General features: G+C 52.6%; 50 protein-coding genes, 2 pseudogenes, 1 CRISPR repeat array and 2 riboswitches (2 of these 55 cut by a window edge). Of the genes and pseudogenes, 17 read left to right on the forward strand and 35 right to left on the reverse strand.

Annotation, left to right across the window (positions count from 1 at the left end):
- From CGZ75_RS22800 to liaF, 8 genes are all read right to left on the reverse strand, one after another.
- Positions 1–368: the beginning of a sensor histidine kinase gene (locus tag CGZ75_RS22800; protein ID WP_089526631.1), read on the reverse strand. Its footprint begins 1,108 nt before the window's first position; 368 of the gene's 1,476 nt are visible here — the first part of the coding sequence; it begins with the start codon at positions 366–368; the stop codon falls past the left edge of the window.
- A gap of 1 nt (position 369) precedes the next feature.
- A complete protein-coding gene (locus CGZ75_RS22805; protein WP_089526633.1) occupies positions 370–1,065 on the reverse strand; it encodes a response regulator transcription factor in 696 nt (231 codons plus the stop codon).
- 136 nt (positions 1,066–1,201) lie between these two features.
- Positions 1,202–2,857, reverse strand: a complete 1,656-nt coding sequence (locus CGZ75_RS22810; RefSeq protein WP_089526635.1) for a S1C family serine protease — start codon at positions 2,855–2,857, stop codon at positions 1,202–1,204.
- A 201-nt stretch (positions 2,858–3,058) separates the two neighbouring features.
- On the reverse strand, positions 3,059–3,622 hold the full coding sequence (locus tag CGZ75_RS22815) for a hypothetical protein (RefSeq protein ID WP_089526637.1): 564 nt from the start codon (positions 3,620–3,622) through the stop codon (positions 3,059–3,061).
- Between the two features lie 198 nt (positions 3,623–3,820).
- Positions 3,821–4,240, reverse strand: a complete 420-nt coding sequence (locus CGZ75_RS22820) for a YugN family protein (protein ID WP_089526640.1) — start codon at positions 4,238–4,240, stop codon at positions 3,821–3,823.
- 162 nt (positions 4,241–4,402) lie between these two features.
- Positions 4,403–5,065 (reverse strand): response regulator, encoded by a 663-nt coding sequence (locus CGZ75_RS22825; RefSeq protein WP_089526642.1) that lies wholly within the window; start codon positions 5,063–5,065, stop codon positions 4,403–4,405.
- A complete protein-coding gene (locus CGZ75_RS22830; RefSeq protein ID WP_089526643.1) occupies positions 5,062–6,099 on the reverse strand; it encodes a sensor histidine kinase in 1,038 nt (345 codons plus the stop codon). The genes CGZ75_RS22825 and CGZ75_RS22830 overlap by 4 nt, the downstream gene beginning before the upstream one ends.
- Before the next feature lie 10 nt (positions 6,100–6,109).
- A complete protein-coding gene (gene liaF / locus CGZ75_RS22835; RefSeq protein WP_089526644.1) occupies positions 6,110–7,189 on the reverse strand; it encodes a cell wall-active antibiotics response protein LiaF in 1,080 nt (359 codons plus the stop codon).
- A 522-nt stretch (positions 7,190–7,711) separates the two neighbouring features.
- A CRISPR array of direct repeats spans positions 7,712–9,408; the repeat unit is 32 nt; unit sequence GTTTCAATCCACGCTCCCGCACGGGGAGCGAC.
- A gap of 718 nt (positions 9,409–10,126) precedes the next feature.
- On the opposite strand from liaF, the gene CGZ75_RS22840 reads away from it, so the two are divergent.
- Together CGZ75_RS22840 and CGZ75_RS22845 are read left to right on the forward strand one after the other, a co-directional pair.
- The gene (locus CGZ75_RS22840; protein WP_089526646.1) at positions 10,127–10,585 is read left to right on the forward strand and encodes an Lrp/AsnC family transcriptional regulator; all 459 of its coding nucleotides are present in this window, start codon (positions 10,127–10,129) and stop codon (positions 10,583–10,585) included.
- Positions 10,586–10,680: 95 nt separating this feature from the next.
- Positions 10,681–11,022, forward strand: coding sequence for a zinc ribbon domain-containing protein YjdM (locus CGZ75_RS22845; RefSeq protein ID WP_089526648.1), 342 nt, complete (start codon positions 10,681–10,683; stop codon positions 11,020–11,022).
- Between the two features lie 76 nt (positions 11,023–11,098).
- Here the strand turns inward: CGZ75_RS22845 and CGZ75_RS26575 are convergent.
- The 3 genes and pseudogenes from CGZ75_RS26575 to ytxC all read right to left on the reverse strand — a co-directional run.
- A pseudogene (locus tag CGZ75_RS26575) lies at positions 11,099–11,491 on the reverse strand (3D domain-containing protein); the annotation flags it as partial.
- A gap of 739 nt (positions 11,492–12,230) precedes the next feature.
- Complete coding sequence (gene thrS, locus CGZ75_RS22855; RefSeq protein WP_089526650.1) at positions 12,231–14,168, reverse strand: threonine--tRNA ligase; 1,938 nt, start codon at positions 14,166–14,168, stop codon at positions 12,231–12,233.
- 351 nt (positions 14,169–14,519) lie between these two features.
- Positions 14,520–15,467: a putative sporulation protein YtxC gene (gene ytxC, locus CGZ75_RS22860; RefSeq protein WP_089526652.1), complete on the reverse strand. Its 948-nt coding sequence runs from the start codon at positions 15,465–15,467 to the stop codon at positions 14,520–14,522.
- Between the two features lie 359 nt (positions 15,468–15,826).
- Here ytxC and CGZ75_RS22865 point away from each other — a divergent pair, with 359 nt between their 5' ends.
- Positions 15,827–16,795: a GGDEF domain-containing protein gene (locus tag CGZ75_RS22865; protein WP_176444989.1), complete on the forward strand. Its 969-nt coding sequence runs from the start codon at positions 15,827–15,829 to the stop codon at positions 16,793–16,795.
- A 495-nt stretch (positions 16,796–17,290) separates the two neighbouring features.
- Here the strand turns inward: CGZ75_RS22865 and mqnC are convergent, their stop codons facing one another.
- From mqnC to metA, 4 genes are all read right to left on the reverse strand, one after another.
- The gene (gene mqnC / locus CGZ75_RS22870) at positions 17,291–18,424 is read right to left on the reverse strand and encodes a cyclic dehypoxanthinyl futalosine synthase (protein WP_089526656.1); all 1,134 of its coding nucleotides are present in this window, start codon (positions 18,422–18,424) and stop codon (positions 17,291–17,293) included.
- Positions 18,425–18,741: 317 nt separating this feature from the next.
- Positions 18,742–19,914 carry a trans-sulfuration enzyme family protein gene (locus CGZ75_RS22875; protein ID WP_089526658.1) on the reverse strand — a complete coding sequence of 391 codons (1,173 nt, stop codon included), beginning with the start codon at positions 19,912–19,914 and terminating at the stop codon, positions 18,742–18,744.
- Positions 19,911–21,080 carry an aminotransferase class I/II-fold pyridoxal phosphate-dependent enzyme gene (locus CGZ75_RS22880; RefSeq protein WP_089526660.1) on the reverse strand — a complete coding sequence of 390 codons (1,170 nt, stop codon included), beginning with the start codon at positions 21,078–21,080 and terminating at the stop codon, positions 19,911–19,913. Before CGZ75_RS22880 ends, CGZ75_RS22875 begins: the two co-directional genes overlap by 4 nt.
- 23 nt (positions 21,081–21,103) lie before the next feature.
- Positions 21,104–22,021: a homoserine O-acetyltransferase MetA gene (gene metA / locus CGZ75_RS22885; protein ID WP_089526662.1), complete on the reverse strand. Its 918-nt coding sequence runs from the start codon at positions 22,019–22,021 to the stop codon at positions 21,104–21,106.
- Positions 22,022–22,145: 124 nt separating this feature from the next.
- Positions 22,146–22,259, reverse strand: a riboswitch (SAM riboswitch).
- 233 nt (positions 22,260–22,492) lie between these two features.
- Between metA and uraA the strand changes: the two genes are divergently transcribed.
- Both uraA and corA read left to right on the forward strand, forming a co-directional pair.
- Complete coding sequence (gene uraA, locus CGZ75_RS22890) at positions 22,493–23,791, forward strand: uracil permease (protein ID WP_089526663.1); 1,299 nt, start codon at positions 22,493–22,495, stop codon at positions 23,789–23,791.
- Positions 23,792–24,218: 427 nt separating this feature from the next.
- Positions 24,219–25,154 (forward strand): magnesium/cobalt transporter CorA, encoded by a 936-nt coding sequence (gene corA / locus CGZ75_RS22895; protein WP_089526665.1) that lies wholly within the window; start codon positions 24,219–24,221, stop codon positions 25,152–25,154.
- Between the two features lie 114 nt (positions 25,155–25,268).
- Here the strand turns inward: corA and CGZ75_RS22900 are convergent, their stop codons facing one another.
- Positions 25,269–26,600 (reverse strand): MFS transporter, encoded by a 1,332-nt coding sequence (locus tag CGZ75_RS22900; protein ID WP_089526667.1) that lies wholly within the window; start codon positions 26,598–26,600, stop codon positions 25,269–25,271.
- A 223-nt stretch (positions 26,601–26,823) separates the two neighbouring features.
- On the opposite strand from CGZ75_RS22900, the gene CGZ75_RS22905 reads away from it, so the two are divergent.
- The 3 genes from CGZ75_RS22905 (at position 26,824) to CGZ75_RS22915 (ending at position 29,710) form a co-directional block, all read left to right on the forward strand.
- Positions 26,824–27,726 (forward strand): LysR family transcriptional regulator, encoded by a 903-nt coding sequence (locus CGZ75_RS22905; protein WP_089526669.1) that lies wholly within the window; start codon positions 26,824–26,826, stop codon positions 27,724–27,726.
- Between the two features lie 39 nt (positions 27,727–27,765).
- Complete coding sequence (locus CGZ75_RS22910) at positions 27,766–28,575, forward strand: histidinol-phosphatase (protein WP_089526671.1); 810 nt, start codon at positions 27,766–27,768, stop codon at positions 28,573–28,575.
- Between the two features lie 250 nt (positions 28,576–28,825).
- Positions 28,826–29,710, forward strand: a complete 885-nt coding sequence (locus tag CGZ75_RS22915) for an EamA family transporter (RefSeq protein WP_089526672.1) — start codon at positions 28,826–28,828, stop codon at positions 29,708–29,710.
- A gap of 32 nt (positions 29,711–29,742) precedes the next feature.
- Here the strand turns inward: CGZ75_RS22915 and CGZ75_RS22920 are convergent, their stop codons facing one another.
- Together CGZ75_RS22920 and CGZ75_RS22925 are read right to left on the reverse strand one after the other, a co-directional pair.
- On the reverse strand, positions 29,743–30,564 hold the full coding sequence (locus tag CGZ75_RS22920) for a DUF695 domain-containing protein (protein WP_089526673.1): 822 nt from the start codon (positions 30,562–30,564) through the stop codon (positions 29,743–29,745).
- Positions 30,565–30,764: 200 nt separating this feature from the next.
- Complete coding sequence (locus CGZ75_RS22925) at positions 30,765–31,160, reverse strand: DoxX family protein (RefSeq protein WP_089526675.1); 396 nt, start codon at positions 31,158–31,160, stop codon at positions 30,765–30,767.
- Positions 31,161–31,337: 177 nt separating this feature from the next.
- Between CGZ75_RS22925 and CGZ75_RS22930 the strand changes: the two genes are divergently transcribed.
- A complete protein-coding gene (locus CGZ75_RS22930; protein WP_089526676.1) occupies positions 31,338–31,646 on the forward strand; it encodes a winged helix-turn-helix transcriptional regulator in 309 nt (102 codons plus the stop codon).
- A 292-nt stretch (positions 31,647–31,938) separates the two neighbouring features.
- Positions 31,939–32,871 carry a hypothetical protein gene (locus CGZ75_RS22935; protein ID WP_089526678.1) on the forward strand — a complete coding sequence of 311 codons (933 nt, stop codon included), beginning with the start codon at positions 31,939–31,941 and terminating at the stop codon, positions 32,869–32,871.
- Between the two features lie 91 nt (positions 32,872–32,962).
- Here CGZ75_RS22935 and sdhB read toward each other — a convergent pair whose 3' ends face one another.
- From sdhB to CGZ75_RS22950, 3 genes are read right to left on the reverse strand one after another with little or no spacing between them, the layout of a single operon-like run.
- Complete coding sequence (gene sdhB, locus CGZ75_RS22940) at positions 32,963–33,733, reverse strand: succinate dehydrogenase iron-sulfur subunit (RefSeq protein WP_089526680.1); 771 nt, start codon at positions 33,731–33,733, stop codon at positions 32,963–32,965.
- An 18-nt stretch (positions 33,734–33,751) separates the two neighbouring features.
- Positions 33,752–35,500 carry a succinate dehydrogenase flavoprotein subunit gene (gene sdhA / locus CGZ75_RS22945; protein WP_089526682.1) on the reverse strand — a complete coding sequence of 583 codons (1,749 nt, stop codon included), beginning with the start codon at positions 35,498–35,500 and terminating at the stop codon, positions 33,752–33,754.
- A gap of 29 nt (positions 35,501–35,529) precedes the next feature.
- Positions 35,530–36,195 carry a succinate dehydrogenase cytochrome b558 subunit gene (locus tag CGZ75_RS22950; protein WP_089526684.1) on the reverse strand — a complete coding sequence of 222 codons (666 nt, stop codon included), beginning with the start codon at positions 36,193–36,195 and terminating at the stop codon, positions 35,530–35,532.
- Between the two features lie 241 nt (positions 36,196–36,436).
- On the opposite strand from CGZ75_RS22950, the gene CGZ75_RS22955 reads away from it, so the two are divergent.
- On the forward strand, positions 36,437–37,363 hold the full coding sequence (locus tag CGZ75_RS22955; protein WP_089526686.1) for a LysR family transcriptional regulator: 927 nt from the start codon (positions 36,437–36,439) through the stop codon (positions 37,361–37,363).
- 65 nt (positions 37,364–37,428) lie between these two features.
- Here CGZ75_RS22955 and CGZ75_RS22960 read toward each other — a convergent pair whose 3' ends face one another.
- The gene (locus CGZ75_RS22960; RefSeq protein WP_089526687.1) at positions 37,429–38,112 is read right to left on the reverse strand and encodes a potassium channel family protein; all 684 of its coding nucleotides are present in this window, start codon (positions 38,110–38,112) and stop codon (positions 37,429–37,431) included.
- A gap of 21 nt (positions 38,113–38,133) precedes the next feature.
- Positions 38,134–39,486, reverse strand: coding sequence for a TrkH family potassium uptake protein (locus tag CGZ75_RS22965; RefSeq protein WP_089526690.1), 1,353 nt, complete (start codon positions 39,484–39,486; stop codon positions 38,134–38,136).
- A 64-nt stretch (positions 39,487–39,550) separates the two neighbouring features.
- Positions 39,551–39,729, reverse strand: a riboswitch (cyclic di-AMP (ydaO/yuaA leader).
- 239 nt (positions 39,730–39,968) lie between these two features.
- Here CGZ75_RS22965 and CGZ75_RS22970 point away from each other — a divergent pair.
- Entirely contained in the window at positions 39,969–41,594 is a 1,626-nt protein-coding gene (locus CGZ75_RS22970) for a CPBP family intramembrane glutamic endopeptidase (protein ID WP_089526692.1), read from the forward strand.
- Positions 41,595–41,798: 204 nt separating this feature from the next.
- Here the strand turns inward: CGZ75_RS22970 and uvrC are convergent, their stop codons facing one another.
- Entirely contained in the window at positions 41,799–43,859 is a 2,061-nt protein-coding gene (gene uvrC / locus CGZ75_RS22975; protein ID WP_089526693.1) for an excinuclease ABC subunit UvrC, read from the reverse strand.
- A gap of 225 nt (positions 43,860–44,084) precedes the next feature.
- Here uvrC and CGZ75_RS22980 point away from each other — a divergent pair, with 225 nt between their 5' ends.
- A complete protein-coding gene (locus CGZ75_RS22980; protein ID WP_089526695.1) occupies positions 44,085–44,240 on the forward strand; it encodes a YqzM family protein in 156 nt (51 codons plus the stop codon).
- Between the two features lie 120 nt (positions 44,241–44,360).
- On the opposite strand, the gene CGZ75_RS22985 is transcribed toward CGZ75_RS22980, so the two are convergent.
- The 7 genes from CGZ75_RS22985 to CGZ75_RS23015 form a co-directional block, all read right to left on the reverse strand.
- Positions 44,361–44,555, reverse strand: coding sequence for a YezD family protein (locus CGZ75_RS22985; protein WP_089526697.1), 195 nt, complete (start codon positions 44,553–44,555; stop codon positions 44,361–44,363).
- A gap of 3 nt (positions 44,556–44,558) precedes the next feature.
- Complete coding sequence (gene cysW / locus CGZ75_RS22990) at positions 44,559–45,449, reverse strand: sulfate ABC transporter permease subunit CysW (RefSeq protein ID WP_089526699.1); 891 nt, start codon at positions 45,447–45,449, stop codon at positions 44,559–44,561.
- Between the two features lie 13 nt (positions 45,450–45,462).
- Positions 45,463–46,296, reverse strand: coding sequence for a sulfate ABC transporter permease subunit CysT (gene cysT, locus CGZ75_RS22995; RefSeq protein WP_089526701.1), 834 nt, complete (start codon positions 46,294–46,296; stop codon positions 45,463–45,465).
- Between the two features lie 48 nt (positions 46,297–46,344).
- Positions 46,345–47,487 (reverse strand): sulfate ABC transporter substrate-binding protein, encoded by a 1,143-nt coding sequence (locus CGZ75_RS23000; protein WP_089526703.1) that lies wholly within the window; start codon positions 47,485–47,487, stop codon positions 46,345–46,347.
- Positions 47,488–47,792: 305 nt separating this feature from the next.
- Positions 47,793–48,770 (reverse strand): primosomal protein DnaI, encoded by a 978-nt coding sequence (gene dnaI / locus CGZ75_RS23005; protein WP_089526705.1) that lies wholly within the window; start codon positions 48,768–48,770, stop codon positions 47,793–47,795.
- Between the two features lie 37 nt (positions 48,771–48,807).
- Positions 48,808–50,331, reverse strand: a complete 1,524-nt coding sequence (locus CGZ75_RS23010; protein ID WP_089526706.1) for a replication initiation and membrane attachment family protein — start codon at positions 50,329–50,331, stop codon at positions 48,808–48,810.
- A gap of 221 nt (positions 50,332–50,552) precedes the next feature.
- Positions 50,553–50,840, reverse strand: a complete 288-nt coding sequence (locus tag CGZ75_RS23015; RefSeq protein ID WP_176444990.1) for a YuiB family protein — start codon at positions 50,838–50,840, stop codon at positions 50,553–50,555.
- A gap of 197 nt (positions 50,841–51,037) precedes the next feature.
- On the opposite strand from CGZ75_RS23015, the gene hemQ reads away from it, so the two are divergent.
- Positions 51,038–51,784 carry a hydrogen peroxide-dependent heme synthase gene (gene hemQ / locus CGZ75_RS23020; protein WP_089526708.1) on the forward strand — a complete coding sequence of 249 codons (747 nt, stop codon included), beginning with the start codon at positions 51,038–51,040 and terminating at the stop codon, positions 51,782–51,784.
- 188 nt (positions 51,785–51,972) lie between these two features.
- A pseudogene (locus CGZ75_RS24895) lies at positions 51,973–52,097 on the forward strand (IS3-like element IS655 family transposase); the annotation flags it as partial.
- A 167-nt stretch (positions 52,098–52,264) separates the two neighbouring features.
- Here CGZ75_RS24895 and CGZ75_RS23025 read toward each other — a convergent pair.
- On the reverse strand, positions 52,265–52,552 hold the full coding sequence (locus CGZ75_RS23025; protein ID WP_089526710.1) for a hypothetical protein: 288 nt from the start codon (positions 52,550–52,552) through the stop codon (positions 52,265–52,267).
- A complete protein-coding gene (locus tag CGZ75_RS23030) occupies positions 52,552–53,745 on the reverse strand; it encodes an NAD(P)/FAD-dependent oxidoreductase (protein WP_089526712.1) in 1,194 nt (397 codons plus the stop codon). Before CGZ75_RS23030 ends, CGZ75_RS23025 begins: the two co-directional genes overlap by 1 nt.
- Before the next feature lie 274 nt (positions 53,746–54,019).
- Between CGZ75_RS23030 and CGZ75_RS23035 the strand changes: the two genes are divergently transcribed.
- Positions 54,020–55,021 carry an NAD(P)/FAD-dependent oxidoreductase gene (locus CGZ75_RS23035; RefSeq protein ID WP_089526713.1) on the forward strand — a complete coding sequence of 334 codons (1,002 nt, stop codon included), beginning with the start codon at positions 54,020–54,022 and terminating at the stop codon, positions 55,019–55,021.
- 388 nt (positions 55,022–55,409) lie between these two features.
- On the opposite strand, the gene sda is transcribed toward CGZ75_RS23035, so the two are convergent.
- Both sda and CGZ75_RS23045 read right to left on the reverse strand, forming a co-directional pair.
- On the reverse strand, positions 55,410–55,553 hold the full coding sequence (gene sda / locus CGZ75_RS23040) for a sporulation histidine kinase inhibitor Sda (RefSeq protein ID WP_089526715.1): 144 nt from the start codon (positions 55,551–55,553) through the stop codon (positions 55,410–55,412).
- 289 nt (positions 55,554–55,842) lie between these two features.
- Positions 55,843–56,817 carry a YheC/YheD family protein gene (locus tag CGZ75_RS23045; RefSeq protein WP_342745715.1) on the reverse strand — a complete coding sequence of 325 codons (975 nt, stop codon included), beginning with the start codon at positions 56,815–56,817 and terminating at the stop codon, positions 55,843–55,845.
- A gap of 300 nt (positions 56,818–57,117) precedes the next feature.
- On the opposite strand from CGZ75_RS23045, the gene CGZ75_RS23050 reads away from it, so the two are divergent.
- Positions 57,118–57,320 carry the start of a hypothetical protein gene (locus CGZ75_RS23050; RefSeq protein WP_089526717.1) on the forward strand. The gene runs 310 nt beyond the window's last position, so only the first 203 of its 513 coding nucleotides appear in the window; the start codon lies at positions 57,118–57,120; its stop codon lies off the right edge, out of view.

Below are 57,320 nucleotides of genomic sequence, written 5' to 3' on the forward strand. Positions count from 1 at the left end.
TTTCCTTTAACGGTTACTTTTTGGAAACTTGCTTTTTTGATATTAGAAGGGTCCTCATTGTATGGAAAAGAAAGACCGTAATCGCTTAGATTGGTTGATTTTTGTACATCACCATTGCGGTAATTGAAAATCTGAATAAAGTATGCGTCCTGAAATAACGAGGATCTATCCACTGACAACTCACCGGGATTAAAAATACTCCGATTACTAATTTGTTCGCCCAGGTTGCGCCCCTGGACTTGCAGCTTGTTCTCCAAGTCATTGTACGTATATTGGTTAAAAAATAAATAGACCGCGCCGCTGAGCATAACAAGCACAAATGCCAAAATGCCGCTATACCACAGTGTAAGCTTTAAGCGAATGGACACTTTAGCTCACTCCTCCGCGGAGCACATACCCCGTACCGCGAACCGTTTGGATGAGCCGGCTGTTCGTGCCACTGTCCTCCGTCTTCTGCCGCAGCATCGCGATATAAACCTCCAGTACATTGGACTCTCCGCTGTAGTCATAACCCCAGATCTTGTCCATGATGGAATCTCTCGTCAGCACCCGCTTCGGGTTGTACATAAAAAATTGCAGCAGGTCGAATTCCTTGGCGGTCAACTCGATGCGCCGCCCTCCGCGAATCGCTTCCCGTGAATCCAGATCGAGAATGAGATCCTCGAATACGAGCCGATTCGAATCCTCTTCCAGCTTGTCCGGCTTGCGCCGCAGCAAAGCCCGCACACGCGCCAGCAGTTCCTCAAGCGCAAAAGGTTTAACCAAATAATCGTCCGCGCCAAGATCCAATCCCTTGACCCGATCGTTGATGTCATCCTTGGCCGTAAGCATCAGAATCGGCACGGAGCTGCCGCTCTCGCGCACACGCCGGCACACTTCCCAGCCGTCCACCTGAGGCATCATCACGTCCAGAATTAGCAGCTGCGGTTCCAGACTAAGCAGCACCTTGAGCCCTTCTAACCCATTGTTAGCCGTTGTAACTTCATATCCCTCAAAAGCCAAGCTGCGGCGCAGCATGGAAATAATTTTCTCATCATCATCTACAACTACGATATGCGATCTCATCGCAACCCCTCCTGCCCCTAGATCATTATTCTGTCTCTTCTATCGTAACTCATCCCATCCGCGCGCAAAAGCGCAGGCTCGGTATTCCGCCTGCGCTTGCGAAGCCGCGGGAAGCGGGGCTTCCATAGCTTCCGATTTATTGAATGTCAAATTTGCTGCCATCGCCGACTTCTACCGTCACCTTGATTTTCTCTCCTTTGCGGATGACATCCAGCACAACTTTGTCGCCGATTTTTTTACTCCGAATTTCTGCGATCAGCTCTTCCTTCGTGGCATACTCCTTGCCATCTAGGCCAGTGATAACATCATACTGTGTCAAGCCGGCTTTGTAAGCTGGGGAGTTGAAAGTCGTGTCGCGCACGATCGCTCCCTTTGTGTTTGGCAAACCAAGGTTTTGCTGCATCTCTTCCGTAATATCCGACAATGTCGCCCCGATGAACGGAGTTGGCACCGTTACATCCTGGTTGCTCTTCAACTGCTCGAGAACTTCCTTAATTGTAGAAGTTGCAATGGCAAAGCCGATTCCTTCAGAGTCGGCACTGATCGCCGTATTAATACCGATGACCTCGCCTTTTGTGTTCAGCAAAGGACCGCCAGAGTTGCCGGGGTTAATAGATGCATCTGTTTGCAACAGATTTTTGTACGTGCGCGGAGCTCCGGTTTCATCACCGACTTGGATCTGCCGATCGCGGGCACTCAGTACACCAGCCGTGACGGTGTGATCGAAGCCGTTCGGATTGCCGATTGCGACGAGCCATTCACCGATCTCTACCGAATCGGAATCTCCAAGCGGCAACGTAGGGAACTCTTTGCCGTCCACCTGTTCTACCTTCAGCACGGCCAGATCAAGATCCTTGCTGGAACCGAGTACTTTAGCCGTCAGATCCTCGCTGTACCCCTGCACCTTGATCTTAATTTCTTTTGCTCCGTTGATAACATGCTGGTTCGTCAGAATATAACCATCTTTTTCGAAGAAGAAGCCAGAACCAATGCCCGTTTCCTGCAATTGTCCGCCTCCGTCGCCTTGACCGCCTTGACCGCCTTGGCCGCCTTGACCGCCTTGGTCACCGAACTGATCACCGAAGAACTGACGGAAAAATGGATCTTCATTCAAGCCGCCGCCACCGGAGTTGGCGCTTGTGTAGGTCGTGATGAGCACAACCGCCGGAGAAGCCTGCTTGGAGATTTCCGGAATATTCATTGGGCGAGTCGAGTCGTTGCCGGATGGAGCTTTACTCGCCGCCGGTACGTTATTGCCTGATCCCGATAGCACCTGTACGGGAGTATCACCGGTAAACCAATTGTCTGTATCGGCTTTCCACATCAAGCCGCCTACAGCGATGACGCCGGCTAGGAATGAAACAGCCGCCGTGCGCAGCCCGCTTCCACGTTTCTTTTTGCCACCGGTGCCGCCGCCGTTACCCTGCCACTCCCCTTTGCCAGCAGAAGCTGCGGGGACAAACGGACGAAGCTGACGAGGCGGCGTGACCATAACATCTCTCTGCTGTACAGAGTCTGTCGGGTGCTCATAACCACGCTCTTCGGCGGGACGTCCCTCGCGTGGATCGCGTCCGCCTTCTCCCGGCTGACCTTGCTTGAATGGCCCATAAGAGTAATAGTAAGAAGAGTTTTCCTGGCCTTGCTGCCCTCTAACGTCCTGCTCTTGATGAGCTGTTTCCTCGTCGCTTAGATAGGATTTTTCATCATGCCGACTTTCTTCCTGCCGATTCTGATCGTTTCCTTCTTCCTTACCGCTCCAAAATTCGTTGTAGCGTCCTTTGCGATCGTCCATGTATATTTCCTCCTCGAGAGTGAAGTCTATGAATTAAAGTTGATAGCGCCTAACTGGTATGTACCTATCTTGCACAATCTACCTTAAAAGAAACTGAAATTGGGTTTAAAGCAAAATAAAAACCTTTGACCCATTTAACTTTAGGATCAAAGGCTTATATCTTTTTCTGCAAAACTAGCTTCAGCAGTCTCTGACAGAACCCTAATTATGTGCAGAATAGGAAGGACCTGGCTTCCCGGCGAAATGGCCTTTGCCCGCTCCCTGGAAGTGGCCGCCGTGACTGGCGAATGCCGTCAGCGGATGATGGCCGGTTAACCAGTTGTCCGTGCGCATTGTCCAGAATAGGCCGCTAATTGCCAGCACTCCGGCCAGAAACGATACTGCTGCCGTGCGGAACATGCTGCCGCCTCCCTTGCCCCGCTGTTCCTCTTTGCCGGCGAATGATCCCGGAACAAAAGGATGAAGCTGGCGCGGCGGCGCAGCAAGATCATCGCTTGGTTGATGAGCTCCTGCATCTAGGCCATAACCGTGGTCTGTTAAGCGTCTGGCCCGATACTCGCTCTCGCTGTCTGTTGACTGGTCCTGTTTGAACGATTCGTATGGGGCTGAAAAATCCTCTTGCGGATTGGATCGCTCCGCATTTTCCCGCTCCATGTTGTCCCGGGCGTAATCCCCGCTCTCTTGGCGCACCTCTCTTTCCTCCTGCTCCCGGCCGCCATTTTCGCTGCTGTCCCAGAATTCGTCTTGCTTTTTGCGATCATCCATGTCTATTCCTCCTAAGATGTCATCTACAGAATTAATTAAGTATAAATATACTTAGTATAAAGATACTTGATGTTAAGATACTTAATATTGTACAATCAACCTTAAAACAATCTGAATATAAGTTTAAAGCAAAATAAAAACCTTTGATCCCGTTAACTTAGGATCAAAGGCCTCTCTTCATCTCATGCATATCTAGCTTTAACGAGCTGTAATTAATTGCTCCTCCGCGCGCCGAAGTTGCTCCTCCGCGAGACCGATCCACTTGTCATCGACTGCCGCGTCTGGGTCGACCGGAGCTTGGAACTGGTCGAACAAAGCTCCAATCGTCCGCATCTTCGCCTCCGGGTCGTTGCCCTCGCGATAAAGATGGCGCAGAACATAAGGAGTTGTCAGCTTAATCGAGGCGTCGTTGTCCTCCGTCTGATCGTCGACATTGCCTCGCAGCACTTCGAAGCCCATGCGCAGCCATACCTTATTTTTCTCATCCATGTTCAGGTCGAAGGACCCGCTGCCATAATCCCAATTGCCGCCCAGTACGAAACCTTGCTTTTCTAGAACGCGCTTAATCTGCACAAAATCATGCTCGCTTCCCTCAAGAGGGGACTGAATCGCAATCATGGACACCTCTCCTTGTCTGCATTAATAGGCTCAGCATTCCCTGACGGAACCCGGCTTATGTGCAAATAAGAGGAGGACTGGAATCGTGCTCGCGCCGAAATGCCATCTGCAGTCTCCCAGTTCCCGCGGAGAATTTTGGCGCCGATGACAATTACATTGTCTTCAGCTCTTCACCCAACCTTTACGATGCGCAAGCACAGCCAGTTGGGTCCGATCCTCCATCTCGCATTTCATAAGCAGGTTGCTTACATGGGTTTTAACCGTTTTGATGCTAATATGAAGCTCTTCCGCGATTTCTTTATTTGCTCGGCCTTCTGCGATGAGCAGCAATACTTCCTTCTCACGCTCCGTAAGTCCTTCATCGACTCCTTGAGCAGAGCGTTGACGCAGTCCGCGAGTCAGCGCTTGGGAAACGTCAGTTGTCATGACCGGCATGCCGCGAAGTGCGCCCGTAAGTGAATATACCAGTTCCTCGGAACTGACCGTCTTAAGTACATAACTTATAGCGCCAGCCTCCATGGCGGCGACTACCTTTTCATCCTCCAAAAAGCTTGTCAGAAGCACAATTCGGATCGAAGGGAACAGCTCCATTACCCGACGAGTTGTCTCAACGCCGTCGATGCCGGTCATGATCAAATCCATAAGCATCAGATCGGGCAGACCACCGTCCAGCCCCTTCTCCAGTACACGAAGTGCTTCCTCGCCGCTGCCAGCTTCCGCTACAACCTGGAATTTCGGCTCCAGCATTAAGTATGTTTTGAGTCCCATGCGCACCATGTCATGGTCATCCACGATCATTACGCGATAAACATCCGTCCCTGTCATGAATCCGAACGCTCCTCTACCCCATAATTGGGAAGCGACACCCGGATGCGGGTGCCTCCTCCCGGCTTGCTCAAGATTGCAGCTTCTCCGCCGAGCTGCATCGCCCTCTCCTGCATCGTCGACAATCCGTATGAACCCGGCCGCACCTGATCGGCGCGGAAGCCGATTCCATCATCTTGCAGCAGCAACATCAGGCTCGAGCGAGATTCGGAGAGCGTTAGCGTTACGCTGCTCGCCTGTGCATGTTTGACCACATTGGCCATGGCCTCCTGCACGATCAGAAACAGCTGATGCTCCTTCGCCTCGGATATCGATCCCTTCACTCTCCAGTCCAGCTCTCCCTGCAGCCCGTTCTGACGGCAATAATCAGGGAACCAGCGCCCTAGCGCATCCTCAAGCGATCTACCCTCCAGCTCCAAGGGGCGCAACTGAGCAATGAGACCACGCATTTGCTTTTGAGCGAGAGAACTCATCGTAATGAGCTGCTCCATCACTTCCCCTGCTCGATCCGGACTGATCTGCAGAAGCTTTGGCAGAGAGGAGGCTGACATGTGGAAGGCAAAAAGCTGTTGGCTGACCGTGTCATGCAAATCCCTTGCCAATCTTTTGCGCTCCTCAAGCACTGCTTCTTCATTAGAAGCCGCTTGCTGCAGCACATTCATTTCATTCTGACGCTGCATTACCTGCAGCCGGCGGTCCAGCTTGCCTGCCAGCTCATTGAACTCTGCATACACCGCAGCAAGCGCATACCCCTCTTGCTCCGGCAGTCGTACGGACAAGTCGCCCTGCGACGCCTGTTTGAGTGCCAGGTGTAAGGCATCAATGCGTGACTGCTGCCTGCGGCCGACACTGTATCCGAAAACTACGCTCGTTAACAGAAATACCAACGTACCTACCGTCCACAACTGGAGCATGGATGCTCCCGGCATGATCCTATGTTTAATTCCGTATAATATGCTCCACGGCACAACGGAGCTGATGATGAAAAACATCACCAGCTCCAGTCTGCCGCTTCGCAGAAGCTTCACCATCATATCCGCTGCATCACCCGACCTTTGTCACGCGTACATCTCCGATAAATGTGCTGCATACAAGCTTTATTTTTCGCTCACTGTCACGATAACCCGGGCTCGTAGTGTCCATATGGCGAAACACACCGCCCTCCGTGCGTTCCAGAACCTTGGAGTCCCCGATGAAAGCACTCGATACAACCTGTACTCCAATGTCGAGGTCCGCAGGGAGGAATACTTTCACATCTCCGATGAAGGAGCTAATTGTAATGCGGGTTTCGCCATGGCTAATATTAGCCCGGGTAAGATCCACAACCGTATCACCGATAAAATGAGAGATGTTAAGCGGTACTAGATCCCAGTAATCATGTCCGAGATGGATATCGCCAATGAAGTTGGAACGATTTTGTACATTCGCACTAGTGTTCCACCATTCCGTTCTTCCTCGACCACCCTCATCACGATGGCTTTTCGAAGCATCCTTGAGCTCTTTCTTCATCTCCTTCATACCGTGTTTAAGATCTCGCTTCATATGCTTGAGTTCTTCTTTCCAATCCCCTGTGCCAGATGGAGAAGTGGACTCGTAAGGCTCTCTGTTGTGGTTGTGTTGTTGGGACGAATGCTCCGCATGATCCTTATCTACCGATTCGTAATCCAGACCCTTATTTCCTGCTTCGCCCTTCTTAAGTGGATCAGGATGTAGAGGCGGTGCATGCGGCACATCCGGATCAGAGTTGTAGGAAGTCCACTCTTCATGATTACCTCGGCGGCGATTTCGCTCACCACGAGAGAAGATCATACGAAGTCCGAACAGAATGATGACAATGGGCAGCAAATACCGGATGACGTCTCCAAAGGATAGATCTGTATAGCCTGTATTACGGGCCAGCATCACGATGGCGAACAGCGTCACTATGCCACCTGGAATTAGGCCACCGTTAAGCAACATGGACAATCCGACGAATAGCGGCGCCAGCGGCCAGTAGTGCTGGATGAAGCCCCCAATATCGAGAGGTTCGAATCCGAATATACCTGCCATATGGAAGAGGAATAACGCTCCTGCCCCCACCACTGCCAGCCCGAAAAGCACCTGGTTCAGTCTGCCTTGATTCATCTATGCTCACTCCTTGAACTCTCCTTGTGACTTGATTATAGCGCATGCGCCATGCCTGCTCTAGGGGCTGACGGTTGATCCTGTTCTCCGCCTGCAGACCGAGTGCGTGTCTCTATATAAGTTGAGCTTAGAAATGTAAAGCGATACTCGCTGCGCGAACCGGTCCTTCTTCCGATCGCTCTTGTAGTGGGATTCCTTGATTTCTTCCTGATAAGGGGGAATCCGCCTACAAAGGCGAACGTGTTGCTTCTCCTACTAGAATGGATAGCCTTAACGGCCTAACTCTCGTAGTTCCATCGCATACCGAACCGTCCAAAAGGACGGTAATGCCGTATTGCTCGTACAGAAGGATCGGCTCTCTCCGCCTTCCCGTTCGTTTCTTTTGTTTATCTTATATAGAAATGAAAAATCCCGTGTAAAGGCCGTTGCCCTTCACGGTATAGTATCGATGCGGTTGATGAGCACTTCGCTCCCGCACGGGGAGCGACAGAGCATCCAGACTTACTACCAAAATACTGAGATGTTTCAATCCACGCTCCCGCACAGGGAGCGACGTGTTGGGAGCAGGCCCGGCATAAAAGCTGCCGAGGTAGTTTCAATCCACGCTCCCGCACGGGGAGCGACAACCAAACGGCACTTATGCCCAACGCTACCGCGACGTTTCAATCCACGCTCCCGCACGGGGAGCGACTTTTATAGCCTTTTCAATCATTTCAATCATAAAAGGTTTCAATCCACGCTCCCGCACGGGGAGCGACTATGGAAGAGGATCAATGGCTACAAGCGATTGAGGTTTCAATCCACGCTCCCGCACGGGGAGCGACGATCAGCATCCAAGCAGCCTTGAGCTGACACCGATGTTTCAATCCACGCTCCCGCACGGGGAGCGACAGGATATACTGGCGTACTCCGATCGCCTGTGCCTGTTTCAATCCAAGCTCCCGCACGGGGAGCGACCATAGACTGCAAGATTTCAATCACGATCTTGCTATGTTTCAATCCACGCTCCCGCACGGGGAGCGACATTGAGAATGCGTTGTCTAATCAAGGTATCGCCGTGTTTCAATCCACGCTCCCGCACGGGGAGCGACGTTAACGCTGGCGGGGGTGGAAGCAGCTCGCCGGGTTTCAATCCACGCTCCCGCACGGGGAGCGACTTGAGTGGTCATATATACCTCCTTGGCGAATTATGTGTTTCAATCCACGCTCCCGCACGGGGACGACACATCTTGCGCTTTAAGGGTCAGCGGATAGTCTTGTTTCAATCCACGCTCCCGCACGGGGAGCGACACGCCGTACCCCGTCCGCTCAGCTGGATTAGGAAGTTTCAATCCACGCTCCCGCACGGGGAGCGACTACTGTTGATCCTGCTCAATCACTTGTAGATGCTGTTTCAATCCACGCTCCCGCACGGGGAGCGACTCGGTTCAGGACAAACTTGCAGCTATTCGGGGAAGTTTCAATCCACGCTCCCGCACGGGGAGCGACATCCATCCGTCCAGTGGCAGCGTTTCGACAGGCAGTTTCAATCCACGCTCCCGCACGGGGAGAGACCAAGGCTCAATACAATGTCATGCGCTCTATGATCGTTTCAATCCACGCTCCCGCACGGGGAGCGACGCTCGACGCGCTCAACGTATTCAAGGACGCCGACACGTTTCAATCCACGCTCCCGCACGGGGAGCGACCGGCACTGGTGGCCCCTGTATCGGGCCGACCGACGGTTTCAATCCACGCTCCCGCACGGGGAGCGACGTTGCGCGGCTTCCGTCGATGGCGATTGTAGAGAAGTTTCAATCCACGCTCCCGCACGGGGAGCGACCGAAATGGCATTCGCCAAGCAGACCGGACGCTTCCTGTTTCAATCCACGCTCCCGCACGGGGAGCGACCTGAGAAAAGGCAGATTGGCCGCAATAGAGGGCAGTTTCAATCCACGCTCCCGCACGGGGAGCGACAAAGATTGGGCCACTCTACCATCTCCACAACGATGTTTCAATCCACGCTCCCGCACGGGGAGCGACCAGGCAACATGACCAGCAAGGCAGCCAAGAACAAGTTTCAATCCACGCTCCCGCACGGGGAGCGACCGGTAAGAGACGTTCCTGACGGCGCAGAATACTGTTTCAATCCACGCTCCCGCACGGGGAGCGACCAACGAAAGTCTCAAATATTGCTCAAAGTGCAAGGTTTCAATCCACGCTCCCGCACGGGGAGCGACAGCATGCCCTGAGAGCCCTTGTCCTGCCTAGGTTTTTTACCCCAAAAGTGCGAACCTCTACAAAACCGCTCTTATTAACAAGATCAAAAAGCTTGAAATGCCCAAAATCCCTTATCCCGCTTGAAGTGCGAACCTCCCGGGGTTTTCATGTGAGCTTGGGGTTCGCACTCTACTTCGACATGACCTACTTCTAATTCCTTCCGATCCGCAATAAATAGGCCAGTTCTCTGACGCCGAGCGTGGTCGTAGACGCATCCAGCTACCAGAGCATTTCCGCTTCGCGCTATAACCCCTCGCTCCCTCGAAATGATTCGATTTTCCCATTCAAACTCATGAAATCACAAGTTTTCACCTTTAGCTGAGCGTGACATAAGAAGGGTGCGGGATCAGGTTTTATAACGAATCGTGGTGACGTTAGAATTAAAAAACAGCACCAAATTAGCAGGAAATCGATATAAATTGAGATGCGTTTTATATACATTTAAATATAACATATATGTCACATAAAAAAGGGCATATTAAGCCCACTCATCGGCTTTAATTGGAAATAAATAGGGCGATCGTCTGACAATCCCCTTGTTTAATTACGCAAAGAGTTAAATCCATGAGAGTCTGTTGCTCTTCGAAATCAGAAACCACTATTCAACATCGCTTCTATATGTTATGTTTGTTTACATGTGAAACCAAAAGCTTGATACATGAAAGGAGTTCGGCCAAAATGAAGCTTCCCCATCTGGACGAGATCGATCAGGGGATCGTACAGCTGCTTCTCGAAAACGGACGGATGCCTTACGCCAGAATCGGAGAAACACTGAGCCTGTCGCGAGTAGCTATCCAGAAACGAGTGGAATCTCTGCTGGAGTGCGGCGTGCTTGAGCATTTTACAGTTCGCGTCAATGTCGCCAAGCTTGGTCGAACCATCTCCGCCTTTTTCGAGATCCAGGTCGAGCCCCGTTTTGTTGATACAGTAGGCCAACAGCTGTCTCAGGAAGAGCAGGTAACGAATATTTATCAGATGACCGGATCAAGCACCCTTCATGTCCATACGCTCTTGCGCGATGAAGAGGAACTCGAGATGTTTCTGTACGATAAGCTCTATGTGCTGCAGGGCGTGGTCAACGTCCAGACCCAGCTCATGATCAAGAAATACAAATCGGCCAGCGGCCTGGATGTCTAGAGAGCAATTGTAGATAGCTGCGATATGACCTATACTGGGCAAGATACCAAAGAAGCGGATGCCTAAGTCCGACCCGATTGGAGATTTTGCCTACGATGTCCACCTTGCCCAATTGCCCCAAATGCAGCTCCCAATACACGTATCCGGACGGCGATCTGCTCATCTGCCCGGAATGCGCCCATGAATGGAACGAGGCTGCCTCTGCTCCAAGTGAAGAAGAGTCTCGCGTCGTAAAGGATTCCAATGGAAACATACTTAGCGATGGAGATTCCATTACGGTTATTAAGGACCTCAAGGTCAAGGGAACATCCCTCGTCGTAAAAATCGGCACAAAAGTCAAAAACATCCGCCTGATCGAGGGCGATCATGACATCGACTGCAAAATCGACGGTTTTGGCGCCATGAAACTGAAGTCAGAATTCGTCAAAAAGATCTAGCTCCTCAAGAATAGCAAAAAAAGAAACCTTATGATTCTCAGGTTTCTCGTGAAGCTGAAGCCCCTCTCGTGGAGCTTCAGCTTTTTGTTTCCTCTAATAATATACCTTTGCCAGCTTTCATCGCTTGATTCAGCCGGTTCAGCGTTTTTTGATCGAGCTTGCCATTGCCGACTTTCAGAACCTGCACAGTCACCTGCTTTTTACCCCATTGACTATAAACTTGCTTTGTCGTGTCAAAATACAAATCGATACGATGGCCTTTTATTTTGGAGCCTGTATCGGCGACCACACTATAGCCGTAACCCGGGACGTACAAAATCGTCCCGATAGGCAGCACTCTGGTATCAGCGGCAATCGTTGATACCTGACCGCGTCTGACTTTTACGCCTGAGCGGGTAATGCCGTACAGCCGATGACCCGGCTTTTTGCCTGTGGATTCGATGCCAGCTGTATATCCTGTTGCGAGCACCGAAATGGACTTAACCGGCTTCGTTGCCGGCTTGCTCGCCGGAGCAGGCTTGCCATTCAACGACGGATCTTCATTCGCTAATCTCTTTTCGGGAATAAAAGGCTTATCCTTCACAGCTTTCCTCACTCGTGAGACTCGCTTCAACTTCTCTGTTCCCAGTCTAGGTGGGCCGAATGAGTTGGATGCCGATTGCAGCGGCAAAAATAGGAGCGCGCTAGGCCGCGCTGCCGTTGACGTCTGCCCAACCCGCTGAAGCTCTGTCGAGAACAGAGCGGAATCAAGCTGCGATGCAGCAGCAGTACCAAGCCTGTCTGCTACTCCCTGGCCCCTTCCTGCCGGCTCCTCACTGACAGCTGGCTTTGACGCCTGGCCCGTTTCAGCTCCGGCTCCAACCGTTAGCAGTCCTGCTTCCAGGCATAGAGCAACTACGACAACAAGAGCAAGGCCATGAATGAATTTCCGATAAATGAATGTTCCATCCTGCGACAATGTCCGTTTGCCACGATCAAGCCAATATTTCATATCCGATAGTCGTTTTTGTATGTTCAATAAGCCTTTCGGCATGAGTGCGATCTCCCCTTTTAACGGAGGTTACCCGTTGCCGGACAAACTTATTCAGTTTTTTGCAATATAAGCGAATTCTCATTCAAGGTTTTTTTCCATAGAATAGGAGTAAAAAAAGCGCCCTCCTCAGCGGGAGAGCGCTTCATGCCTAAACTATCTAGCCTTAACTAGTGTATTAAATGGACTTGCTGCGAATCTCTTCAGCCAGCTGTTCAGCCAGCTCGGATACTGGACGAGCTCCGATGTCTCCCTCGCCGCGTTTGCGGACGGATACGGTTCCGGCTCCCGCTTCGTTTTCGCCAACGATGAGCATATACGGAATTTTCTCGAGCTGCGCCTCGCGGATTTTGTAGCCGAGCTTCTCGTTGCGCAGATCGACCTCAGCACGAACGCCTGCGGCGAGCAGTTGCTCTTCTACCTTACGGGCATAGTCCTCATATACTTGAGAAACTGGAATGACGCGAGCTTGCTGCGGACTCAGCCACAGTGGCAGTGCGCCAGCGAAGTTCTCCAGCAGGAACGCCGTCATGCGCTCCATCGTGCTGATGATGCCGCGGTGAATGACGACCGGACGATGCTTTTTGCCGTCTTCGCCGACGTATTCAAGCTCAAAGCGCTCAGGCAGCAGGAAGTCCAGTTGAGCCGTTGAGAGTGTCTCTTCTTTGCCAAGCGCCGTTTTGATCTGTACGTCCAGCTTAGGGCCATAGAAGGCAGCTTCGCCTTCCGCTTCGAAGAATGGCAAGTCCAGCTCCTCGACTACTTCGCGCAGCATACGCTGGCTCATCTCCCACATTTCGTCGTTCTGGAAGTATTTCTCCGTATCCTGTGGATCACGGTAGGACAAGCGGAAGCGATACTCCTTGATTCCAAAGTCTTCGTATACTTTGCGGATCAAGTTGACTACGCGCGCGAATTCTTCTTTGATTTGATCCGGACGGCAGAAAATATGCGCATCGTTCAGCGTCATCGCTCTTACGCGATGCAGACCGGTCAGCGCGCCGGACATCTCGTAGCGATGCATCGTGCCAAGCTCGGCGACGCGGATCGGGAGATCACGGTAGCTGCGCATATCGCTTTTGAACACCATCATATGATGAGGGCAGTTCATCGGACGAAGTACAAGCTCCTCATTGTCCATCGTCATCTTAGGGAACATATCCTCGCTGTAGTGCTCCCAGTGGCCGCTCGTTTTGTAAAGCTCCACATTGGCAAGCACCGGCGTGTAAACATGCTGGTAGCCAAGCTGCTCTTCCAGGTCGACGATATAACGCTCCAGTGTGCGGCGTACACGTGCGCCGTTAGGCAGCCAGATCGGCAATCCCTGTCCAACTTCTTTGGAGAAGGTGAACATTTTGAGCTCCCGGCCAAGCTTGCGGTGGTCGCGCTTTTTCGCTTCCTCCAGAAAATGCAGATGCTCGTCAAGCTGAGCTTTTTTAGGGAAAGCCGTGCCGTAGATGCGTTGCAGCATCTTGTTTTTGGAATCTCCGCGCCAGTAAGCACCGGCTACGCTGAGCAGCTTAAACGCCTTGATGCGGCCAGTTGACGGTAGATGCGGGCCGCGGCACAGATCGAAAAATTCGCCTTGATCATAAATCGTGATAACGGACGACTCCGGCAGATCGCGGATCAGTTCCAGCTTGAGTGGATCTTCCAGCTCGCTGAAAATGTTGATCGCTTCTTCACGGCTCACTTCACGGCGACGAATCGGCAGATCTTGTTTGACGATGCGCTCCATTTCCTTCTCGATCTTTTCCAGATCCTCTGGTGTAAGCGACTGCTCCATGTCCATATCATAGTAGAAGCCATCCTCAATTACCGGGCCGATGCCGAGCTTGACTGTTTTGTCGCCATAAATGCGCTTGATCGCTTGCGCCATAAGATGAGCCGTGCTGTGGCGATACACCTCAAGACCGTCCGCAGAGTCAAGCGTAACGATTTCTACAATTGCACCTTCCGTAAGCGGCGTGTAAAGGTCAACGACTTTGCCGTCCAGCTTGCCAGCTACCGCATTTTTACGAAGACCGGAGCTGATCGAAGCGGCCACATCCTCTATAGTTGCGCCTGCTTCATAAGAACGGGCCGCTCCGTCCGGGAGCTTAATTTCTACTGCCATAATCCAATCGCCTCCATGAGTATGATCACGAGGACGCAAAAAAGCACTGCGTCCCGCAAAGGGACGAGTGCTGTCGATTCAGACCCGTGGTTCCACCCTCATTCAACGTCCGTGGCCGAGTGAGCCAAAAGGGACGTTCTCCTGATGTCCGCTAACGAGGACGACTCGTCAGAATATACTTGCGGTCCGATCAGAACCGTGTTCCATCCTGCAGCTTCAAAGGGGTACAGCTATTCGCGCACACATCAGGAACTTACAGCCAAGGTTCCTGTCTCTGAGAAGGGCTGTCGAATAACGCATGTCTTTGTCAACGCTTTGTGATGCCATTATATAAAAGAAATAGCTGACGGGTCAAGACTCGCCGCTGCCTCCTAAAACTTCTCTGCGTGGCATTTGGCAGTCACTGCAGCCGCCACATATATCAATCCGACTGTCAAAAATGGCCTGAATGGTGCGAATGACCTGATGCTCAGGCTCTGAGGTGTGGATAAGGATCGAAGCCGGAGCTGCTGTAATTAGGTTGCTCAGCACCATATCTTCCATATTAAGCTCGGCATCAACGAGCTCTGCAAGAGCACGCTCCTCACCCTTCATATCCAGCGGCTCGAATTGCTCATCCAGCAGTTGGATCGAACGGTCCGCACCATGCAGCACATGGACTAGGCCACGCCGATTAGGCTGAGCCGCCACAAAATATTTGAGCAAGGAGATAAACTCCTGATATTGCTTATCCATCACATATTCTTCAACAGCATATTCAGCAGCCTCCCTCAGCTCCTGCCAGTAGCTATGGAGCCGGAAGGTAAGGAAACCCTGCAAATGGAGGTGAGTGTTCTCTGTCATATAGTCGAGCAACTCAGTAGCCACTTTGATGCTTCTGCGGCTGCCGCCCTGTTCATTCGAGTATGATTCCTCCTCGGCCAAGCCCCATTGCTCTCCAGACAGTACCATGCGGCAGCAACGCTCTATCGCCGCTTCTTCTTCGCGAGAATAGCGGAACTGCTTGCGAATGATCTGGCGAATGATGTCTGGCTCATGCTTTTCTACAATATAATCCGCAAGAATACGCGCCGCGCCCCCGTATAGCTGCTCCCCGTGCTCCGCCAGACGGAATTGGGGCAAATGCGCCGTACAACGCAAACTTTCCTCATCCGAGGACATCGTCCAGCTCCACAACGGCATTCGTTCCAGGCCATTCTTTTGGCCCGCATCAAAAGCGCCGATTTCATTGAGCCGGCTGCACAGCGCTGCTCCGCTGTTCTCCTCTTCGTTTATGAGATCCACGACAAGCAACTCCATCGCCTTCAGCTCCCTTCATTCCTTTAGTATATGGCTGGAGCATCCGGGATATGCGGCAACGCCAGATGGCTGCTTGCTGTAGTTCAGATAAGGAAAATCGTGGTTAAGCATGAAATATCTATCCATAGGAGGATTGGATTGAAGGTTTATTCATGGTATATTATTTTACGTGTGTACTAAGCTTTCTAGCTGGAGTGAACTTAACCTTGGATGATCAATTGCTAGATTTCACCCGAGCCCGTTGGAACCGGATGTTAATGAGAGGCTTCTGGAGCTTGCTGGTTTTGATGGTTATGTTGGAATGCCTTTACTTAATCTTTATCACTCCTCTTGCTCCCGAGGAATTTTTCAGGCACTACATGCTTATACCTACAGCACTTCACCTGAGTGTACTTGTGCTGTCGGAGTTATGCCTGCGCTTCCTGGAGGAGAGAATGCGAGACTATGCCCTTTTGGCTGCCTCGTCCGTGATTACGTTTATAATTGTAGATATTAATGTTGAGATCGGATATATAATCCCAGCCTTGTTCTTACCCGTGCTTGTTTCGATTTTTTATTTTTCGGCTCGCAAGCTGATTGCTGCATCACTTATGTCGCTCGTGACGCTGTACAGCCTGTATTTCTTTAATACAAGCATGGACATTTCAGTAGTCGGCATCGTTGCGCTGACCGCCATGCTGGGGGCCTTCTGCCTTATCGCTAGAGGTGTCATCTCACGCGGCAAGGAGATGCGGCAGTATTACATCCATGCAGCCAAGTCTAATCAGGAGTTGCTCGTCAAAAATATTTTAATGGACAAGCTGGCCAAGACGGATGCCTTGACCGAGCTTTATAACCATATTACGTTCCATGAATACTTGGACAAACTTATTGAGCATCATGACACGACCCATATGCCGCTTCAGTTGGCATTGATCGACATCGACAATTTCAAAACGGTCAACGACCAGTTCGGCCACCGCGCAGGTGATGCCGTCCTAAGACAGGTCGCTGATCTCGTCCGCTCGCAAGCGGGCATGAATGATTTTGTTGCGCGGTATGGTGGCGAGGAGCTTGCCGTCATTTTCACGGACAAAAGCGCCGACAAGTCGTTGCAAATTCTGGAAACGATCCGTCAGAATATTGAACTGGCCGTTTACAAAGAGCTTGGCTCCCGCCAGATCACGGTCAGCATCGGCTTCGCCGATTATGATCGCGAAGGCAAGGAGAAATTTTTTATCCGCACGGATCAGGCACTCTACAATGCCAAGTCCCAGGGAAAAAACCGGATCGTTCTGGCCGGAGAAGCTTCGGCAACCGGAGAGCAGTCTCGCTTCGCTTGGCAATAAGCCCTGCAATGCGCAATGAATCCTAAAAAAGCATGCCCCTCATAATGAGGAGCATGCTTTTTTGGGGTTCTTGTAGTTTTTTGATGTAATCAGTAGAACAAGGGTGGAGTGGATGTGGTCATGCACTATTTGTATGATTTTTCACTCAACATGCATTCGGGCCATGCTGATATTTTGGATATTGTACGATAAATCATTCAAAATGGCTGGGCATAGGCGACGAAAGCTGGGCTTTGTATGTTTTATCACACAAAGTGTTGAAAAGAGGCGGCTATAAACCGAATTTTATACGATAAATCGTACAAAAAAAGTTGCGTTGCCCACGGAAGCCGAGTTCAAACCCCAATTTTGGAAAACGTCTCATCCTTATGCTGAGCATCTCAGTACTCTCTAGTACATGATAAAGAAGATACTCTCTCTTCCAGATGACAAAAAACGCTTATTCATCATTAATCCCTCCAAATGGATTAATGATGAATAAGCGTGTAAATCCACCTAGTTCTGCATCACAAAATCGCGTTCCGCATGCTCGCCTTCATTGAACACACGAAGGATACTGTACTTCGTATTGCGCTGAGCAGGAACTTTGCCTACATCACGGATGTATTGCAAAATCAGCTCGATATTAACTTTATGCGTCGTGCCAGCGGCGGATACAACATTCTCCTCCAGCATCGTGCTGCCGAAGTCATTAACGCCGTAGGACAGCGACTGCTTGCCAATATCCGGTCCCATCGTTACCCAGCTGGCCTGCATGTTCGGGATGTTGTCCAGCATGATGCGATTGATGGCAACCATCTTCAAATACTCCTCCGGCTTGGATTTCTCACGCTTGAGGTTCGTATTATCGGGCTGGAACGGCCAGGTAATGAACGCCAGGAAACCTGGCGAAGGATAACCGAGCTCCTTGCACTCGTCTTGCGCTTCGCGAACGCGAAGCATATGCAGTGCGCGCTCTTCCATCGATTCACCGAATCCGTACACCATCGTTGCGGTTGTGTTCATGCCGTTGCGCCATGCCGACTTCATTGTATCCATCCAGTCGGTCCAAGAACCTTTCAGCCGGCTGATCTTGCGGCGCGTCCGGTCGTCAAGAATTTCTCCGCCGCCGCCAGGCAGCGAGTCCAGTCCAGCTTCATGCAGCTGACGCAGCGTTTCGTCCAGAGTCAGGCCGGACAATACCTTCATCTTATGAATCTCTGCTGGAGAGAAGCTGTGCATCGTAATTCCTGGGAAACGATCCTTGATCTTGCGCAGAAGATCCAGGTAGTATTCGAAAGGCAGATCCGGGTTAACACCGCCCTGCATCAGAATCTCGTCGCCGCCTACATCAACCGTCTCCTGAATCTTCTGCAGGATCGTATCATCCGATAGCACATACCCTTCTTTGGAGCCCGGCGGGCGATAAAAGGCACAGAACCGGCAGTAAACATCGCATACATTCGTGTAATTGATGTTGCGGCCGATATTGAATGTTACGATCGGCTCGGGATGCCGGCGCCTCATCAGCTCATCGGCAACCCGCCCCATTTTCTCAATTTCATCCGACTCCAAAAGCACGATGCAGTCCTCAAGGCTAATTCGCTCTCCTCGCAGTGCCTTGTCCAGCACGTGGTCCACTTGTTGCATCCTGCCAGCCTCCCTTCTATAGCGAGGCGACGCGCCGTTCTATGTACCCTGCGCCGCCGCTTCCTGAGTAGTACGTTCATTATTTCACAGCCTATCGTACCATGAACGGAGTCCCATCGTCACGTTGCAATACCATGTCCATTATGGAGCCCGGACGAGTGCGCCGCCGCAAGACCAGCGTAGATCGCCCATTGTGCTCTGTTATGCGGATTTCCTTTTTTAATGCTGCCCCATCCCGCCAAAAGAGAAGCCCGGAGAGCAAAATGCCATCCGGGCTTCAATGATAAAAGTCACAGGTTGCTGGAAGCTCAGAAGTCCTATCGCAGCGCTTGATCCAGATCCTCCAACAAGTCGTCGATATGCTCTAGGCCGACCGAATAACGCAGTAGGCCGTCACCGATGCCACGCTGCGCACGAACTTCCGGCGGCATTGCGGCATGCGACATCATCGCCGGATAGGAGAGGATGCTTTCGACGGCGCCAAGACTGACCGCTACGAGCGGAATCTGCACGCGACTGAGCACTTCTTTGGCACGCTCAGCGTTGCCGACATCAAAGGAAACAACAGCGCCATAACCGAGCGACTGGCGCTCATGAATTTCCCGGCCGGGATGCTCCGGCAGACCGGGATAATACACACGCGCCACATCGCTGCGAGCGGCGAGCCATTCCGCCAGTCGGCGGGCGCTGCGCTCGCTCTGCTCCATGCGCGCCTGGAGTGTTTTCATGCCGCGCATGAGCAGCCAGCATTCCTGCGGCGCGAGCACAGAGCCGAGTCCGTTCTGCAGGGTATAAAGTCGTTTGCCGAGTTCTTCATCATTCGTTACAGCAAGTCCTGCAAGCACATCACTGTGGCCGCCAAGGAACTTGGTCGCGCTATGCAGCACGATGTCAACACCGAACTCAAAAGGACGCTGATGGTATGGCGTCATGAACGTATTATCGAGCATCGTTAACAGCCCATTCTCCTTGGCCCAGGCGGTAACGGCTGCGATGTCCGTAATTTTGAGCGTCGGATTGGATGGTGTCTCCATGAAAACCGCCGCCGTATTGGGCTTGATTGCGGCCTTGACCGCATCTATATCGGTCATGTCCACAAACGTCGTCTCGATGTTCATCCGAGTCAGAATTGTCGTTAGTAGGCGATAAGTACCACCGTATACATCTTCCGTCACGATGACATGATCGCCAGCTGACAACAAAAGGAAAGTACTGGAGATGGCCGCCATGCCGGACGCAAAGGCGAAGCCGCGAGTGCCGCCTTCCAGCAGCGCGATTGCGCTCTCGACCGCAGCCCGAGTCGGGTTGCCGGAACGGCTGTAATCAAACTGCGGCGGGCTGAATATATCATGGTGATGGAACGTCGAGGCTTGCACAATTGGCACGCTGGACGCTCCTGTATGAGGATCGATCTCGGAGCCAAAATGCAGCAGCTTCGTCGCAAAGCGGCGCTCCGAAGCGCCTTTTCCATCTTTGCCTAGTCCGCTCATACGCGCACCTCGCCTGCGATCTCGGCGCGGGCAGCTTCCAGTGCCTGCCCCAGATCGGCAATCAAATCATCAGTATGCTCGATACCTACCGAGAAACGCAGCAGCCGGTCGTCGACGCCGACGGCATTGCGGATCTCAACCGGAATATCGGCATGTGTCTGCACCGCTGGATACGTCATCAGTGATTCAACGCCGCCGAGGCTTTCGGCGAAGGCAATCAATTGGATATGACGCAAAATCGGCTCGACATAACGGGCGTCTTTGACCTTGAAGGAGAAAATGCCCGTATTGCCGGATGATTGCCGATTCTGAATCTCATGGCCCGGATGATCCTTCAGCGCCGGATAGTAAACTTCGGCGATGGCCGGATGGCCGAGCAAATATTCCGCCAGGCAAGTGGCGTTATGCTGATGGCGTTCCATGCGCAGCGCCAGCGTTTTCATGCCGCGCATAAGCAGCCAGGAATCCTGAGGCCCAAGTACCGCTCCGATGGAGTTGTGCAGGATCGCCATTTCGGCGGATAGCTCCTTACCTTTCGTCACAATCAACCCGGCCAACACGTCGTTATGACCACCGAGATATTTGGTCGCGCTATGAATGACGATATCCGCACCAAGCTCAATCGGCCGCTGGAAAAACGGGGTCAGCAGCGTATTGTCCACGATCGTCAGCAGATTTTTGGACTTAGCCCACGTACAGACAGCTTCTACATCCGTAATCATCATGAGTGGATTCGTCGGCGTCTCGATGATAACGGCTTTTGTGCCCTGCTGAACCAACTTGTCCATCGCTTCAAGATCATTCGTATCTACATAAGAGGCGGTGATGCCAAAACGGGACATGATACGCTCCAGCAGACGGTATGTACCGCCGTAAAGATCAAGTGACACGATCAGATGATCACCCTGACTGAACAGAGCGAAGATCGTCTGCAGAGCGGCCATGCCGGAGCTGCAGGCGAAGGCGGCATCGCCGGACTCCAGCTCCGCAGCCGCCTCCTCAAGGACGGCGCGGGTTGGATTTTTCGTCCGGGAATAGTCAAAACCAGTACTTTCTCCCAGGCGGGGATGGCGGAACGCCGTTGATTGGTACACCGGGAAGTTAACCGCTCCGGTTACAGGCTCATTGATGGATCCGATTTGGGCAAGACGGCTTTCAATCTTCATGGGCAGGCGCGCTCCTTCCAAATTTAGATATTTGCTCCGAGATCAAACGGTGTTTGTTGGTAAACATAATAGTTAAGCCAGTTGCTGTACAGCAGATTGGCATGAGCTCTCCACGTGGACAGCGGCTGACGGGACGGATCATTACCCGGGTAATAGTTGGCCGGTAGAGCGATTTCCATGCCCTTGGCGATGTCGCGGTCATACTCATACTTGAGCGTCTCGGGATCGTATTCGGAATGTCCCGTGACAAAAATCTGCCGACCATCCCTAGAGGCGACCAGATAAACGCCAGCATCCGACGATTCCGAAAGGATCTCAAGATCAGAAATGCCTTCGATATCCTCGCGGCGCACTTCCGTGTGGCGGGACTGCGGCACGAAGAACTGTTCGTCGAAGCCGCGCAGCAAGCTGACATTGCGTTTGCTGATCGTGTGCGGATATACGCCGAAAATCTTTTGATCCAAATCGTACTTAGGCACGCCGTAATGATGATAGAGCCCTGCCTGTGAGGCCCAACAAATATGGAATGTCGAGGTGACGTGGCTGCGGCTCCAGTCCATGATGTCTTTGAGCTCTTCCCAGTAATTAACCTCTTCGAATGGCATATGCTCTACCGGTGCACCGGTGATAAGCAGACCGTCAAAATACAGATGGGCGATTTCCTCAAACGTCTTGTAGAACGACTGTAGATGCTGCGACGAGGTGTTTTTGGATGTGTGCGACTTAGGATGCAGCAGTACGGCCTCTACTTGCAGCGGCGTATTACCGATCAGGCGGAGCAGTTGTGTCTCGGTCGTCTCCTTGGTAGGCATCAGGTTCAGAATCGCGATTCTAAGCGGCCGGATGTCCTGGTGGTAGGCAATGCTTTCGTCCATGACGAAAATATTTTCTTCAGCCAGCACTTCTTTTGCCGGCAGATTGTCGGGAACTTTGATGGGCATGTTCGTCACTCCTTCGGTTTGTATTCAAAACGCGGAACGAGAACCGTCAGGGGATGCGACAAAACGCATACAAAAAGACCCCTAGCGCAACAGAGAGGGGTCGTGTATAAAAACACATGCACCTCTCTCATCTCTCAGACATATCCATTACGGCTGTCCGCAAGAATTAGCACCGTGCGTTAATACGCCGGTTGCCGGGCTTCATCGGGCTGGTCCCTCCGCCTACTCTTGATAAGAAAGTTACGTATTCAGTTAACGTTTCGGGTGTTGCTCCCTTCCTACAATAATAGATCGCCCTGCCGCCGTCAAGAACGGGTTGCAGGAAATGATCGGTTCCACTCCAGAATAATCATTGTCAAATGCCTGACGAGCCTGTAGAATAAACACGTTTGTGCCTGCACTCAACTGACTCATTAACACGGCGAATTGTGAGTTCGAGAACTAATCAATCCCTATAAAGGAGCGTCATCTATGAAAAGAGAAATCGGAGTGTTGGAAAGACCGCCTACCGTTCTCGGCTTGCTGCTCAGCCTGCAGCATCTATTCGCCATGTTCGGCGCCACCGTGCTCGTGCCGAATCTGCTCGGCGTAGACCCTGCGGTCTGCCTGCTGATGAACGGCATCGGCACTCTGCTGTACATCCTCATCACCAAGGGCAAAATCCCGGCTTACCTTGGATCAAGCTTTGCTTTCATCGTACCGGCAACAGCGGTAATCACTACCCAAACAACAGGCGGCGGTTATGCGGCCGCACTCGGCGGTTTCATCGCAGCCGGGGTCATCTTCACTTTAGTAGCGATTATCATTCAATTTGCCGGCATTGGCTGGATTAATGTTATTTTCCCGCCAGCTGCCATGGGAGCAATCGTCTTAGTCATCGGCTTGGAGCTCATTCCGGTCGCAGCACGTATGGCTGGCTGGATCAGTCCCGATACATCCAAACCTTGGACGCCTGATCCCGACTTAATCCTGTTGTCCATCACTACGCTGCTCATCACGGTGCTTGGTTCGGTGCTGCTGCGCGGCTTTCTCAAGATTATCCCAATTTTAATTGGCATCGTCGGCGGTTATGCCATGGCGTGGTTAATGGGCTTGGACGGCTCGACTGGCGAAGCTTTGAGCAAAGCTTCCTGGCTTCAATTGCCAGTGTTCACCACACCAGTGTTCGAATGGAGCGCCATTCTAATTATTATACCGGCAGCCTTCGTTGTCATTGCGGAGCATGTCGGCCACCTGAACGTTACGAGCAATATTGTCAAAAGGGATCTGTCCAAAGACCCCGGCCTGCATCGCTCCATGCTCGGCAACGGCGTCAGCACGATTCTCTCCGGCTTCACCGGCGCTACGCCGAATACGACCTACGGCGAAAATATCGGCGTACTTGCCATCACGAAGGTGTACTCCACCTATGTCATCGGCGGCGCCGCAGTCATCGCCATTGTGTTATCCTTCATGGGCAAGTTTTCGGCGCTGGTCGCCAATATTCCGCTTCCTGTCATGGGTGGAGTATCGCTGTTGTTGTTCGGAGTCATTGCCGCCTCCGGCCTGCGCATGCTTGTTGAATCGGGCGTCGACTATAGCCGTCCAATCAATCTGTACCTGACGACGATCGTGCTGGTAACTGGCCTGAGCGGCGCCAAAATCGTCATCGGCGACTTCTCCCTGTCAGGCATGGGCCTCGCGACAGTCGCCGCCATCGTGTTCAGCTTGCTGTTCAAGATTTTTGAAGTGACCGGCTTGTCCAACGAAAAAGAAGAATCCGGACACTAGGCTGCGAAGCCCACTGGTCCGCAGCGTTTCTTTTTTACCGCAACCTGGTCGAAGTGCTTGAATATGCTGTACATAAGCCGGGAACAATGACCTACAACCCCCATTTCCGGAGCCAATTTTCCCGCTTGAGTGTAGCTGAACGGAAGAGTATACTAGACAAGACTTTTATCCCCGTTCGCAAAGGAGTGAAACGCCATGGAAGGCGATAGGCCGAAGCCTGCACCCAAATCTGTACCCGCAAGCCATCACCAAGAAGACGACAAGCCGGATCCCGCCTTGCATGGCTGTTAATCTCTGTCTGCTGAATCACGGGGCGCGCGCCCTCCCGCTGATCTAAGATAGGCGCATTCTCCGCCGACCGGCGGGCCGCCCAGGCCCGGGCATCCGGCTTCTCTTTCGTCTTCTAGACCGAGAGGAGATATGGACCATGAAAATCCGGATGGTCAACAACGGCGTATTCACGCCGGTAGATCAATTGGAAGCAACTCTTTCCCCTCCATTGGAGGGATTTTATTGGATCGACGCGGATGTCGAGGATCTCGCCTATTTGCAGCCGCTTTTCGGCCTGCATGATCTGGCCGTGGAGGACTGCCTCAGCGATGAGGAGCAACGTCCGAAGATCGAGCTCTATGAAGGTCATTATTTTATCGTAATTAGCAGCATTCGGTTTGACGACGAGGAAATATTCCTCCGTGCGCTGAACATTTTTCTTGGACGGCATTATATCATTACTGTCACTAAGCAGAAGATCAACGAGCTGCGCTCGCTGAAGCCTATTTTATGGGAACAAGAGATCGGCCGGCCGGACCGCTTCCTGTATCACCTAGTCGACCTTGTTGTGGATAATTACTTTATCGTCGGCGACCGGATCGAAGCCCGTATTGAGAGCCTCGAAGAGGATATTCTGATGCATACCAAGAAATCTCATCTGAATGAGATTATCGGGCTGCGCAGTGAAATTCTCTGGCTCAAAAAAATGCTCGGACCTCAACGCGAAGTTATCGCCACGCTCAATAAGAAGGATTTGCGGCTGATCGACGACCAGCTCCAGAAGTACTTCAGCGATATTTTGGAGAACGCTGTGAAGATTACGGAGACATTTGACACGTACCGCGACCTGATGGGCAACTTACGCGAGGCTTATCAGTCCAGCCTTTCCAATCGAGCGAATGAGATCATGCGCGTGTTCACGGCGCTTACGACGATCTTCATGCCGCTAACTTTCATTACCGGTATCTATGGAATGAACTTCTCCCATATGCCAGGTGCGAACTTCTATTATGGCTTCTATTTCCTGCTGGGTTTCATGTTTCTGCTCGGCGGCGGCATGTTGTTCTTCTTCCGCAAAAAGGATTGGTTATGAACGGCCCGCGATGTTGTGACGCTACGCTTGCAGAACCTCCAAGCATGGGCAAAGCCCCTTGTACCTGACGCGCTAAAACGCGTCGGCGGCAAGGGGCTTTGCGATTTTATGCTGCTATGCTTGGAGGCCTCCTCCTCCGCCATCGGCCCCAGTGCCACTGCCCGCATCTGGCACAACAAGCGCCGCCTGCTCAGCCCCCCTCTGGAAGTTGACCAGTTGCAGTAGCGCGAAGCCAATTACAAAAAATGCTGCGACCGACAGAATTGCTGCCCGGCTGGAGCCGGTCAGCGTGCCGGTGATGGAAAACACGAGCGGTCCCAGCACGGAGGTAAACTTGCTGCTGAGCGCCAGGAAGCCGAACCATTCGCCCGAGCGGTCGATTGGAACAAGCCTGGCGTACAGCGAGCGCGCCGACGCCTGGCTGCCACCCTGTACGAGGCCGACAAGGAAAGCCAGCGCGAAAAAGTGGGCAGAGCTAGTCATAAAGTAACCAAGCACAACGATGCCCAGATAAACGAGCAGTGAGCCGCTCAGCATCCGCTTCGCTCCGTATCGAGCTACCATTCGTCCGAACAACAGCGTAGCCGGTAGTCCTGTGAACTGCGTCAGCAGCAGCGCCAGGATCAAGTCATCCGAATTAATGCCGATGCCGGCCCCGTAAATGGTGGCCATGACGATGACGGTGCTTATGCCATCGTTGAAAAACCAAAATGCCGCCATATACTTGAGCAGCTCAGGATAATGACGCAGGCTGCGCAGCGATTGCCCCAGCCTGCCGAAGGAAGCTCCCGCCGCGCTAAGCACGGACATGGAACCTCCCTTCTCCTCGGTAGGGCGCGGCTCCTTCCACCGGGTGAACAGAGGCAGCGCGAACAGCAGCCACCAGACGCCGACCGTAGCGAACACGAGCTGAGTTGCCGCTGTTTTACTCGGGAAGCCGAGCCGCTCCCACTGCAAAATCATGAGCAGATTAATCGCTAGCAGCACGCCGCCGCCAGCATAACCATAGGCGTACCCCCGAGCGCTGACGGCATGCCGCTGCTCCTCCGGCACTCCGTCCCGCAGCAGGGCGTCATAAAATGTATTGCCCGTCGAGAAGCCAACGATGCCGAGTACGAGCAAAGAGGAGGCAAATAGCCAATCTCCTTCTCCGGCGAACGCCATCAGCGAGCTTGATACCGCACCAAGAATTGTGAAAGCGACCAGGAAGCGCAGCTTGGAGCGAGACAAATCCGCAGCCGCTCCAGCTAGCGGCGACAGGACGGCGACAAGCAGCATCGCGATGCTCTGCGTGTTAGCCCAGTAGGTTTGGGCGAGGTTTCCTGCGAGGCCGCTGCCGGCAACCGATTCATAATAAACCGGCATGACGGCGGCCAGCATCGTGGTAGCAAAAGCGGAGTTCGCCCAATCGTACCAAACCCAGCCGCGGACCGCTTTTTTGTCCATGGTCATTCCCCCTTTTCCTGTGCGGGCAAGGCAAACTTCCCCATCGTGTAAGGCTTCGCCGCCATATTGCGGATTCCTCCGGCAAGCGGAATCGCTTCTATTATAAATTAAGGTAAAGATATGCTCCCTTTACCCTCGTCATTCACTTGGCTATACTAGAGGGATAGTGATAAAAAAGTCTTATCATCCGAACCTAATCTAATAGGAGCGAGGAGGTACGCCACTGAATATCAGCCAGCTGGAAACCCTACTTATGATCTCCAAAACGATGAGCTTCCGCAAAGCCGGAGAGCTGCTTAATCTGACTCAGCCTGCCGTATCCGCCCAGATCAAAAGTCTGGAAGAGGAGTTTAAAACGGTGCTGGTTGACCGCAATCAGCCGGTCACGCTGACCGATCGCGGCCAGGTGTTTCTGGAGCATTCCACCCGCATATTGGACATAGTCGAGGAGCTGAAGCAGAAGCTGTCCGACCTGAATCATACACCGCAGGGCCATATCGTGCTCGGCACGACGAGCTCCATTGCGATTCAGATCCTGCCTCGCGTGCTGTCCTATTTTCAGGACCAGTTCCCACTGATCAAAACAACCATTCACACCATGCCCTCCGCTCAGGTCATGACAAGCGTGGAGAACGGAAGCGTTGATCTCGGATTGACGTATCTGATCGAAAATAATCCCAATGTGCAGATGTCGACGCTGTATTACGACAACTTCGAGCTTGTCGTTTCTCCAGGCCATCCACTGGCACATCTTAAACATGCCTCGCTGGACAAATTAAGGGAAACTCCGCTCATCATGCTGTCCCCGGATACGCTTGGGCGCCGCTTTGTCGATCGGGTATTCGCCGCGCATGGCATTACGCCGAACATCGTCATGGAGCTGTCCAGCAGCGAAGAGGTCAAACGGATGGTCGAAATCAATCTCGGAGCCGCCGTCGTTTCCAAACAATCGATTGCCAATGAGCTTAGGCTCGGCACACTGCGCATGATCAAGGTAAGTGAGCTTGAGGTTAGCCACCCGGTTGGCGTCGTTTATAAGTCCGGACGTTATGTGAACTCGGCCATGCAGCAGTTTTTGAGCGATCTCAAGGGCATGCCGGAGGCTCAGTTCATCAGCAGCGAGTAGCAGCCACACAAGTGAAATCAAGGGAGGATGCTTGTTCGTATGAAATTTGATTTGCATACTCACCATACCCGCTGTGGCCATGCGGAAGGAAGTATCGAGGATTATATTGTTGCCGGCATCAACGCTGGGCTTGATGTCATTGGCATATCAGATCATTCGCCTTACTTTGGCAGTGAGGACGACCATCCCAATCCAGGAATCACAATGGCACGGAGCTGGCTGCCGAGTTATGTAGATGAGGTGCTGACGCTCAAAAAGAAGTACGAGGGGCGAATCGAAGTCCTACTTGGCATGGAATCGGACTATTTCCCCGAGCATGCTGAGGCGTATCGTACCGCTTACGAGTTATACCCGTTTGACTACTTGATCGGTTCCGTCCATTTTTCGGGTGGCAAGAGCATTTTTAATCGCAATCGCTGGGAAGGATTATCCGATGTGGTGCAAGCGGAGCAAAAAAGGGAATACTACGAGCTGATCCGCCAATCTGCCCTCTGCGGCATGTTCCAGATTCTCGGGCATATCGATGCAATGAAGGGTTATTACCCGGCCTTCTCCGACATCTCGGCTTCCGAAAGCATCGACCTTACGCTGCAGGCTATTGCAGGCAGTCAATCCGCCATCGAAATTAACACCTCGGGCAAAACCAAAACCGTCGGCGGTTGGTACCCTTCAGAAGCGATTTTGGAGCGCGCTCTGCACTACGGCGTGAAGGTCAGCTTCGGTTCCGACTCTCATGTGCCGGCAAGAGTTGGCGATGATTGGGAAGAGGTGCGCAGCACACTGAGGGCAATCGGCTTTAAGGAATGGTTTTTCTATCGGCAGAAACAGCCGGTTTCCGTCCCGCTCTAAGGCAGACCGAACAGAGCAGCTCAGGTTCAAGCAGGCGGAGGTATGGCTTAGAGCCAGCCTGCCGCTTTTTCTTTTTTGGGCAAAAAAAGGGGACCTTCCAGTTGGAAGGTCCCAAAAATATTTATTAAAAGGGGGTCATGCAACTATCATAACCGTTCTTTGTAATAAGGACGTGACAGAAATATTTCATTTGTGTAACAAAGCATTCCTCCGTTACTCGTATTGAACTAGTCCTTCGAAAGGAGAACCTATGCTGACCGAAACTACCTGGCTGCTCATTGCAATCGGCAGCGCCCTCATCTTCGGCTTCGCCGGCTGGTGGATGAAGGTGTCGCAAATGAAAGGCGGCGACAACAACTTCCTGTTGCTTGGCCTGTACATAACTGGTACAGCCGGATTTCTCGTTCAATCTCTGCTGGACGGCGGCTGGAGTTCTTTGGGCAGTTGGCGTTTATGGCTGTTCGGCGCCGTGATCGGAGCTGGCTCGGCTTGGGGCAATATCGTGTTTATGAAGGCTCTGCAGCATGGGCCCGCAAGTCTGACCTCCCCAATTACCAACCTGAACATAATTTTTGTCATTGGCCTGTCGGTATTCCTGTACAGGGAGCCCCTCGGCCTTTGGGAAGCAGCTGGGGTCGGCCTACTGCTTGCGGCAGCAGTGTTAATCGCTATTCGCCCAGCGGAGAAGCTTATGCTCGTCAGCCGGATGTGGTTCTTCTACACGGGAGCGGCAGTGCTCCTGTTCACCTTCCGTAACGGCGGACTCAAGGTTACTGGAGAACTCGGGTTTCCTGCTTCGGCCGTTCTGTTCACTGGATACCTGCTCTCGCTATTCTGGTTCGCCGGAAAAGTCTGGGTTGGACGGAGCCAACATGACACCAGCCGAACCGTCAGCGCCTCAAAAAACATCGGCCTGCAGCTCGGGTTGCTCGCTGGCCTGTTCTCCTACGGTGGCCTGCAGCTGTACGCGCTCGCTCTAGAGACGGGCAAGGCCAATCTTGCCGCTCCGATTTTCGCGACAAACAGCCTTGTCGTGGCGGCCGGCTCGATCTTGCTCTACCGGGAGCGCCTGACAAGACTGCAATGGCTGGCTTTCGTCAGCCTGATGGCCGGACTCATTATGGTGCGATTATAGGCTTTAGAGCCGGCTAAGGTTTTACCTGGACCTTATACCTTGTGGCGTCCGGAAAGGCTCAGCGTGCACAATCGTTTTTTGAGCCATAGCCGGAGCCGGTAAATCGCCGGCTGTTTCATGACGGAGCCCCATCCGTCATACTTGCCGCCGTTGCCTCCCAGCATGCGGTACAACTCGTCAACTCGGCCGTTGACCGTTTCCAGCCGCACATCTTCAAACCGGCTAATGACGAGCGGATAGGGATATTCCGGCTCAGGCTCGCCGCTTTTGCCCTCCTCGATCCGGTAGCCCATCCCTTCCAGCTTCATCCTCATCATCTTGCGTTCATCCGAATCCCGGAACAATAGCCAGTGATACACATTGCGGGGCTGGCGAATGTCATCACCGCGATTGAGCAGTGCATACACCATTTGGGCGTTATGAATTAACAGCTCCTCCAGTGCGTCCGGCAGCATATAGCGGTAAAAGGACCAGTCTGGGTCGGGCTTAGCGTAATAATGAAGGCGATATTCTTGATGTTGGCCAAGCATGGCTTTTAAAGAATTCAGCAAAGCATTGTCGCTAATATAATAATAATATTCCAGCCTTTTCGGCGTGTTAATCCGTCCGATGTAGTTGGCTTCTCCTTCTGCCGATACAGCATCCTCAAGCCGCTGCTCGAGCTTCTCCAGCTCGGCAATCATGCCAACCTTGCTCTTCTGCTGGCTGCGAACTGAGTACAGGTTGATCGTAATCGACAGAAGCTGGCCGAGCCCGGACGGAGGAGCATCTTTTTTCCAGGCGCAATTGACCAGGATCCGCATCTGTTCTTTGGATTCCGACACGCGTTCAAAAAATCCCCAATCATCCGGCATGGAGACACCTCTCTTCCTGGTCTATCGTCGTCGTTTTTCTATTATAGCGAAACCGTCTCGCCATCTCATCCTTTTTTGCCAAGCTTCTTAGTCAAAAGACGAATTTCAACGCAAAAAGTTGCGCCTCCTGCGAATATCCCCTTATTTAAACGAGAAAAAAGGCCCCTCTTGGAAAGGAACCTTAACATCTTCTGCTAGTCTTATAACAAAGCGTCGATTGAATAGTTACCTGCACCGATCAAAGCAATAGCTAGAGCTGCCGCGATCAGAACCAAGTTATACTCGTATCCGTTGGAAGTTACCCACAAGCCATTCGTACCGTGAACCTTGAAGATCGCGACCAGCATCGGCACAATAAGAAGTACCGCCGCAACCCATACCCACAAGCCGAGTGCTAAGAGCACACCGCCAAGCAGCTCTGCAAGTCCTGCAAGAACCGCCATTAGAACTCCAGGCTTAGCGCCTATCGACTCCAGCCAGCCCGCCGTACCCTTAATGCCGTATCCTCCGAACCAACCGAACAGTTTTTGCGCGCCATGGCCGATAAAAAGTAGTCCGATAACAACCCTCAAGATCAATAAACCAACGTCCATCATAACAATTAACTCCCCTTTTATATGACTGAATTGCTTTGCTGCGCTTATCTTATCGTATGTTACTTACATATGTCAAGTACATATTTAAAAGTAATTTAATTGATCAAATAGATCAGCTTCACTTACAATTGAATAGTCATATGTGATACAATAATTGCAACAGAAGGAGTGATACGAATGGACTACTCCACAATGTGCCCCAAATACGAAGCAGCCATCGAGTTGCTCGGCAAGAAGTGGACGGGCTTGATTATCCGAGTATTGCTTGGGGGACCCAAGCGTTTCAAGGAAATTAAGGAACAGATCCCGGAGATGAGTGACAAGATGCTCACCGACCGAATGAAAGAACTGGAATTTTGCGAGATTGTAACGCGCAATGTTTACCCAGAAATGCCGGTCCGCATCGAATACGAGCTGACCGAAAAAGGGCGACATATGGAACCAGTTATTGAATCGATTCAAAGCTGGGGAGAAAATTGGATGTAACCCGCAAACTGCAGCTGCCCTCCGGGCAGCTTTTTTTTTGTTTTATGCAAGGATTTGGCCTAATAGTCCGTGTTCAAAAAGGTCGCCATTCAGCATCGAGAAGGTTGTATGGTGAACACAAGATTCGATGTGGAGTTCGCTTCCTGGTTTACTTCGTGATCAATGGTGGTTTTTTTGAACAACCTCTAATAGGACAACAGTCGAACCATCATCCAGAGTGGAAAAAGACTTGGCTCGGGGCTTATACTAGAAGAGACACTTATACGCGGACAGTGAGGATGAGGGGTGAAGTATGGAGAACGATAAAATCAAACAAGCCTATGCAGAATTGGAACTGAATGAAAACGCCTCCAAGGAAGAAGTCGAGAAAAAATACGACTTGCTGCTTCGAAGGGCGCGCACTCGCCAGCAATCGAGCGGCTCGGCCCAAGAAGGACAAGTCATTCTAGAACGCATCAACGCCGCTTATCGAATCATTCAGGAGCAGGATACCGCTCAGTCTAAGGAAGCTTTTAATGAGCAGGCTTACGGCAAGTACAAGGGCATGGCTGGAACGGCAGAGAAGGTCGACCATTTCTTCAGCTATTATAAATTCCATCTACTCGGCGTCATCGTGCTGATCGCAGCCATCATTTACGGCATCAATACTTATGTGGACAACAAGCGGGAACAAGCTGAGCTCGCGAAGCTCCCTCCTTCGGCGCTGGCTGTTTCGTTTTTCGGAGAGTTTTTCGGCGCAGACGGCAGCAGCCCGGTAGGCGGCGGTATGGATTTGAAGCCTATCGAGGAGAAGCTCGTGAAACGTTTCCCTGAATGGAAACGCACCACGGTCCATATAACTTACATCCCAGGCGACCCTAAGTCGGGCCAGGATATGGCGCTTCTTCAGAAGAGCCTCATCGATTTGATTTCTAATAAGGACGATGTTTATATTCTTGACCGACCGAATTTTGAAAAGCTTGCTCGCGACAACACCTTAATCGATCTCGGCGCACATACAGGTAAGCTCGGCATCACGGCTGAAGACAGCAGAGCCGTCCTATTCCCTACTACCGAAGATCCAACCGAGAAGATGTTCGGCGTCGATGTATCAAACAGCCCGCTCATCAAGAGCTTAGGCGTCGCAGGGCGTACTTATATCGCCGCCATCCGCAGCGACTCAAAAAAGCTGGACAACTCTCTCCAGCTGATCCAAGCCGCTGTTAGCGACACCTCCGCACCTTGATGACTCCAACGGCTCTGCTATAGAGGGTACAAAAAAGCCCACCTGAACGCCGCTTGAGCAAGCGGTGTTCGGGTGGGCTTAATATGTTGGTTTAGAAGCTCAGCCAGTTCTTGAACAGCTGTGCTGTTGTATCGCGGTTGATTGCAGCGATGGAAGTCGTGAGCGGAATGCCTTTCGGGCAGGAACGCACACAGTTCTGCGAGTTGCCACAGCCTTCGATGCCGCCATCCTCCATAAGCGTCTCCAGGCGCTCGGCCTTGTTCATTTCGCCCGTTGGATGGGCGTTGAACAGGCGAACCTGGGAAACGGCTGCCGGACCGATGAAGCTAGAACGATCATTGACGTTCGGGCATGCCTCGAGGCAAACGCCGCAAGTCATACACTTGGACAGCTCGTACGCCCATTGACGCTTCGTCTCTGCCATACGCGGGCCAGGTCCGAGATCATACGTGCCGTCGATCGGAATCCACGCCTTAACGCGTTTGAGCGCGTTGAACATCCGCTCGCGGTTAATAACGAGGTCGCGCACAATCGGGAACGTGCTCATCGGAGCGACGCGTACCGGCTGTTCGAGCTTGTCGACCAGCGAGCTGCACGCTTGACGCGGCTTGCCGTTGATAACCATGGAGCAGGCTCCGCATACTTCCTCAAGGCAGTTGGACTCCCAGCACACCGGAGTTGTCGACTTGCCGTCGGTCTTCACCGGATTACGCTGGATTTCCATAAGCGCTGAGATGACGTTCATATTGGAACGGTACGGAATCTCGAACTCCTCGGTATAAGGAGCCGCTTCCGGCGAATCCTGACGGGTAATGATGAACTTAACCATTTTGCCCGCTTTGGTAGGTGTCTCTGTTGCCATTGTCGTTCTCCCTCCTCATTAGGATTTATTGCTCGAGTAGTCGCGTTTACGCGGTTTGATGAGTGACGTATCGATTTCCTCGTAGGAAATTTCCGGACCTTCCGGCGTAAACTTGGCAATCGTCGTTTTGAGGAAATTATCGTCGTCGCGTTCCGGGAAGTCCGGCTTGTAGTGAGCGCCACGGCTCTCGTCGCGTAGCAGAGCTCCCTTGGTCATCGCTTCGGCCAGTTCAAACATATTCCACAGCTGACGAGTGAAAGCTACGCCAGCGTTGTTCCAGCGAGCCGTATCGTTGATGTTGATGTTGTTGAAGCGCTGTTTGAGCTCTTTGATTTTGTGGATTGTTTTTTCCAAACGGTTGTTGTAACGCACAACGGTCATGTTGTTAGTCATCCACTCGCCAAGCTCTTTGGCCAGTACATAAGCGTTCTCCGTGCCATTCATCTTGAGGATGGACTCATAATTGTCCGTACGCAGCGTAACCTCGCGGTCAAATATGCTGGCCGAAGCATCCTCTGCTGAAGACTTGAGACCTTTGATGTACTCAACCGCTTTTGGTCCGGTAACCATGCCGCCAAAGATGGCGGACAGCAGCGAGTTCGCGCCGAGACGGTTCGCGCCATGGTATTGGTATTCACATTCGCCGCAAGCGAACAGGCCTGGAATATTCGTCATCTGGTTGTAGTCAACCCACATGCCGCCCATTGAATAGTGAACCGCTGGGAAAATTTTCATCGGCAGCTTACGTGGATCGTCGCCGACGAATTTCTCGTAGATCTCAATGATGCCGCCGAGCTTAACATCAAGCTCCTTCGGATCTTTGTGGGAAAGATCAAGGTAAACCATATTCTCGCCGTTGATGCCGAGATTCTGGTCCACGCAGACGGAGAAAATCTCGCGCGTCGCAATATCACGAGGTACGAGGTTGCCGTAGGCCGGATACTTCTCTTCGAGGAAGTACCAAGGCTTGCCGTCTTTGTAGGTCCAGATGCGTCCGCCTTCACCGCGTGCCGATTCCGACATCAGACGGTTTTTGTCATCGCCGGGAATGGCCGTTGGGTGGATCTGAATCATCTCGCCGTTGGCATAGTTAACGCCCTGTTGGTACACCGCGCTCGCCGCTGTGCCCGTATTGATGACCGAGTTGGTCGTTTTGCCGAAAATGATACCAGGACCACCAGTCGCCAGGATGACCGCATCGGCACGGAAGGAATGGACTTCCATCGTGCGCAGGTCCTGACCGGTGATACCGCGGCAGACGCCATCGTCATCCAAAACAGCGCCCATGAACTCAAAGTGCTCATGCTTGCTTACGAGGCCAGCAGCTTCCCAGCGACGCACCTGCTCGTCCAAAGCGTACAGCAACTGCTGGCCGGTTGTTGCGCCGGCAAATGCCGTGCGGTGATACTGCGTTCCGCCGAAACGGCGGAAGTCCAGCAAGCCCTCTGGTGTACGGCTGAACATAACGCCCATGCGGTCCATCAGATGGATGATGCCGGGAGCTGCTTCGCACATCGCTTTGACCGGCGGTTGGTTCGCGAGGAAGTCGCCACCGTAAACGGTGTCATCAAAATGCTCCCAAGGGGAATCTCCTTCACCCTTCGTATTTACGGCGCCGTTGATGCCGCCCTGCGCGCATACGGAGTGGGAGCGCTTTACCGGAACGAGCGAGAAAAGATTAACATGCACGCCCGCCTCGGCTGCTTTAATTGTTGCCATCAAGCCGGCAAGTCCGCCGCCGACGACGATAATATTATTTTTGGCCATGAGTGTATAGGTCCTCCTTGTCTAACGTGTTAACCGATCCAGGTCCTTACTGCTGAAGCTGTTTCCGCGAATTCTTCGCTTCTGAACGCCACAATGGAGAGCAGGAACAGTGTCGATACGATTACGAACACCCCAATCCAGATATAGGAGGAGATGCGCTGAGCGCGCGGTCCGACCGTAATACCCCAGCTCACGAGGAATGACCACATGCCGTTGGCGAAATGGAATACCGCAGCGAGAACGCCGATCGTGTAGAGAACAACGCTAACTGGATTTGTGAATATTTCGTACATTTGATTGCCGAGCTGCTCGTGGGTCAGATTGCCGACCAGTACCTGGTAGCGGGTCTGATAAACATGCCACACGATGAAGATAAACGTAATGACACCCGAAATACGCTGCAGCGTAAAGGCCCAGTTCCGGCCATATTGGAAACGGGAGTTATTCCAGTTCGACTGGTAAGCGACGTAAAGTCCATATACGCCGTGGAAGAAGAGTGGCAAGAAAATGCCAAAAATCTCCAAGAAGTAGATCAATGGCAGGCCGTTGAGCAATGCTACGCTCTTATTGAACCCCTCCAGACCTCCCTCAAACGCCGAATAGTTGGTGATGGCGTGATTGACGAGGAATAATGCAAGCGGAATCACCCCGAGCAAGGAGTGAATCTTGCGCGTCAAATAGGAATTTCCTTTCATAAATAATACGATCTCCTTTCCAGCCGTTTGAATGCGTAATCATCATTGAAGAAACCTCATTTATTTTACATCCCGTGTCAGACAGCGTCAACAAAACACGACAGCTTTCGACCTCGACATGACACAGATTAGCCACAGTTTCCATCCTACTCCCTTTTCACTTATAAAGATATTGTTTATTTTTTATACAATGTTATAACATAAACGCATAAGTAAAGGTTTAAAAACAGGAGGAATCCATATGCAGGAGGATTTGCAGCTGTTCGCTGCTATTGTTGAGCAATCCAGCATGAATAAAGCATCGGCACTACTCAATTTGTCACAGCCTGCGCTCTCTCGCAAAATCGCCAAGCTAGAAAGCGAGCTTGGTGTGCCCTTGTTCCGCCGCGTAGGACGCCGCCTTGAACTGACCCGCATCGGCGAATTGACTTACGATTACGCCGTGCAGCTGCGTCAGATGCACCGGCAATATTTGCTTACACTTGCGGAATTTAAGCAGTCGCATCGCTTCACCTTGACGATCGGCGCCAGCCTGACAACGCTGCAGACGACGCTGCCGGATCTCATCCAGGCGTTGACCGGAAGTCATCCGGAGATCGACATTAAGGTCGTCACCGGCAAAACGCATGAGATCGTCTCGCTTGTCCGTGAAAAGAAAATTGAGCTCGGACTTGTGGCATCCCTCATTGACGCCCCTCAACTGCATAGTGTACGCCTGTTCGATGATCATCTTGAACTCGTGCTGCCACGCGGGCGCATGCTGGGAGACAAAATCGGCATCAAGGACCTAGACGGCCTTCCGATGATCCTCTTCTCAAAGGGCACCTGGTTCCGCAACTTTACCGATGAGCTGTTCGATACGTACAGCCTGCATCCCGATGTGCGTATGGAGATCGACTCCTTCGAGGCCATCCTTCGGCTGCTGCATACATGCAGCGCCGCAACGCTGCTCCCTCGCTCCTATATCCGGACGCAAATGCTGGAAGACAACGATCTGCTTGTCTCACCAATTCCTGAGCTCAAAGGGATGCGTCGCACAACCTCGCTCATTCATGGCGATCCTTCCTTGCTAGAGCCGATCGTTCGCCAATGGATTACGGAGGCAGCAGCAAGTTTTGCGGCCCGCTCGCGTTCAGCGCTGAATGCCAAAGGCGGACTTCCAGGTTGAATCGGTTGAGACGGTTGAGACGGTTGAGACGATTTAGTCGGTTCAGCCTCGGAGGCTGAGTTCAGTTAGCGCTCGCTAACATCTTTCTCGAAGCTCTCGATTCCATCATTAGTACCAATGATAACCATAATGTCTTTTTCCTCCAACACCTGCTCGGCCTTAGGCGCGATAATGACACCATTCGGCTTATTAACGGCGACGATGCTGCAACCATACCTTTTGCGCGGGTCGATATCGGCCAGCGTTTTGCCGGACAGGCATTGCGGAACAGAAAGCTCTGCCACGGAATAATCCGAGGACAGCTCGATGTAGTCCAGCAGATTGGGCGACACGAGCTGATGCGCAACGCGAATGCCCATATCCCGCTCCGGGTAGATGACCCTGTCTGCGCCAAGCTTCTCAAGCACCCTACCGTGCAGCTCAGTCACTGCTTTGACGACGACCTTTTTGACGCCACAATCCTTCACCAGAATTGCCGTCATGATGCTTGCCTGAATATCACCGCCAATCGCTACGATGCAGCAGTCAAAATTGCGAATGCCAAGCGAACGCAGCGCTTCCTCATCGGTAGAGTCGGCGCATACCGTGTGCGTCAGTAAGCTGCTCATATCGTCGACCAGTTCTTCACTGCGATCGATGCCAAGCACCTCATGTCCAAGATGTACAAGCTCCTTAGCCAAGCTGGACCCGAAGCGGCCCAATCCGATCACGCAAAACTGACTTCCTTTTCCTTTTGTCCCCTTGCCCATTGTTTCTCTTTATTTCCCTTCTTATCCGATAATAATCTTGCCTTCTGGATGTTTGTACACTTCTTTGCTTTGTTTCGGTCGCAGTGCAAAAGCCATCGTGAGCGGGCCGAGCCGGCCAGCGAACATGACCAAGCTAAGGACTACCTTGCTAACGTCCTGCAATCCCGGTGTAATGCCTGTGCTCAAGCCAACTGTGCCGAACGCCGAAACGGTCTCGAATAAAATACGCAGGAAATCTCGATCCTCGAGTGTACATAAAATCATCGTTGATGCCAGGACAATTGCAATCGAAAGCATCGTAATGGTTAATGCCTTCATAATTCGCTCCTTGGCCAGCCGACTACGGAACAGCACGATGTCTTCCTTGCCTCTGAGCATCGCCCACATCGCCGCAACGAGCGTCATAAACGTTGTCGTTTTGATACCGCCCCCGGTGGAACCAGGAGAGGCTCCAATAAACATGAGTATGATCATGAAAAATAGACTGGCTTGTGTCATAGCCCCAATATCGATCGAGTTCGGTCCGGCGGTACGGGTCGATACCGACTGGAACAACGAGGCTAACAGCTTGCCGCCGAAATCAAGTGGCCCCATCGTTTTGGCATTGCTGAATTCAAATAAGAAAATAACAATTGTTCCGATTACGATCAGCCCGCCCGATGTTAACAGCACGACTTTTGAATGAAGCGTCAATCGGCGTTTCCGCCGAAAATCCATCAAATCCGAAAGCACGATGAATCCTAGTCCTCCTAGTATGATCAGGGCGACAGTAACCAGATTCACGAGCGGATCGGCTACATAGCTGGTCATACTACTGTAATTACCCATAATGTCGAATCCGGCGTTGTTGAACATCGATATCGCATGGAAAATGCCAAAGTATAACGCTCGTCCCGGCGGCATATCGTACATGAAACGGATCGTATACAACAGCGCGCCACAAGCTTCGATGACAAAAGAGTAAAGCAATACTCTTCGAATGAGGCGGACAATGCCTTCCATCGAGCCCTGGTTCATCGCTTCCTGCAGCAGCAGCCGCTCCTTAAGCGAAATCCGCTTGCGCAACATAATTGCGAACAAAGTCGCCATCGTCATGAAGCCGAGCCCGCCGACCTGGATCAGGATCAGGATGATCGCCTGTCCAGCCGTAGAGTAATGCGTACCGGTGTCAACAACGACAAGCCCGGTCACACAAGCTGCCGAGGTCGCAGTAAACAGCGCGTCGATCCAGCGCGTACCAGCGCCGTCCGCCGTGGCGAAGGGCTGCATGAGTAGCAGGGAGCCGATCAAAATAATCAGCGCAAAACCGGCAATCAGGATGCGCGGCGGCGAAGGGATGAGGAGTTGCCGCAGCTGCGGCTTCCAAGCGGACATGTGTATTCGTTCTCCTTTTCAGCACGACAAAAAGCACCGGAAACACCCGGTGCTTAGCGCCTGTGAGTCCTGTCATGCAGCCTCCGAGGTTAGCTGACGGATTCGGGCGTGACGGACGCCCTATCTGGTCGGAGTATATTACCTCCGACCAGAATTCACCCCTTGCGGCCGTTGTTACCCGCTACGGCGCGCGTTGGTTCCCCCGTTTCCAATATAATAAGTGGAATTCGGCTGTTCTACATGGTCGGATTTGATTATATAGGATAGAGGACAGCTTACCAAATGCGCCTGCATGGCATTGAAGGCGATTTGGCCCCTTGTGAAGGGCTGGCGTCATTGAAACATGCCGGTATCCCCGCCGTGCTCATTCTTTTGAACTCTGGCTCACTCAGGCGGGGAAACAACATGGATAAAAAGAAAGCAGCTGTGGTAAGGTTATAACAGTATCTTGTGCGGAAGCATCATCGACAAGGAGGACATGTATGTTATCATCCCGTCAGGATAAGGCAACGCGTAGGTATTTCTGGTTTGGCATAATCGGCGCTGCCTTATTCATTATTTTGCAAATTCTCCCCTCTGCTTCAGGCATATTCGGCCAAACGGAGCAGGGACAGCCTGTTAGCCGGGAGCAGGCACTGGAGTCAGCATCGACCTTTGCTCAGCAACGCTTCCATGCTCTGCCTCAAAATTCCCGAGCTGTGCATCAGGCCGATCGCCAAATGACCGGTTATCTGGCCAAGGAAAAGCTGATCAAAACGTTCGATAGCGGCGCCGGCCGGAAAGTTCCGGTGGACCTGTGGCAGGTGACCCAAAACTTTGAAGATGGGCGCAGAGTCATCGTCGACATCGGCATGACGACTGGCCGCGTTGTCGGTTGGCAGCAACTGCTGGGACCCGCCGGCGGCGAGATGCAGACCATGGAGCTGCAGGGGCCCGATCTTGACAAAGCCGTACAGCAAGAGGCTGATTCGCTCGGTCTCGGCTTGCTGAAACGCATTGACGGAGATGAGAATACAGGGAGCTCCGTCCGATATGAAGCAACGGCTATCACAATCAGCGAGGCACGCCTGCTCGTGACGGCCGCGGGCGAGAGCTCGGCAGCCGGCAGCTTGCTGACCGGCTTCCAGCCGCAGTACGAAGCGCCTGCAGCCTACAATGCGTATACGGAGGAGCAAGATCGCATCGGAGCGAGTCTGTCACTGTTTGGCAACCTGCTGCCATCCGGCATCCTGCTTATACTGGCGGTCATTTACGCTATCGTCATGCGCCGCTACACTTCTTTCCGACGCGGCTGGGCGCTGTCTCTCGTTTTCCTTACTTTTTACGCCATCAACAATTTCAATATGCTGGATGGTCTGAGGGCACTGTACGGCCATGAGGTCAATTCCGAGTTGGTGGTAACGGCCCAATTGGTGTTCATGATGATTATGACGGTCATAATGGCGCTATCCGCATACTTCTCACTCGTTGCTGGGGATGGTCTGTGGAGAGCTCAAGGCCGGATACTCTGGACAGCCGGCTCCGAGCCGAGCTACGGCTCGGAAGCTTGGAGCAGCATGAAGCTCGCGTATGTGTTCACATTCATTATACTTGGACTGCAAACGATCATCCTCGGCGGACTGTCTGTGGCTACCGGAGCATGGTCAACGACCGATGTGACTCAGTCCCCCTATAATACCGCGGCCATGTGGCTGATTCCGCTACTGGCGTGGTGCGCAGCTATCCAGGAGGAGGCCGTTTACCGGCTGTTCGGTACCGGGCTGCTTATGAAATGGTTGAAAAACCCATTCATTGCCGCGCTCATTCCGAACATCATTTGGGCGCTTGGCCATGTGACCTACCCGATCTATCCTTCAACAACGAGATTGATTGAGCTGACGATTATCGGCATGCTCTTCAGCTTCATTTTCCTGCGATATGGATTCTTCACAGCCGTGTTCACCCATGCCATCATGAACACCGTGCTTATGTCTGTATCGCTCTTCTTAAGCGGCCAGCCGCTGGAGCTGCTGGCCGGAGTTGTGTACATCTTTGCGCCAGTGGCGGTTGCTTGGCTAATGCGGCGATACGGCGCGAAGCGCAGCGCTCAGCCTTACGCTCCCGTCTAGGTGAAAGTTTTAACGGACGGTACGCTATTGTAATGCTAAAAGGGGCTGTACCTGAGTCATCTAACGATGACTTTGGTACAGCCCCATCTTTTTATGAAAGTTCCTATCGCTTCGCTTCAACATAGCGTCTCTCCGTTCCTTTACTCTGGGAAAACCCTCCATTTTGCTGAAATAAGACTTCTCAGGTCCGTTACGCGTGAACGGCTACTCCTGGCGCAACTCATCGACAATTCGCTGGGCGAGTTTGTCACCAATTCCAAGCGGACGAAAATCATCTACCGATGCCTCGCGAATTTTCTTCAGCGAACCGAAGTGCTTGAGCAACTGTTGGCGCCGCTTCTCGCCGATGCCGGAAATGGAGTCCAAGCGTGACTCCACCATCGACTTGCCGCGCTGCTCGCGATGGAAGGTGATCGCAAAGCGATGCACCTCCTCCTGGATGCGCTGCAGCAAATAGAATTCCTGGCTGTCGCGCGGAAGCACGATCGGCTCCGGCGGATCGCCTACCATGAGCTGCGCCGTTTTATGCTTGGCATCCTTGACAAGACCGCAAACCGGCACATGCAAGCCCAGCTCATTTTCGAGAATGTCGACCGCGGCGCTGATCTGTCCTTTGCCGCCGTCCACAACAATGAGATCCGGCAGCGGCAGCCCTTCCTTGAGCACCCGCTCGTACCGGCGGCGAATGACCTCGCGCATCGTCTCATAATCATCCGGCCCTTGCACGGTCCGCACCTTATATTTGCGATACTCTTTTTTGTCCGGCTTGCCCTCCGTGAACACGACCATCGCCGAGACGGGATTTGTCCCTTGAATATTGGAGTTGTCAAAAGCCTCAATACGGCGAATATCTGTCATACCCAAATAGGCAGCCAGACCAGAGGAAGCCTTGACGCTGCGCTCTTCGTCGCGCTCGATAAGCTTGAACTTTTCGACCAGCGTCACTTTGGCGTTGCCCTCCGCCATAGCGACGACATCGCGCTTGCGGCCGCGCTGCGGCATAAACACTTTGACCTTCAGCCAGCTCTGCAATGCGGTGCGCACATCCTCGGCCGCGGAACTAGGAGCCGGTTCCGGCTCAGAAGGTTCCGCCACATCGGAGGCGTCTATGCCGCCGAAGAGCTTGAAGGTTTGGCGCAAGGTTATAGCCGGAAGGCTTGCTCCTTCTTCAGAGTTGAGCGCTGCTGCGGTCGGAATGCCAGCTTCCTCTTCAGAGCTGGCTCCTGCTGCCGCTGGAACGCTAGCTCCTTCTTCAGAGGAGCTGACCACTGCTGCAGCCGGCATGCCTGCTTCAGCTGCGGCTTTGGCCGCTTCTACTTGAACCACCTGAATCGCTTCCGGCAGCGGCAGTAGAATTTCTTTGGGCAGCGCCGGATTGTCACTGTAGTACTGGGTGACGAACGTCATGAAGTCGTCATAGGCCTCCCCATAATACGGGAAGGAGGACGTCCGTCGCTCAATGAGCTTGCCGCTGCGCATATACAAAATCTGCACACACATCCAGCCCTTGTCGGTGGCGTAACCGAACACGTCGCGATCCAGCGCGTCGGACAGCGTGATCTTCTGTTTCTCCATCACCGCGTCGATGGCTAGAATCTGGTCACGGTATTCCTTGGCGCGCTCGAACTCCATCGCTTCTGCCGCCACGCCCATTTTGCGCTGAAGCTCAGCCTTCACCTCATCCTGCCCACCGTTCAGGAAACGGGTAATCTCCTGCACCATCGCTTCATACGTGCCTGGCTCGATCTCGAACTCGCAAGGCGCAATGCACTGGCCGAGATGATAATACAGGCATACTTTGTCGGGAAGCGTGTTGCATTTGCGCAGTGGGTAAAGTCGATCTAGCAGCTTTTTTGTCTGCTGTGCCGCGTAGGCGTTCGGGTAAGGGCCAAAATACTTGCCCTTATCCTTAATAATCCTCCGCGTAACCTCAAGCTTGGGATGCTTCTCGTTCGTTATTTTGATATAAGGGAACGTCTTGTCATCCTTGAGCAATACGTTGTAGCGCGGATGATACTGCTTGATCAAGTTGCACTCCAGGATGAGCGCTTCCATGTTGCTTGCGGTAACAATATATTCAAAGTCCCGAATTTCCGAGACAAGACGCTGCGTTTTGCCGTTATGCGTACCGTTAAAATAAGAGCGAACCCGGTTTTTGAGCACCTTGGCCTTGCCTACGTAAATGATGGTGCCTTCGCCGTTTTTCATCAGATAACAGCCCGGCAGATCGGGCAATAACGCTAGCTTGTCCTTGATGTGATCCATCGCTTGAGAAGCCTCCCCTCCGCGGCAGGCGGAGTAATTCCGCTGACTAGCCGTATCGTCTATTGTACCACAGCAAGGCAAGATCTAAGGCAAAATTCGCCTTTACATAAGTTCCGAACTCTGGGTATACTAATAAAAGTTGTCACGATAGCGGCTGATCCCGTGGAACTGTACATAAGCGCCGTGAGGGCTGGGACAGCGATATTGAAGCGAGGAGGACGCACAATGGAGAACGTCAACGTCAGAGATCCGCGCGAGCATGTTAATGAGGAACCGCGCGACGATCTGAAGGATCTCATGTTCGGATTCGGCGGCATGCTCGGATTCATGACCGTAGCTTATATTATTATGGTCATCGTCAAATATATGATCGGCGACTAGTTATCGCTCTTTTAAACAAATGCAATGAACCCCTCGGATCTCGGTCCGAGGGGTTTTTAGATATTACAGAATATAAAGGGAGAAACCGCATAAGCCTTTACCTTTAAGCTGACTGGCCCATTAAGACTGGCTGGCCGCAGGCGTTATCGTCTGCTGCCGGCTCAACGTCGGATCAAACCGCTTGCGTTCCGTGCGGTCTATTTGTACGATGCGGCCGTCATGCACCGTAATGAGCACGGAGCCGTACTCCAAACCATTGACCTGATCCGCAATGCGGTCCAGCCACGCTTCGTCCAATTCCACAGGTTTAGCCATGTTTTACCCCTCCAAATCTTGATTCCGCTGAGCGGTTTTCCATTCCACCAGACTTTTGGCTCCCAGTGTCAGTAGCGCGAGCAACATAAGCAGCGATGCAGCTGCGAAGGAAGCCGAAAACTGATATTCGTTGTACAAAATTTCTACATGCAGCGGCAGCGTATTTGTCTCACCGCGGATATGGCCGGATACAACCGAGACAGCGCCGAACTCGCCCATCGCCCGTGCATTACAAAGCACGAGTCCATAAAGCAGCGCCCACTTGATGTTAGGCAAAGTTACACTCCAGAAGATGCGGAAGCCCTTCGCTCCAAGCGTTGCGGCCGCCTCTTCCTCCTGGGTCCCCTGGGCTTGCATAAGCGGGATCAGCTCCCGGGCAACAAAAGGAAACGTGACAAACATCGTCGCCAAAATAATGCCCGGCGGAGCAAATACAATCTGCAATCCACGCTCGTCAAACCACGGGCCGAGATAACCTTGTGCGCCGAAGAGCAGCAAAAACATGAAGCCAGCAATAACCGGAGATACAGAGAAAGGTAGATCAATCAGGGTGAGCAGCAGATTTTTACCCCTGAAGGAGAACTTGGCGATCAGCCATGAAGCAGCGATGCCGAAAATCGTGTTGAGCGGCACGGCGATAACGGCGACGAGCAGCGTGAGCTTGAGTGCCGACACCGCGTCGGGATCGGTCATCGCACTGATATAAACATTCCAGCCGCGTTTCAGACCTTCCACGAATACGGTAATGAGCGGCAGCAGCACAACAGCGGCGAGGAAAATGACAGCGATGGTGATGAGCAGCCATTTGACGGCAGGCGACTCCGATGTCGGCCTTCCCCGCTCCGCAGTTGGAGCGCCATGTGCGGGACGAGAGGTTGCGATTCCACCAGCCATGTGGGACCTCCTCCTATTCCGCCAGAGCGCGCTTGCCGGCACGCCACTGGATGTAGTTGATGAGAAGCAACATGGCAAAAGATATTAACAACAGCACAACCGCTATCGCCGTCGCCTGCTCGAGCTCGAAAGACTCCAACCGGGTCATAATGAGCAGCGGAGCGATCTCCGTTTTCATCGGCATATTGCCGGAAATGAACACGACCGAGCCATACTCACCGATTCCTCGCGCAAAAGCAAGAGCGAAACCGGTCAGCAGCGCTGGAGTCAGCTCCGGCAGCACAACGCGAAGCACCGTGCGCCAGCGGCCCGCGCCAAGCATGGCGGCTGCCTCCTCCATTTCTTTGTCCAGATCCTGCAGCACCGGCTGCACCGTCCGAACGATGAAGGGAAGACCGATAAATATAAGCGCGATTGTAATCCCTAGCGGCGTGAACGCCACCTTGATGCCGAGCGGCTCCAGCCACTGGCCGATCCAGCCGTTCGGCGCGTAGATCGCCGTCAGGGCAATGCCCGCAACTGCTGTCGGCAACGCGAAGGGCAGATCAACCAAGCTGTCGAGAAATCGCCTGCCAGGGAAGTTGTACCGCACCAGCACCCAGGCAACAATGAGGCCGAATACGACATTGACCAGCGCAGCGGCAAGCGAGGTCAGCAGACTGATCCGATAAGAAGCCACAACCCGGGGAGCCGTCACGGTTGACCAGAACTCCGCCCAGCTGAGCTCCATCGTTTTCAGGATGACGCAGGATAGCGGGATAAGCACGATAATGCCAAGGTAGAACACTGTGATGCCCATTGTGAGGCCGAAGCCAGGCAAAACACTGCGCGTCCGGGAACCTTTCATGTGAAGTCAGCTCCTGTACAGAATGAATGATTCGGGCAGTTCAAAGGTTTATTTAGAACCCGGCTTATAAATTTCATCAAACGTTCCGCCCTCGGCAAAGTGTTTCTTCTGTGCTTCCGCCCAGCCGCCAAAATCCTTATCGATCTGCAGCAGCTCTAGCTCTTTGAATTTATCCTTGTACTGAGCAGCGATGTCCGGGTTTATCGGGCGATAAAAATGATCAGCGGCAATCCTCTGCCCTTCCTCGGTATACAGATACTTCAGATACGCCTCGGCTACCTCGCGAGTGCCCCTGTCATCCACAACTTTGTCCACAATCGCTACCGGTGGCTCCGCCAAAATACTCAGCGATGGATAGACGATCTCGAATTTATCTCCAAGCTCTTTCTGAGATAGGAACGCCTCGTTCTCCCAAGCCAGAAGCACGTCGCCGATGCCCCGCTCGGTGAACGTCGTTGTTGATCCACGGGCTCCGGAATCAAGCACTGGTACGTTTTGGAATAGTTGTTTCATGAATTCCTTCGTTTTGGTCTCGTCTCCGCCATCCTGCTTCTGTGCATATCCCCATGCCGCCAAGTAGTTCCAGCGTGCGCCGCCGGATGTTGCCGGGTTCGGCGTAATAACCTCGACGTCAGGTTTTACGAGATCGTTCCAATCCTTAATGCCTTTTGGATTGCCTTTGCGGACGAGGAATACGATCGTAGACGTGTAAGGAGCGCTATTGGACTGGAACTTGGACTTCCAGTCCTTGTTTATCAGCCCACGCTCGGCTATCGCATCGATGTCGTACCCAAGAGCCAGCGTTACTACGTCGGCCTTCAGGCCGCTGATAACAGATAGAGACTGTTTGCCGGAACCGCCATGCGACTGTTTGATTGTCACTTCCTGACCGGTTTTTTTCTTCCAGTACTTCGCAAAGGCAGCATTAAAGGAAACGTACAGTTCGCGTGTCGGGTCATAGGATACGTTAAGCAATTCGACTGGCTCTTTGGGTGTCGTGTTGGCTTCAGTGCCTGTGTTGGCATTGTTGGCCGCGTTAACCCCTGTATTTCCTGCCGGAGTACCCGCACCGCCAGATCCACCATTGTTTGAGTTGCTGTTTCCGGAGCCGCAGGCTGCCAGACCAAGAACGAGCGAAGTGGTGAGAAGCAGAACGGGCAGCTTCAGAAAGCTGTTTTTTTTCTGTGTCATTGAAATACACCCCTTGGTTTAGTTGGTCCGCTCATACCGGTGATCCGGAAACAAGCCGTTAATTCCTAGCTGTTTAGTTGGATTATGGATCAAATCATACCAGTCTATTCCTATTGGTGTCAACGGATTTTTTCAGCAGATGTTATCGAAGTTATAAGAGCAGCTTATAGCGGCTGCAAGGTTTCATCGTCCCTCAGAAAATAAAAAAGGAGATGCTGTCCTCCCCTGTTCGCTGGGCCAACCTTCGGCTTGCGTGTGGGAAAAACATACATCTCCTATTAGGAATGGGCGATACAACGAAACATTTAACCTGCTCCGCCGCCCTCTTCTTTACGTCCGCGCTTATTGGTACCTTTGACCAGGATGACATCGACGAATGGGCGAATCCGATCCATGATCCGGCGGCCCTTATGGTACTCCTCGCCGTCTTTGCTCGTGAAGCTAAAATGCTGCTCCAGATCATCCAGCGCATGGTTAGACGTGTAAAACGTCGGCTTGCGCTCCATCCGATAGTTGAGAATCGCGCCCATCACATGGTCGCGCACCCAGGGGCTCAAATTCTCGGCGCCGATGTCGTCGAAAATCAAAATGTCGGCCTCTTTCATGAGGTCGATCGTTTCCTTCAGGCGCGCCGGCTCACCGAACATCGCCTTGAGATCTTCCACGAAGTCCGGCATGTACACGATGACGCCGGAATAACCGATCTTCGCGAGTTCACCGAGCATGTAGCCCATAAGGAAGGTTTTGCCGGTTCCGAAGGAGCCGGTCAAATACAGTCCCTCCGTCTGCAAGCCCTGCTCCTTAGTCCGGCGGATGTATTCAAGCAGCTTCATGACAGCCTGCGAGCGGGCGCGATCCTTCATTAAAATCTCGTCTGCCGAATAGGAGTCCGCAAGCGTCCGCTCGCTGACATAAAAGCTACGAATCCGCGAGCGAATCTGCTCCTCATTGCGGCGGGCAATGAACTTGCGGCATGCCGTCTTCCGATCGATCAGCCGTAGCTCTCCGGCCGAGGAATCCGCTGACAACAGCGTATAATGCCCCTGATAATCATTCGGGCACTGATCCAGTCCCGGGCATTCGGTACAGTTGCGATGCTCTCGGACATACTGGTAGACCGAATTGGAATTCCGGCGCAGCACATCTTCATTCAGCTCCGGAAATTGCTCCTGCAGCTTGCGGACTTTAGGATCGTTCATCAGCTCGCTCAGTTGCTCGGATGCCTTGGCACGGATCTTATTCCCGCCGGGCATCGAATTCAACAGATCCTTCAACGACTCCATTTGCATCCGCCTCCTTTCTCTTGAGCTCTATCAAAAACTAACGGCCGTCCAGCTTGCGCGCTAACTTGCGCATCTCTTCCAGCTCCTCGTCGGAAATATCCTGATCCGACGAAACATCCTCGCCCGCCACCGGCAGCACCGGTTTACGGGGAATGCCGGCTGCTCCGCGCCGGTAGCCGCCTCCGGAACGGGCTCCGCCAGCGGCGGCGGCAGTACGGCCGCCAGTGCGCGCGCCGCCCTCGCTTTGCGCCTCTTTGCCGCGTTCCAGCTCCTGCTGGCTGCGCACGTAGAGCACAGCTTTCTCGAACTCGTCCACTTGCTGCACAAGCATGTTGGAGGCAACAGCTTCAATGAACGTTTTGGTCACGCGGGAAGTACCCTTCATGCCGAATACGTAATGGACCAGCACATTAATGACTGGAGCCGGCAGCCGATAATGGATATCGATCCGCTCGAATTGCCGCTCGATCCAATCGGGCACCGCTCCTGGGAAAAAGCGCCGCAAGAAACGAGTATGCGGCTCATTGCGCATCAGCATATTGTACTGCTGGATGTCGCAGCGACCGGTGAGCTGGGCTGGCACTGGCAAATAATGCTCCGCCTGCACGCCTTGCTCCGGCACATCCTGCTCGCTTTCCTCCTGTTGCAGCGCGGCGCTATTCGCGCGTCGCTCGCCTTCGCGTTTGCGATCCAGCCGGTAAATCTGAGCCGCCTTCAACTGTAGCTCGTCGGTCAATAGGCTGCCGCTGCTATCGAAGGCGTAGTCCTCGTCCAACAGCCGACATAAATCGGCTGCGCCAATCTCGTATTTGTAGGCGATATAATTAAGCTGAGCCAGCGCATCCTTGTCGCCTCGCAGCCGCTCCACATAAGGTCGGTTGAGCGACCCGCGCGGGAAGCGGTAAAGAATGTCTCCATACTCGATGCCCGCACTCGGCTGCTGTGCTGGCGCGGGAGTTTTGCGCACGGGCGCCGTCTCCTCAAGCGCCTGCTCCAGCTCTGCATCCACTGCGGCGCTGAGGCGGAACAGTTCGTAGAACGGCATCGTAATGTTCTCCCGCTGCAGCTCATGCTGCGCAAGCTCATCCGGCTCACGCTGGAACAGAGAATCCTGGAGCGCCACAACGCCGTACTTGCCCACCTTGTCACGCAGCAGCATGCTCAGATGCTGATTGCGGAAAAACTCCGAAGGCGATTGCGGAGCAAGCAGCTCGTACTCATATGCAACCTCCTCCTGCCCCGGCAAATACAGGCGGCACGTAGTCAGAAGGCCTAACGCTTCCAGCACAGAAGTGCAGCGCACAAGCTCCGTTCGTCCCGTTTCGCTCAAGTCGAGGCCAAGACCTAAAAACAGACGTCGCTGCGTATCAAGCGGTGAATAACCGCTGAAACCCTCCGCCACCTGGTAATAAAGAAGTTGATAGAGAGAGGAGGCAGATGCACCGCTCATCGGCTGATAAATCAGCGTCAGCATCCGCTGGTCAAGCGGGCTGAGCGAGAAATTGCGGTATACGCAAAATCGATGATGCTCCGTAAAATTCAGCTTGCTTCCTATACGCATAAGCGTTCCTCCCCTCCCTATTTCCGTTCAATCCGTCCTATCAGTGTACCATAGAGAGGCTTCATCCGACAGCATTCGCCAAGAAAAGCAAAGCGGAACTGACTTCCAATTTCCCAGCGTGAAACGGTCGCCGCGACAGCTGAAAAAAACATGCGACGCGCTCCGCAGCAGGGCTCGTCTGAGCTCTTAAGCGAAAGCACGCCGCATGTACGGACGTTGCTTTAGAACATTTTGTAACCGCCGATCCGTAAAGCACGAATCGCATAACCGCTCACATAAGCACCAACAAGAGCGGCAACGACGGGCAGCCAGTCCACAAAGGTGAACTCGGAGAAATTGGCAGTGAAGCTCAAGCCCCGATCCCAGGTGGACCATATGTAAAGCGGAACGAGCACAATAACAAACAGGTAGATGGGGAACCAGGTCGTTTTCATCAACATGTTAAGAATGAAGCCGATTCCAAACATCATCACAAAAAAGAGCACCATCGCAATCGCGATTTGAAGCATGCGGCCGATCATCCCTTCGGATAGCGTTGCTTCTAAGTTTATGCCAAGCCTTCTAGCAAGTCAATTTGTGAATAGGTCATTGGTTGAAGTACGGAAGCGGGTTGGGATACAATGGGTGTTAGTTATGCCCATATGTCCAGAGAATACGGGTCAGCTGTTAAGAGCCGTCTTTTATTATGGAAGGAGAAGTTAATACGATGAGTGACGCTGCACAAACGCTGGAGGGCTGGTACGTCCTCCATGATTTCCGTACAATCGACTGGCAAGCCTGGAAACAAGCCGGAGCTGACAATCGCGCCGCTGCTCTGGATTCCATTCAATCCATGCTCGCTTCCTGGTCTGCTGAGGAGCAAGAGCGCAAGGGAAGCACCGCTTTTTATTCCATTGTTGGTCAAAAGGCTGACTTCGTCATCATGCATCTCCGGGAAACGCTGGAGGAGCTGAATGAGCTGGAAACCAGCTTCAATAAAAGCCCGCTGGCTGATTATACAAAAGCTGCTTACTCCTATGTTAGCATCGTGGAGCTGAGCAACTATATGAGCAAACCCGGCGAAGATCCGCTGATGAATCCGGATATTATCGCGCGCCTCAAGCCAACGTTGCCTAAGGCCCGCCATATTTGCTTCTATCCGATGAACAAACGCCGTGACGGCGGCGACAACTGGTACATGCTGAGCATGGACGATCGTCGCACGATGATGCGCAGCCATGGCATGATCGGCCGCCAATACGCTGGCAAAGTGAAACAGATCATTAGCGGCTCGGTCGGCTTCGACAACTGGGAGTGGGGCGTGACTTTGTTCGCCGAGGACGCTCTACAGTTCAAAAAGCTGATCTATGAAATGCGCTTCGACGAAGTAAGCGCCCGCTATGGCGACTTCGGCGATTTCTATGTCGGTAACCTGCTGGATGCTGGCAAGCTGGAGCAACTGTTGAGCGTATAAAGAAACAAACCAAAAAAGGGAACTATCCCAAAAGTAGGACGGGAAGAGACTGAGCCAAGCTCAGCTTCTTCCCGTCTTTTTTTGAAAGTTCCTAGCGCCTCGCTTCAACACTAGCGTAACTCAGCGCGCCTATGCTCATAGCAACGGAAGTGATAGATCATATTCCCCACAAACTAGAATAGATGCCTGAAGAGAACGAACTCCTTGCGCTGCGCAAAGAAGTTCAGCGGCTCAAGATGGAAAAAGACATTTTAAAGCAAGCCGCGCTGATCATGGAACAAAAGTAAATGTGATTCGCAACAAAGCGCACAAATAGTCGGTCTCAGCAATGTGTGCCGTCCTGTAACTCGGCGGGGCCGCTTCCGGCGCGTTTCAATTAACTTCGACTACTTGCTTGGCTCGTCAGGCCGATGTTCACATAACGATGATTTTTGGGCAGCCCAGGCTCCAATAAGATAAAAAGAGAGCTCCAGCCTGCGGCTAGAGCTCATCGTCATCCTCTTCGTCATCAGCATCAGCATCGTTGCTGTTTGATGTTTCCCTTTTGCTGCTGAGGTATAACTCCGTATCCCGGTCCCGTTGCCGGCCCTTTTCCTTAAGGCGCTCGATCCCAGGAATAATGAGTAAATCTACTTCCTTCTGAATCGTGTAGGCCAGATCGTAGCGATTCTGTGATTCCAGGTAAGAACCGATCTCCATAAGCGCATTGTAACGGTCCAGCTCATCCCTCGTCAGCAAACCACGTACTTGCACGCTACAGTGCCGCATTAGAGGAACTTCCCTTTACGCAGCACGAGCGGAATACCGCCGATGATGAATAGATAGCGGAGGTCGATCAGCTTTTTGAGCCAAGCGGCTTTGCGCCCCTGGTATTTTTTGCCCATTGCAACCCCGATGCCCTCGCCTTTGCCGAGCGAAGCGACCGTACCCTTGTTGCTAAAAGCAAATGTCTTCAGCGGTTGGTTGCGAATGGCTGCGACTAGATTATGAGCACTTGCTACGCCTTGTTGCATCGCGATTTGGGCGGTTGGCGGATAAGGCCGGCCCTCTTCATTGAACATGAGCGAGTTGTCGCCGATGATATATATATTCTCGTGTCCGGGAGCCCGCAAAAATTCATCCACCTTGACTCTGCCACGCATCGTCTCAAATCCAGCTTCCTCAATGAGTCGATTGCCGCGGATGCCGCCGGTCCAGATGACGGTTTTGGAGCGAATCTCTTCACCGTCGCCGACGATGACGCCGTCAGGTGAGCATTCCTTAATTGCCGTGCCGATGCGGAAAATAACCCCTTTTTTCGTCAGCACATCCATGCCGTACTCCACCAGCTCAGGATCAAAGCCCGGCAGCGCTGAAGGAGCTGCCTCGATGTTATACAGCTTCACCAGTGAGCGGTCCACGTCGAACTCGCGGCATAACTGCGGTATGCGGTCGGCCAGCTCACCAACAAATTCGATGCCGGTAAAACCAGCGCCGCCAACGATGAACGTCAGGTAGTCGGTGCGATGCGGCTCGCGCTTATAACGTGCGAACTGATACTCGATATGCTCGCGGATCAAACGCACCGAGTTGATGCTGCGAATGCTCATCGCATGCTCGGCAAGACCCGGGATGCCGAATGTCTCCGGCTCGCCGCCCATACCGATAACTAAATAGTCATAAGAGAGCGTTCCGTCCTCCAGAATGACTTTTTTGTCCTGCGTGCGAATTTGCACAACGGTAGACTTCACAAAATCGATTTTGAACTCGTCGATCAGCTTGGAAATATTCACGCGGGCATTTTCCGGATTGTCCGTTCCAGCCGCAGGCATATGCAAATGAGTCGTAATATAATGATAATCATGTTTGTTAACCAGGGTAACGTCAGCTTCGTTGTAGTTAAGCTGCTTTTGAAGCTTGAGAGCGGTCAAAATACCGCCGTATCCAGCTCCTAATATGACGATCTTTGGTATATTGCTCATATGGTGTCCCTTCCAATCCATCTCTAATGCTTTTATTTTTAACAACGAAACTCGCTAAACGAGCCAATCCTTCTTCCCATCGCTGTTGTAGTCAGATTCCTAAAGGGCGATACTCTCAGACATGATAACAAAAGTTCGAACGGCACTTCAAGGTCAATTCCTACGAAATTAATTAGAAGAACATACAAAACAGCTCGCATCAGCCGCGCTTTCAAGTGCCGTGCAAGGAGCGTATAATTGGAAATGTAAGGCTAAAGATCTGGAGGTGCGACAGATGACGAAGGTCGATCTGAATGTGGAACCGGCAGATATTGCAATTATCGGTGGAGGACCTGCTGGAATGTTCGCAGCATTCTACGGGGGCATGCGTCAAGCCTCGGTGAAGCTGATTGAAAGTATGCCCCAGTTGGGCGGACAGCTTGCAGCGTTGTACCCCGAGAAATACATCTATGACGTAGCCGGATTTCCGAAAGTAACCGCTCAGGAGCTGGTCGACTCCCTGCGGCGACAGATGGAGCATTTCACCCAAGAAATTTGCCTGGATGAAAAGGTAACCGGGCTTATCAAGCATGATGAACGCCATTTTGAAATCCAAACCGACAAGGGCTCGCATCTCGCCCGAGCGGTCATCATTACTGCAGGTGTCGGCGCGTTCGAGCCTCGCCGCCTGGAGCTGCCGGAAGCTGCGCTGTATGAGAAGCGCAACCTGTATTATTTTGTGAGCGACCTGCTGCAGTTCAAAGGCCAAAAGGTGCTAATCAGCGGCGGTGGAGACTCCGCCGTAGACTGGGCACTCATGCTGGAGCCGATCGCCGAGAGTGTAACGCTTATCCATCGCCGGGATAAATTCCGTGCTCATGAGCATAGCGTTGAGAAGCTGAATGCCTCATCCGTAAAAGTTCTCGTGCCGATGGAGATCGTTCGCATGGAGGGCGAGGTGTACATCGAACAAGTGACGCTTGCCCATGTCAAAACCGGCGAGCAGCAAAAGCTTGATGTTGATGCCGTCATCGTAAACTTTGGTTTTGTCTCCTCGCTCGGCCCAATCGCCGAATGGGGACTCGACATAGAAGGCGGCAGCATCGTCGTCGACACTCGCATGGAAACTTCGATCCCCGGCATTTTCGCGGCGGGTGACATTACAACCTATCCTGGCAAGCTGAAGCTAATCGCCGTCGGTTTTGGCGAAGCGCCAACCGCGATCAACAATGCCAAGGTATATATCGACCCGACAGCCAAGCTGTCTCCCGGTCATAGCAGCAACCTCAAGCTATAATTAGATTAATCCCAAAACAGCAAGGGTATCCTACTCCTCATCTGATAACAGAGAGGAAGGATACCCTTCTTATGTTGTGTCCCGTATGCAATGGCATTCGACCTCTTGAGCTGGCCTGTTGCTACTGCCTGGAGCCGTTTGTCGATTGCGGCCCCGAGCAGGATTTAGCAGATCCGTATTCACCATACGGACCGGCGGCGTCCGTATTCACGGACACTCCTGAAGGAGAGCGGCAAGTGGAACCAGTTTGCATTCATAGGCTGTATTGTACCGTCTGTTCGCGCAGCAGCAAAGCCAGTATTCCATTAGAGCGTTAAACCTCCGCTCCCGGTTCATTCCGGCTGGCCGGACTGTCTGTTCGGCCTACTTCTCAGGCGTCACTTCGGGTTCAGGCTCCTAGTCGAATCATCTCCGGGTTCAGTTGTCTGCGCTTGATCTCGCCTGCAAGCAGCTTAATGAATTCTTTGTCCAGATTGAACTGGACGGCACTGAAGTAAGTCTCGATCAGCAGTTCGTCAGACAACAGCTCCATCTTACCAGCCTCCTCTCCGATCAGGGTGAGTGTGCTTCCCAATCTTAGCATGGCAGCTTTTCGAGGAACAAGCGTTCTGTTATCCACATGAACTAGTGGACAAGATGTGTACAAATTGTGGGTACAGGTGAAATTCAGAGGAAATACCTGGGGGATGATGTGGATATAGTTATACACAAGCAAATTTGAAAAACTAGCGATAAATAAGTTTTATGGATATTTCTTCCTTGATTAGCTTTCTTTCAATAGTATTTCGTTTCAAGCTATTCGTTTCCGGGTAATCTTTTTCTTATTTCGGCCTTGTATTAACCTCAAAAATCCATATCTTCCCGCTCTTGTCCAGACCATAATCAAAGCCAAGCTGCCCGATGCCGGGAAAGTGGGTTTCCAACAAGGAAACGGACAGATTGGTCAAGTTGCGCATTTCCTGCTTTTTAGCGGCGACCGAGACATTGGGCAGTGAGCGGCCGATTCCTTGAGCTGAAGTCACCTGCCTGCCGCCACGGCATAGATTGGTGACGAATAGTCCTGCGCGGGCCACGCGGCCGACCATCGCGCGGAATTCCCATTTGTCGCCGTTTTTTACAATCTTCACGCGGTAATCTATAGGACGCCCCGCTATCGTTGCAAGATGAATGCCCTTCTGGATCATATAGGGACGGCCCTTCTGCAGCGGCTTGACCGCATGATGCAAGGCCCCGATCGAAGAAACTCTGCGTGTACTTGAGCTGACGGTATAGCTGTACCCGCTGTCAACTCGGCTGATTTTAATGAGCCCAATGCCTCCCGTTCCGCGCACAGGCTTGATGACGACCATACTATGCTGATCAAGCATCGTTTTGAGATTTGCCTCCGAGTACAGACGGGTTGGTGGAATATGCGGAGCAATCGACGGATGAGACAGCAGTACCGCGGTTTTGGCCCATTTACTGGACAGCATGCGCCCAGTTCCAGCCGCTCCTTTGGGAAATGGATTCATCAGCGCCCTTTGCACATGAACCATCTCCTCGTCGAACTCCGGGATAGGGGGAACCGCTTCTGGCTGCGGGGGCGGGAACCCATTAGGTGTCACCGCTACAGGCGCTAGAGCTTCAGGTGTTGCAACTGCTTCAGGCACAGCAAATGCTGTTGCCGGATCATAGATCGGTGCAGGCTCAACTGCTATTGGAACTGGGACTGGAGCAACTGGTGCTTCATATGCAGGCACCATCTCCATTGTAGTTGCAGGTACAACAGCCGTTGTATCTATCCGATTATCTTCCATGTTTCTCCTAATCTCCTTTCCTCTACTATTCTATTCTATGCCTCCAGGCACTCGTGCTCTTGGATGACTGTCCAAGGCGCAAACGCCTGAATTGTCGTCTTCGGACCGCTAGACTGCTGCTAGCTTAAGGCTTAAGCCCTGTTCTGCGCCATGTTCAAGCCCGGCTATACATCATGCTGAAGCCTCATCGTTCAGACCAGAGGTCTGATTCCTCTCCGTCTCGGGGAGGAGGACAATTGGGCTTAGCACTGGTAGAGTAAAGGAAAATCGGATCGGAACGTGAAAGGTGGATTATATATTATGAACCGTCAAGCGAAAGCCGTTGTTGGAACGGCGCTAGTGTTGCTCGGAGCTTATCTGATGCTCCAGCAAGGAACAAAGATCGGCCCCGGCGATATCTTTGGTCATTTCTGGCCAAGTCTGTTCGTCATTCCGCTCGGGATTTTCTTTCACTGGATGTACTTCTCCATGCTGCAGCGCAGGGCTCCCGGCCTGCTCATACC

Source organism: Paenibacillus herberti, assembly GCF_002233675.1.
Classification (GTDB): Bacteria; Bacillota; Bacilli; order Paenibacillales; family Paenibacillaceae; genus Paenibacillus_O; species Paenibacillus_O herberti.

What these genes read in the sequence shown, in the direction of transcription:
- corA (WP_089526665.1), top strand. Translation starts at nt 24,219, where the DNA reads ATGAAAATCCGGATGGTCAACAACGGCGTATTCACGCCGGTAGATCAA.
- CGZ75_RS23025 (WP_089526710.1), bottom strand. Translation starts at nt 52,552, where the DNA reads ATGCGGCACTGTAGCGTGCAAGTACGTGGTTTGCTGACGAGGGATGAG.
- liaF (WP_089526644.1), bottom strand. Translation starts at nt 7,189, where the DNA reads ATGAATCAAGGCAGACTGAACCAGGTGCTTTTCGGGCTGGCAGTGGTG.
- CGZ75_RS23030 (WP_089526712.1), bottom strand. Translation starts at nt 53,745, where the DNA reads ATGAGCAATATACCAAAGATCGTCATATTAGGAGCTGGATACGGCGGT.
- CGZ75_RS23035 (WP_089526713.1), top strand. Translation starts at nt 54,020, where the DNA reads ATGACGAAGGTCGATCTGAATGTGGAACCGGCAGATATTGCAATTATC.
- CGZ75_RS22925 (WP_089526675.1), bottom strand. Translation starts at nt 31,160, where the DNA reads ATGATGGACGTTGGTTTATTGATCTTGAGGGTTGTTATCGGACTACTT.
- CGZ75_RS22970 (WP_089526692.1), top strand. Translation starts at nt 39,969, where the DNA reads ATGTTATCATCCCGTCAGGATAAGGCAACGCGTAGGTATTTCTGGTTT.
- CGZ75_RS22875 (WP_089526658.1), bottom strand. Translation starts at nt 19,914, where the DNA reads ATGAGCGGACTAGGCAAAGATGGAAAAGGCGCTTCGGAGCGCCGCTTT.
- CGZ75_RS22980 (WP_089526695.1), top strand. Translation starts at nt 44,085, where the DNA reads ATGGAGAACGTCAACGTCAGAGATCCGCGCGAGCATGTTAATGAGGAA.
- CGZ75_RS22915 (WP_089526672.1), top strand. Translation starts at nt 28,826, where the DNA reads ATGCTGACCGAAACTACCTGGCTGCTCATTGCAATCGGCAGCGCCCTC.
- CGZ75_RS22930 (WP_089526676.1), top strand. Translation starts at nt 31,338, where the DNA reads ATGGACTACTCCACAATGTGCCCCAAATACGAAGCAGCCATCGAGTTG.
- thrS (WP_089526650.1), bottom strand. Translation starts at nt 14,168, where the DNA reads ATGGCAGTAGAAATTAAGCTCCCGGACGGAGCGGCCCGTTCTTATGAA.
- CGZ75_RS22845 (WP_089526648.1), top strand. Translation starts at nt 10,681, where the DNA reads ATGTCCACCTTGCCCAATTGCCCCAAATGCAGCTCCCAATACACGTAT.
- CGZ75_RS22955 (WP_089526686.1), top strand. Translation starts at nt 36,437, where the DNA reads ATGCAGGAGGATTTGCAGCTGTTCGCTGCTATTGTTGAGCAATCCAGC.
- CGZ75_RS22880 (WP_089526660.1), bottom strand. Translation starts at nt 21,080, where the DNA reads ATGAAGATTGAAAGCCGTCTTGCCCAAATCGGATCCATCAATGAGCCT.
- dnaI (WP_089526705.1), bottom strand. Translation starts at nt 48,770, where the DNA reads ATGGAGTCGTTGAAGGATCTGTTGAATTCGATGCCCGGCGGGAATAAG.
- CGZ75_RS23045 (WP_342745715.1), bottom strand. Translation starts at nt 56,817, where the DNA reads ATGGAAGATAATCGGATAGATACAACGGCTGTTGTACCTGCAACTACA.
- metA (WP_089526662.1), bottom strand. Translation starts at nt 22,021, where the DNA reads ATGCCCATCAAAGTTCCCGACAATCTGCCGGCAAAAGAAGTGCTGGCT.
- CGZ75_RS22910 (WP_089526671.1), top strand. Translation starts at nt 27,766, where the DNA reads ATGAAATTTGATTTGCATACTCACCATACCCGCTGTGGCCATGCGGAA.
- CGZ75_RS23010 (WP_089526706.1), bottom strand. Translation starts at nt 50,331, where the DNA reads ATGCGTATAGGAAGCAAGCTGAATTTTACGGAGCATCATCGATTTTGC.
- CGZ75_RS22900 (WP_089526667.1), bottom strand. Translation starts at nt 26,600, where the DNA reads ATGGACAAAAAAGCGGTCCGCGGCTGGGTTTGGTACGATTGGGCGAAC.
- sdhA (WP_089526682.1), bottom strand. Translation starts at nt 35,500, where the DNA reads ATGGCCAAAAATAATATTATCGTCGTCGGCGGCGGACTTGCCGGCTTG.
- uraA (WP_089526663.1), top strand. Translation starts at nt 22,493, where the DNA reads ATGAAAAGAGAAATCGGAGTGTTGGAAAGACCGCCTACCGTTCTCGGC.
- CGZ75_RS22825 (WP_089526642.1), bottom strand. Translation starts at nt 5,065, where the DNA reads ATGACAGGGACGGATGTTTATCGCGTAATGATCGTGGATGACCATGAC.
- CGZ75_RS22830 (WP_089526643.1), bottom strand. Translation starts at nt 6,099, where the DNA reads ATGATGGTGAAGCTTCTGCGAAGCGGCAGACTGGAGCTGGTGATGTTT.
- CGZ75_RS22815 (WP_089526637.1), bottom strand. Translation starts at nt 3,622, where the DNA reads ATGGATGATCGCAAAAAGCAAGACGAATTCTGGGACAGCAGCGAAAAT.
- uvrC (WP_089526693.1), bottom strand. Translation starts at nt 43,859, where the DNA reads ATGGATCACATCAAGGACAAGCTAGCGTTATTGCCCGATCTGCCGGGC.
- sdhB (WP_089526680.1), bottom strand. Translation starts at nt 33,733, where the DNA reads ATGGCAACAGAGACACCTACCAAAGCGGGCAAAATGGTTAAGTTCATC.
- mqnC (WP_089526656.1), bottom strand. Translation starts at nt 18,424, where the DNA reads ATGCAACAAGTGGACCACGTGCTGGACAAGGCACTGCGAGGAGAGCGA.
- CGZ75_RS23000 (WP_089526703.1), bottom strand. Translation starts at nt 47,487, where the DNA reads ATGACACAGAAAAAAAACAGCTTTCTGAAGCTGCCCGTTCTGCTTCTC.
- CGZ75_RS22820 (WP_089526640.1), bottom strand. Translation starts at nt 4,240, where the DNA reads ATGATTGCGATTCAGTCCCCTCTTGAGGGAAGCGAGCATGATTTTGTG.
- CGZ75_RS22950 (WP_089526684.1), bottom strand. Translation starts at nt 36,195, where the DNA reads ATGAAAGGAAATTCCTATTTGACGCGCAAGATTCACTCCTTGCTCGGG.
- CGZ75_RS22810 (WP_089526635.1), bottom strand. Translation starts at nt 2,857, where the DNA reads ATGGACGATCGCAAAGGACGCTACAACGAATTTTGGAGCGGTAAGGAA.
- CGZ75_RS22965 (WP_089526690.1), bottom strand. Translation starts at nt 39,486, where the DNA reads ATGTCCGCTTGGAAGCCGCAGCTGCGGCAACTCCTCATCCCTTCGCCG.
- CGZ75_RS22920 (WP_089526673.1), bottom strand. Translation starts at nt 30,564, where the DNA reads ATGCCGGATGATTGGGGATTTTTTGAACGCGTGTCGGAATCCAAAGAA.
- sda (WP_089526715.1), bottom strand. Translation starts at nt 55,553, where the DNA reads ATGGAGCTGTTGTCTGACGAACTGCTGATCGAGACTTACTTCAGTGCC.
- CGZ75_RS22935 (WP_089526678.1), top strand. Translation starts at nt 31,939, where the DNA reads ATGGAGAACGATAAAATCAAACAAGCCTATGCAGAATTGGAACTGAAT.
- CGZ75_RS23015 (WP_176444990.1), bottom strand. Translation starts at nt 50,840, where the DNA reads ATGCTTCAAATCGCGATTGCGATGGTGCTCTTTTTTGTGATGATGTTT.
- CGZ75_RS22960 (WP_089526687.1), bottom strand. Translation starts at nt 38,112, where the DNA reads ATGGGCAAGGGGACAAAAGGAAAAGGAAGTCAGTTTTGCGTGATCGGA.
- CGZ75_RS22865 (WP_176444989.1), top strand. Translation starts at nt 15,827, where the DNA reads ATGCTTATACCTACAGCACTTCACCTGAGTGTACTTGTGCTGTCGGAG.
- ytxC (WP_089526652.1), bottom strand. Translation starts at nt 15,467, where the DNA reads ATGGAGTTGCTTGTCGTGGATCTCATAAACGAAGAGGAGAACAGCGGA.
- CGZ75_RS22840 (WP_089526646.1), top strand. Translation starts at nt 10,127, where the DNA reads ATGAAGCTTCCCCATCTGGACGAGATCGATCAGGGGATCGTACAGCTG.
- CGZ75_RS22805 (WP_089526633.1), bottom strand. Translation starts at nt 1,065, where the DNA reads ATGAGATCGCATATCGTAGTTGTAGATGATGATGAGAAAATTATTTCC.
- hemQ (WP_089526708.1), top strand. Translation starts at nt 51,038, where the DNA reads ATGAGTGACGCTGCACAAACGCTGGAGGGCTGGTACGTCCTCCATGAT.
- cysT (WP_089526701.1), bottom strand. Translation starts at nt 46,296, where the DNA reads ATGAAAGGTTCCCGGACGCGCAGTGTTTTGCCTGGCTTCGGCCTCACA.
- cysW (WP_089526699.1), bottom strand. Translation starts at nt 45,449, where the DNA reads ATGGCTGGTGGAATCGCAACCTCTCGTCCCGCACATGGCGCTCCAACT.
- CGZ75_RS22985 (WP_089526697.1), bottom strand. Translation starts at nt 44,555, where the DNA reads ATGGCTAAACCTGTGGAATTGGACGAAGCGTGGCTGGACCGCATTGCG.